Annotated in this window: 55 protein-coding genes and 2 pseudogenes (1 of these 57 running past the window's edge); 19 read left to right on the forward strand and 38 right to left on the reverse strand. The window is 63.3% G+C overall.

The genetic code is table 11. The annotated features are described in order from the left end of the window. The 5 genes in view from LXE91_RS22110 to LXE91_RS22130 are tightly spaced (at most 43 nt apart) and all read right to left on the reverse strand, a layout consistent with a single transcriptional unit that may run on beyond the window. Positions 1 to 450, reverse strand: partial view of a sugar ABC transporter ATP-binding protein gene (locus LXE91_RS22110; RefSeq protein ID WP_039366249.1) — the 5' portion only. Its footprint begins 1,089 nt before the window's first position; only the first 450 of its 1,539 coding nucleotides appear in the window; the start codon lies at positions 448 to 450; the stop codon falls past the left edge of the window. A gap of 12 nt (positions 451 to 462) precedes the next feature. After that, complete coding sequence (locus LXE91_RS22115) at positions 463 to 1,239, reverse strand: SDR family oxidoreductase (protein ID WP_039366248.1); 777 nt, start codon at positions 1,237 to 1,239, stop codon at positions 463 to 465. A gap of 43 nt (positions 1,240 to 1,282) precedes the next feature. Continuing rightward, on the reverse strand, positions 1,283 to 2,560 hold the full coding sequence (locus LXE91_RS22120; RefSeq protein WP_039366246.1) for an L-fuconate dehydratase: 1,278 nt from the start codon (positions 2,558 to 2,560) through the stop codon (positions 1,283 to 1,285). A 23-nt stretch (positions 2,561 to 2,583) separates the two neighbouring features. Beyond that, the gene (locus tag LXE91_RS22125) at positions 2,584 to 3,426 is read right to left on the reverse strand and encodes an ureidoglycolate lyase (protein WP_039366245.1); all 843 of its coding nucleotides are present in this window, start codon (positions 3,424 to 3,426) and stop codon (positions 2,584 to 2,586) included. 41 nt (positions 3,427 to 3,467) lie between these two features. Further along, entirely contained in the window at positions 3,468 to 4,232 is a 765-nt protein-coding gene (locus LXE91_RS22130; RefSeq protein ID WP_039366243.1) for an SDR family oxidoreductase, read from the reverse strand. A gap of 661 nt (positions 4,233 to 4,893) precedes the next feature. Here LXE91_RS22130 and LXE91_RS22135 point away from each other — a divergent pair. The 3 genes from LXE91_RS22135 (at position 4,894) to LXE91_RS22145 (ending at position 6,851) form a co-directional block, all read left to right on the forward strand. Then, a complete protein-coding gene (locus tag LXE91_RS22135; protein WP_039366241.1) occupies positions 4,894 to 5,184 on the forward strand; it encodes a DUF3331 domain-containing protein in 291 nt (96 codons plus the stop codon). 169 nt (positions 5,185 to 5,353) lie between these two features. Next, positions 5,354 to 6,340 (forward strand): oxidoreductase, encoded by a 987-nt coding sequence (locus tag LXE91_RS22140; protein WP_039366239.1) that lies wholly within the window; start codon positions 5,354 to 5,356, stop codon positions 6,338 to 6,340. Between the two features lie 214 nt (positions 6,341 to 6,554). Continuing rightward, complete coding sequence (locus LXE91_RS22145) at positions 6,555 to 6,851, forward strand: DUF4148 domain-containing protein (protein ID WP_039366237.1); 297 nt, start codon at positions 6,555 to 6,557, stop codon at positions 6,849 to 6,851. A gap of 194 nt (positions 6,852 to 7,045) precedes the next feature. Here LXE91_RS22145 and LXE91_RS22150 read toward each other — a convergent pair whose 3' ends face one another. The 6 genes from LXE91_RS22150 to LXE91_RS22175 all read right to left on the reverse strand — a co-directional run bounded on the left by LXE91_RS22150 (position 7,046) and on the right by LXE91_RS22175 (position 12,780). After that, on the reverse strand, positions 7,046 to 8,242 hold the full coding sequence (locus tag LXE91_RS22150) for a TauD/TfdA family dioxygenase (protein WP_039366234.1): 1,197 nt from the start codon (positions 8,240 to 8,242) through the stop codon (positions 7,046 to 7,048). 22 nt (positions 8,243 to 8,264) lie between these two features. Continuing rightward, positions 8,265 to 9,221: an alpha/beta hydrolase gene (locus tag LXE91_RS22155; protein WP_278068167.1), complete on the reverse strand. Its 957-nt coding sequence runs from the start codon at positions 9,219 to 9,221 to the stop codon at positions 8,265 to 8,267. 33 nt (positions 9,222 to 9,254) lie between these two features. Next, entirely contained in the window at positions 9,255 to 9,743 is a 489-nt protein-coding gene (locus LXE91_RS22160; RefSeq protein WP_039366230.1) for a thioesterase family protein, read from the reverse strand. Positions 9,744 to 9,755: 12 nt separating this feature from the next. Continuing rightward, positions 9,756 to 10,721, reverse strand: a complete 966-nt coding sequence (locus LXE91_RS22165) for an L-carnitine dehydrogenase (protein ID WP_039366226.1) — start codon at positions 10,719 to 10,721, stop codon at positions 9,756 to 9,758. Between the two features lie 87 nt (positions 10,722 to 10,808). Beyond that, complete coding sequence (gene cdhC / locus LXE91_RS22170) at positions 10,809 to 11,738, reverse strand: 3-dehydrocarnitine:acetyl-CoA trimethylamine transferase CdhC (RefSeq protein WP_039366557.1); 930 nt, start codon at positions 11,736 to 11,738, stop codon at positions 10,809 to 10,811. An 88-nt stretch (positions 11,739 to 11,826) separates the two neighbouring features. Continuing rightward, positions 11,827 to 12,780 carry a choline ABC transporter substrate-binding protein gene (locus LXE91_RS22175; RefSeq protein ID WP_039366223.1) on the reverse strand — a complete coding sequence of 318 codons (954 nt, stop codon included), beginning with the start codon at positions 12,778 to 12,780 and terminating at the stop codon, positions 11,827 to 11,829. A gap of 356 nt (positions 12,781 to 13,136) precedes the next feature. Here LXE91_RS22175 and LXE91_RS22180 point away from each other — a divergent pair. After that, positions 13,137 to 13,292: pseudogene (locus LXE91_RS22180) on the forward strand (IS110 family transposase); the annotation flags it as partial. Positions 13,293 to 13,480: 188 nt separating this feature from the next. Here LXE91_RS22180 and sucD read toward each other — a convergent pair. From sucD to LXE91_RS22195, 3 genes are all read right to left on the reverse strand, one after another. Beyond that, positions 13,481 to 14,362, reverse strand: a complete 882-nt coding sequence (sucD, locus tag LXE91_RS22185) for a succinate--CoA ligase subunit alpha (protein WP_046544111.1) — start codon at positions 14,360 to 14,362, stop codon at positions 13,481 to 13,483. Positions 14,363 to 14,431: 69 nt separating this feature from the next. Continuing rightward, complete coding sequence (gene sucC, locus LXE91_RS22190; protein WP_006755512.1) at positions 14,432 to 15,598, reverse strand: ADP-forming succinate--CoA ligase subunit beta; 1,167 nt, start codon at positions 15,596 to 15,598, stop codon at positions 14,432 to 14,434. A 198-nt stretch (positions 15,599 to 15,796) separates the two neighbouring features. Further along, complete coding sequence (locus LXE91_RS22195; RefSeq protein WP_039345238.1) at positions 15,797 to 16,813, reverse strand: NADP-dependent oxidoreductase; 1,017 nt, start codon at positions 16,811 to 16,813, stop codon at positions 15,797 to 15,799. 191 nt (positions 16,814 to 17,004) lie between these two features. On the opposite strand from LXE91_RS22195, the gene LXE91_RS22200 reads away from it, so the two are divergent. Beyond that, entirely contained in the window at positions 17,005 to 17,259 is a 255-nt protein-coding gene (locus LXE91_RS22200; protein ID WP_157644944.1) for a hypothetical protein, read from the forward strand. Positions 17,260 to 17,287: 28 nt separating this feature from the next. Here LXE91_RS22200 and LXE91_RS22205 read toward each other — a convergent pair whose 3' ends face one another. From LXE91_RS22205 to LXE91_RS22275, 15 genes are all read right to left on the reverse strand, one after another. After that, positions 17,288 to 18,223, reverse strand: coding sequence for an electron transfer flavoprotein subunit alpha/FixB family protein (locus LXE91_RS22205; protein ID WP_046544112.1), 936 nt, complete (start codon positions 18,221 to 18,223; stop codon positions 17,288 to 17,290). 16 nt (positions 18,224 to 18,239) lie between these two features. After that, entirely contained in the window at positions 18,240 to 18,989 is a 750-nt protein-coding gene (locus tag LXE91_RS22210; RefSeq protein ID WP_046544113.1) for an electron transfer flavoprotein subunit beta/FixA family protein, read from the reverse strand. 235 nt (positions 18,990 to 19,224) lie between these two features. Then, positions 19,225 to 20,247: an FAD-binding oxidoreductase gene (locus tag LXE91_RS22215; RefSeq protein ID WP_039356567.1), complete on the reverse strand. Its 1,023-nt coding sequence runs from the start codon at positions 20,245 to 20,247 to the stop codon at positions 19,225 to 19,227. Positions 20,248 to 20,251: 4 nt separating this feature from the next. After that, on the reverse strand, positions 20,252 to 21,289 hold the full coding sequence (dmpG, locus tag LXE91_RS22220) for a 4-hydroxy-2-oxovalerate aldolase (RefSeq protein WP_039356572.1): 1,038 nt from the start codon (positions 21,287 to 21,289) through the stop codon (positions 20,252 to 20,254). Between the two features lie 13 nt (positions 21,290 to 21,302). After that, positions 21,303 to 22,253, reverse strand: a complete 951-nt coding sequence (locus LXE91_RS22225) for an acetaldehyde dehydrogenase (acetylating) (protein ID WP_039356574.1) — start codon at positions 22,251 to 22,253, stop codon at positions 21,303 to 21,305. Positions 22,254 to 22,275: 22 nt separating this feature from the next. After that, positions 22,276 to 24,150: a feruloyl-CoA synthase gene (locus LXE91_RS22230; protein WP_039356646.1), complete on the reverse strand. Its 1,875-nt coding sequence runs from the start codon at positions 24,148 to 24,150 to the stop codon at positions 22,276 to 22,278. A gap of 4 nt (positions 24,151 to 24,154) precedes the next feature. After that, entirely contained in the window at positions 24,155 to 24,934 is a 780-nt protein-coding gene (locus LXE91_RS22235) for a 2-keto-4-pentenoate hydratase (RefSeq protein ID WP_039356577.1), read from the reverse strand. A 36-nt stretch (positions 24,935 to 24,970) separates the two neighbouring features. Beyond that, positions 24,971 to 25,969 carry an NAD(P)H-dependent flavin oxidoreductase gene (locus tag LXE91_RS22240; protein ID WP_046196739.1) on the reverse strand — a complete coding sequence of 333 codons (999 nt, stop codon included), beginning with the start codon at positions 25,967 to 25,969 and terminating at the stop codon, positions 24,971 to 24,973. A gap of 23 nt (positions 25,970 to 25,992) precedes the next feature. Continuing rightward, the gene (gene hcaB / locus LXE91_RS22245) at positions 25,993 to 26,802 is read right to left on the reverse strand and encodes a 3-(cis-5,6-dihydroxycyclohexa-1,3-dien-1-yl)propanoate dehydrogenase (protein ID WP_039356578.1); all 810 of its coding nucleotides are present in this window, start codon (positions 26,800 to 26,802) and stop codon (positions 25,993 to 25,995) included. Between the two features lie 2 nt (positions 26,803 to 26,804). Beyond that, on the reverse strand, positions 26,805 to 27,356 hold the full coding sequence (locus LXE91_RS22250; RefSeq protein ID WP_082139579.1) for a 3-phenylpropionate/cinnamic acid dioxygenase subunit beta: 552 nt from the start codon (positions 27,354 to 27,356) through the stop codon (positions 26,805 to 26,807). Beyond that, positions 27,353 to 28,756, reverse strand: coding sequence for an aromatic ring-hydroxylating dioxygenase subunit alpha (locus LXE91_RS22255; RefSeq protein ID WP_046196735.1), 1,404 nt, complete (start codon positions 28,754 to 28,756; stop codon positions 27,353 to 27,355). The genes LXE91_RS22250 and LXE91_RS22255 overlap by 4 nt, the downstream gene beginning before the upstream one ends. 11 nt (positions 28,757 to 28,767) lie before the next feature. Next, positions 28,768 to 29,112, reverse strand: coding sequence for a non-heme iron oxygenase ferredoxin subunit (locus LXE91_RS22260; RefSeq protein WP_039356580.1), 345 nt, complete (start codon positions 29,110 to 29,112; stop codon positions 28,768 to 28,770). A gap of 19 nt (positions 29,113 to 29,131) precedes the next feature. Beyond that, positions 29,132 to 29,971, reverse strand: a complete 840-nt coding sequence (locus LXE91_RS22265; protein ID WP_039356582.1) for a DODA-type extradiol aromatic ring-opening family dioxygenase — start codon at positions 29,969 to 29,971, stop codon at positions 29,132 to 29,134. Positions 29,972 to 29,978: 7 nt separating this feature from the next. Further along, positions 29,979 to 30,275 (reverse strand): extradiol ring-cleavage dioxygenase, encoded by a 297-nt coding sequence (locus tag LXE91_RS22270; protein ID WP_039356584.1) that lies wholly within the window; start codon positions 30,273 to 30,275, stop codon positions 29,979 to 29,981. Then, complete coding sequence (locus LXE91_RS22275; RefSeq protein WP_198113800.1) at positions 30,272 to 31,102, reverse strand: alpha/beta fold hydrolase; 831 nt, start codon at positions 31,100 to 31,102, stop codon at positions 30,272 to 30,274. The genes LXE91_RS22270 and LXE91_RS22275 overlap by 4 nt, the downstream gene beginning before the upstream one ends. 185 nt (positions 31,103 to 31,287) lie before the next feature. Here LXE91_RS22275 and LXE91_RS22280 point away from each other — a divergent pair, with 185 nt between their 5' ends. Continuing rightward, positions 31,288 to 31,896: a TetR/AcrR family transcriptional regulator gene (locus LXE91_RS22280; RefSeq protein WP_039356587.1), complete on the forward strand. Its 609-nt coding sequence runs from the start codon at positions 31,288 to 31,290 to the stop codon at positions 31,894 to 31,896. A 116-nt stretch (positions 31,897 to 32,012) separates the two neighbouring features. On the opposite strand, the gene LXE91_RS22285 is transcribed toward LXE91_RS22280, so the two are convergent. Continuing rightward, on the reverse strand, positions 32,013 to 32,966 hold the full coding sequence (locus tag LXE91_RS22285; protein ID WP_198113799.1) for a helix-turn-helix domain-containing protein: 954 nt from the start codon (positions 32,964 to 32,966) through the stop codon (positions 32,013 to 32,015). A 210-nt stretch (positions 32,967 to 33,176) separates the two neighbouring features. Between LXE91_RS22285 and LXE91_RS22290 the strand changes: the two genes are divergently transcribed. The 7 genes from LXE91_RS22290 (at position 33,177) to LXE91_RS22320 (ending at position 41,241) form a co-directional block, all read left to right on the forward strand. Further along, entirely contained in the window at positions 33,177 to 34,301 is a 1,125-nt protein-coding gene (locus LXE91_RS22290; RefSeq protein WP_039356590.1) for a saccharopine dehydrogenase family protein, read from the forward strand. Beyond that, positions 34,298 to 35,521 carry a thiolase family protein gene (locus LXE91_RS22295; protein ID WP_039356593.1) on the forward strand — a complete coding sequence of 408 codons (1,224 nt, stop codon included), beginning with the start codon at positions 34,298 to 34,300 and terminating at the stop codon, positions 35,519 to 35,521. Before LXE91_RS22290 ends, LXE91_RS22295 begins: the two co-directional genes overlap by 4 nt. A 29-nt stretch (positions 35,522 to 35,550) precedes the next feature. Beyond that, positions 35,551 to 36,381: an enoyl-CoA hydratase/isomerase family protein gene (locus LXE91_RS22300; protein WP_039356597.1), complete on the forward strand. Its 831-nt coding sequence runs from the start codon at positions 35,551 to 35,553 to the stop codon at positions 36,379 to 36,381. A gap of 39 nt (positions 36,382 to 36,420) precedes the next feature. Next, a complete protein-coding gene (locus LXE91_RS22305) occupies positions 36,421 to 37,725 on the forward strand; it encodes an acyl-CoA dehydrogenase family protein (RefSeq protein ID WP_046196734.1) in 1,305 nt (434 codons plus the stop codon). A gap of 13 nt (positions 37,726 to 37,738) precedes the next feature. Beyond that, the gene (locus LXE91_RS22310; RefSeq protein WP_039356602.1) at positions 37,739 to 39,310 is read left to right on the forward strand and encodes an AMP-binding protein; all 1,572 of its coding nucleotides are present in this window, start codon (positions 37,739 to 37,741) and stop codon (positions 39,308 to 39,310) included. A gap of 247 nt (positions 39,311 to 39,557) precedes the next feature. After that, entirely contained in the window at positions 39,558 to 40,355 is a 798-nt protein-coding gene (locus LXE91_RS22315; RefSeq protein WP_052760211.1) for an SDR family NAD(P)-dependent oxidoreductase, read from the forward strand. 148 nt (positions 40,356 to 40,503) lie between these two features. Continuing rightward, a complete protein-coding gene (locus tag LXE91_RS22320; RefSeq protein ID WP_046196732.1) occupies positions 40,504 to 41,241 on the forward strand; it encodes an OmpW/AlkL family protein in 738 nt (245 codons plus the stop codon). Between the two features lie 172 nt (positions 41,242 to 41,413). Here the strand turns inward: LXE91_RS22320 and LXE91_RS22325 are convergent. Continuing rightward, positions 41,414 to 41,871 (reverse strand): annotated as a pseudogene (locus tag LXE91_RS22325) (DDE-type integrase/transposase/recombinase); the annotation flags it as partial. Between the two features lie 546 nt (positions 41,872 to 42,417). Between LXE91_RS22325 and LXE91_RS22330 the strand changes: the two are divergent. After that, positions 42,418 to 44,001 (forward strand): isocitrate lyase, encoded by a 1,584-nt coding sequence (locus LXE91_RS22330; protein WP_039356605.1) that lies wholly within the window; start codon positions 42,418 to 42,420, stop codon positions 43,999 to 44,001. A gap of 137 nt (positions 44,002 to 44,138) precedes the next feature. Here LXE91_RS22330 and LXE91_RS22335 read toward each other — a convergent pair whose 3' ends face one another. The 7 genes from LXE91_RS22335 to LXE91_RS22365 all read right to left on the reverse strand — a co-directional run bounded on the left by LXE91_RS22335 (position 44,139) and on the right by LXE91_RS22365 (position 49,647). Then, complete coding sequence (locus LXE91_RS22335) at positions 44,139 to 45,644, reverse strand: aldehyde dehydrogenase family protein (protein WP_039356608.1); 1,506 nt, start codon at positions 45,642 to 45,644, stop codon at positions 44,139 to 44,141. 33 nt (positions 45,645 to 45,677) lie between these two features. Next, positions 45,678 to 46,118 (reverse strand): c-type cytochrome, encoded by a 441-nt coding sequence (locus tag LXE91_RS22340; protein WP_223274469.1) that lies wholly within the window; start codon positions 46,116 to 46,118, stop codon positions 45,678 to 45,680. A gap of 98 nt (positions 46,119 to 46,216) precedes the next feature. Further along, positions 46,217 to 46,717, reverse strand: a complete 501-nt coding sequence (locus LXE91_RS22345; protein ID WP_039356610.1) for a c-type cytochrome — start codon at positions 46,715 to 46,717, stop codon at positions 46,217 to 46,219. Then, complete coding sequence (locus LXE91_RS22350; RefSeq protein WP_039356613.1) at positions 46,714 to 47,259, reverse strand: methylamine dehydrogenase light chain; 546 nt, start codon at positions 47,257 to 47,259, stop codon at positions 46,714 to 46,716. Before LXE91_RS22350 ends, LXE91_RS22345 begins: the two co-directional genes overlap by 4 nt. Positions 47,260 to 47,298: 39 nt before the next feature. Next, entirely contained in the window at positions 47,299 to 47,931 is a 633-nt protein-coding gene (mauD, locus tag LXE91_RS22355) for a methylamine dehydrogenase accessory protein MauD (protein WP_039356616.1), read from the reverse strand. Beyond that, a complete protein-coding gene (locus tag LXE91_RS22360; RefSeq protein WP_278068168.1) occupies positions 47,928 to 48,482 on the reverse strand; it encodes a MauE/DoxX family redox-associated membrane protein in 555 nt (184 codons plus the stop codon). The genes mauD and LXE91_RS22360 overlap by 4 nt, the downstream gene beginning before the upstream one ends. Positions 48,483 to 48,489: 7 nt before the next feature. Continuing rightward, entirely contained in the window at positions 48,490 to 49,647 is a 1,158-nt protein-coding gene (locus LXE91_RS22365; protein ID WP_039356621.1) for an amine dehydrogenase large subunit, read from the reverse strand. A gap of 244 nt (positions 49,648 to 49,891) precedes the next feature. Here LXE91_RS22365 and LXE91_RS22370 point away from each other — a divergent pair, with 244 nt between their 5' ends. The 5 genes from LXE91_RS22370 (at position 49,892) to LXE91_RS22390 (ending at position 56,083) form a co-directional block, all read left to right on the forward strand. Further along, on the forward strand, positions 49,892 to 50,854 hold the full coding sequence (locus LXE91_RS22370) for a helix-turn-helix domain-containing protein (protein ID WP_039356625.1): 963 nt from the start codon (positions 49,892 to 49,894) through the stop codon (positions 50,852 to 50,854). A gap of 127 nt (positions 50,855 to 50,981) precedes the next feature. Next, positions 50,982 to 51,926, forward strand: a complete 945-nt coding sequence (locus LXE91_RS22375) for a GlxA family transcriptional regulator (protein ID WP_039356628.1) — start codon at positions 50,982 to 50,984, stop codon at positions 51,924 to 51,926. Positions 51,927 to 52,416: 490 nt separating this feature from the next. After that, the gene (locus LXE91_RS22380; protein WP_039356630.1) at positions 52,417 to 54,129 is read left to right on the forward strand and encodes a M36 family metallopeptidase; all 1,713 of its coding nucleotides are present in this window, start codon (positions 52,417 to 52,419) and stop codon (positions 54,127 to 54,129) included. A 79-nt stretch (positions 54,130 to 54,208) separates the two neighbouring features. After that, positions 54,209 to 55,462, forward strand: coding sequence for a M20/M25/M40 family metallo-hydrolase (locus LXE91_RS22385; RefSeq protein ID WP_039356633.1), 1,254 nt, complete (start codon positions 54,209 to 54,211; stop codon positions 55,460 to 55,462). Positions 55,463 to 55,723: 261 nt separating this feature from the next. After that, positions 55,724 to 56,083: a YbjQ family protein gene (locus LXE91_RS22390; protein WP_039356636.1), complete on the forward strand. Its 360-nt coding sequence runs from the start codon at positions 55,724 to 55,726 to the stop codon at positions 56,081 to 56,083. Positions 56,084 to 56,629: the final 546 nt, after the last annotated feature.

The following is a 56,629-nucleotide window of genomic DNA, read 5'->3' on the forward strand; positions in this document are numbered from 1 at the left end:
GCCGACCGGCGTACGCGGGTCGAGATCGAGCCGCATCCGCGCGAAGATTGCGGCCGCGTCGCGGTTCAGCTTGTCCTCGTCGACGAACACGCCGAAGCGCCCGCGCGGCTCGCGGCCGATGAAGATGTTCTGCGCGACGCTCAGGTGGTTCATCAGGTTCAGTTCCTGATGGATGATGCCGATCCCGAGCGCCTGCGCGGCGCGCGGGTCGGCGATTTCCACCGCGCGGCCGTCCATCCGGATCTCGCCGTCGTCGCGCTGGTAGACGCCCGCCAGGATCTTCATCAGCGTCGACTTGCCGGCGCCGTTCTCGCCCATCAGCGCATGCACTTCGCCGGCACGCAGGTCGAAATGGCAGTCGTCGAGCGCCTGCACGCCGGGGAAGCGCTTGCCGATGCCGGTCAATGCGATCAGCGGCGGTGCGGGGTTCGGTGTCAAGTCGGGTTGCATGGCTCGCCGCCCTCAGCTGATCGCACGGTCGAGATGCGTATAGCCGCCGTCGACGAACAGCCACTGGCCCGTCGTGTGCGACGCGCGCGCCGACAGCAGGAACACGGCCGTATCGGCGATTTCGTCGGCCGTCGTGAAGCGTTGGCCGAGCGGCACCTTGCCCGCGATGCCGGCCAGCTTCGCGTCGGGGTCGTCGAAACCGGCGAGCCAGTTCCGGTACAGCGGCGTCATCACCTCGGCCGGAATCACCGCGTTCACGCGCACGCCGTCGTCGCGCAACGCGACGGCCCATTCGCGCGTCAACGCGAGCTGTGCGCCCTTCGATGCGCAATAGCCGCTCGTGTTGCCCTGCCCGGTGACGGCCGTCTTCGACGAGATATTGACGATCGCGCCGCGCGCCGCCTTCAGATGCGGCACGCAGTAATGCGCCATCACGTAGTAGTGGATCAGGTTGCGTTCGAGCGATGCGACGAACGCATCGCGCCCGGCCTCGAGCCCGATGCTGTCGTTGACGCCCGCGTTGTTGACCAGGCCGTCGAGCCGGCCGAAGCGCGCGATCGTTTCCGCAACGGCATCGCGGCACTGCGCATCGTCCTGCAATTCGACCGGGATGCACGCGGCCTGCGGCTGCTTCTGCGCGAGTACGCGCCAGAACGCATCGTCGGGCGCGTGGCGCGCGAACACCACCGGAATCGCGCCTTCTTCGGCAAGCCGCATCGAGATCGCGGCACCGATGCCCGACGCGCCGCCGGTCACGATCACGACCTTGTGTTGCAGATTCAAATCCACTTCACGTCTCCGTCGTTCATGTTGTCGGCACGCTCAACGCGTGTCAGCCGCGGAACCGGTACTGCTCCAGCGATTCGGGCTTCATCTCGATCGAGAAACCGGGCGCCGTCGGCGGCATATACGCCGCGCCGCGCACGATGCACGGTTCGACGAAATGCTCGTGCAGGTGATCGACGTACTCCGTCACGCGCCCTTCCTTCGTGCCGGCAATGCAGATGTAATCGATCATCGACAGATGCTGCACGTACTCGCACAACCCGACGCCGCCCGCATGCGGGCACACCGGCAGCCCGTACTTCGCGGCCATCAGCATCACCGCGAGAATCTCGTTCACGCCGCCGAGCCGGCACGCATCGATCTGCACCACGTCGATCGCACCGCGCGCGATGAACTGCTTGAACAGCACGCGGTTCTGGCACATCTCGCCGGTCGCGACCTGCACGGGCGCGATCGCGTCGCGGATCTTGCGATGCCCTTCGACGTCGTCGGGGCTGGTCGGCTCCTCGATGAACCACGGCCGCGCGAACGCCAGCTCGCGCACCCAGTCGATCGCCTCGTCCACTTCCCACACCTGGTTCGCGTCGATCATCAGCTTGCGGTCCGGGCCGATCACCTCGCGCGCGATCGTCACGCGGCGGATGTCGTCCTCCAGGTTCGCGCCGACCTTCAGCTTCACGTATTCGAAACCCTCTTCCACCGCATCGCGACACAGCCGCCGCAGCTTGTCGTCGCTGTAACCGAGCCAGCCGGCCGACGTCGTGTAGCACGGGTAGCCGTCGCGCTCGAGCAGCGCGATCCGGTCGGCCTTGGCCGGCGCCTGCCGGCGCAGCAGGTCGAGTGCTTCGTCCGGCGTCAGGCAGTCGGTCAGGTAGCGGAAGTCGATCGCGCGCACCAGTTCCTCGGGGCTCATGTCGGCCACGAGCCGCCACAGCGGCTTGCGTTCGGCTTTCGCCCACAGATCCCACACCGCGTTGACGACCGCGCCCGTCGCCAGGTGGATCGCGCCCTTGTCGGGGCCGATCCAGCGCAACTGGCTGTCCGACGTGACGTGCCGCCAGAAGCGGCCCATGTCTTCGCGGATCCAGTCGAGGTCGAGGCCGACGACGAGGTGACGCATCGCGTCGATCGCCGCGCAGCAGATTTCGTTGCCGCGCCCGATGGTGAACGTGAGCCCGTGACCTTCGAGCCCGTCATGATCGGTTTCGAGCACGACGTAGGCCGCCGAATAATCGGGGTCTGGATTCATCGCATCGGAGCCGTCGAGCTGGCGCGAGGTCGGGAAGCGCACGTCGAGGACGCGCATCGATCGAATGATAGGCATGACGAACCGTCCGTAAAAGGAAATCAGGCCTGGACGGTTCGCTGGCGTTGCTCGCCGAGCCCGTCGATGCCGAGCGTGATCACCTGTCCGGCGCGCAGGTAGACGGGCGGCTTCTGCCCGAGGCCGACACCCGGCGGCGTGCCGGTCGAGATCACGTCGCCCGGCTGCAGGCTCATGAAGCGGCTCAGGTAGCTGACCAGGTGCGGCACGCGAAACACCATCGTCGCGGTCGTGCCGTTCTGGTAGCGATGACCGTCCACTTCCAGCCACAGCCGCAGTGCATGCGGATCGGGCACTTCGTCGGCCGTCACGAGCCACGGGCCGAGCGGCCCGAACGTGTCGTGGCCCTTGCCTTTATCCCACGTACCGCCGCGCTCGAGCTGGTATTCGCGCTCCGACACGTCGTTCACGACGCAGTAGCCGGCGACGTGCGACAACGCGTCGGCCTCCGCGATATAGCGGCCGCCCTGGCCGATCACCACGCCGAGCTCGACTTCCCAGTCGGTTTTTTCCGAGCCGCGCGGAATCTCGACGTCGTCGTTCGGCCCGGAGATCGCGCTCGTCCACTTGCCGAACACGACGGGCTCCTTCGGCACCTCCATCCCCGATTCGGCCGCGTGGTCGGAATAGTTGAGACCGATGCAGATGAACTTGCCGACGCGGCCGACGCACGCGCCGAGCCGCGGCGTGCCTTCGACCAGCGGCAGCGACGACGGCGGAATGTCGCGCAGCCGCGCAAGCGACGCCGGCGCCAGCACATCGCCGGCGATGTCGTCGATCACGCCGGACAGGTCGCGAATATGGCCGTGCGCATCGAGCAGGCCCGGCTTTTCATGGTGTTTGTCGCCAAATCTCAGCAGTTTCATGTCGTGTTGAACCGATACGGAAAGTGAATGGGAACGCGCGATCAGTTCGACCAGCCGCCGTCGATCAGGTGGATCGCGCCGGTCGTGAACGATGCTTCGTCGGACGCGAGGTACAGCGCGAGCGCGGCCACTTCCTCCGCGCGGCCGATGCGGCCTATCGGCTGGCGCGCGACGAACGCCTGGCGCACCTCGTCGGTCGACACGTGGCGCGTGCGCGCCTGGTCGGCAATCCGCTGCTCCAGCGACGGCGATTCGATCGTGCCCGGGCAGATCGCGTTGCAGCGGATGCCCCGCTCGACGAAATCGGCGGCCACCGCCTTGGTCAGGCCGATCACGGCCGCCTTGGTCGTACCGTAGACGAAGCGGTTCGGCACGCCCTTCACGCTCGACGCCGCCGACGCCATGTTGATGATCGACGCGCCGCCGGCTTCGAGCATCGCGGGCAGCAGCGCGCGGATCAGCCGGTACATCGACGTGACGTTCAGATTCAGTGAGAACGCCCATGCCTCGTCGTCGCAGTCGAGGATCGAGCCGTGGTGCACGAAGCCCGCGCAGTTGAACAGCACGTCGAACGCGCGCGCGCTCGCGGCAAGCGCCGCGACGTCCTGCGCATCGGTCACGTCGAGCCGGCGCGTGGTCAGCCGGCCGCCCGCGCGCTCGGCGTCGGCCTCGAGCCGCACGAGCGCGGCTTCGTTGATGTCGGTCGCCAGTACGTCGGCGCCCTCGCTCGCGAAGCGCAGCGCGGTCGCGCGGCCGATGCCCTGCCCGGCCGCCGTCACCAGCGCGCGTTTGCCCTGCAATCTCATGAGCAACTCCCGAAAAAGCCGGCCATCCGACGGCCGATTGGCACAAAGGACTAAAGGTCCAACCAATCATAGGAAGTGACGCCGCGTTTGTCACGAATTCGGGATTCAGTATTTACCCGGGAGGGGAAATCGGGCTGTCGAACAAAGATTCGACGTTCGACGGCGCTCTGGAGCACGTGTCGGGATTCGGACAAATCCAATACCGGCGGGCCTTCCAGTCGGTTTTTTCGCGTACGCCCGACCCGACATCCCGCCAAACTGACAAAAAAGTCATGTTCACGTCAGGGTCTCAACGGGATGCGCGCGCCATCATGACGTACCGGACTGCGCTTCCGGTCCATCGCCACCCCGCCCGCGTTCGATCCCTGCGGGCACTCCGTCCCCCCGGCGATGGGCTCCGTGACTGGGCGAGCAGACACGGCGCGCAGGCCGATTTTCCGCCCCGGGCTTCGCGTCCGGGGCGTTTTTGTCTGTGGTTTCCAAGAAAATAAGCCTGGATTGTTTCTAAATCGGCAAAAGGTAATTTGAGCCAGACAGGATGTTTTTTCCGGTCACAGACGCTTACATTTAGCGCACCACTCATGGAAACCGCTACGGATTCGCCATCGGGTAGTGACATCCACTGCCATGACCGAACCGCACGAGCTTTAGGAAACGGCAAATGAAGGCCTCCAAATCCCTGCCTGCGCTCGATCCCGCCGACGTTCACGTCGAAATCCTCGAACGTTCCGATACGCTACTCGTCGTCCGCTGGGTCGAGCCCGGCCGCTGTCACTACGGTGAACAGCGCTGGCGCCGCCGCTTCGCGCAACGCACCGGCACCTGCGCGCTGTCGCGCCAGGTGATCCACCGCGGCGACGAAGTCTTCCGCCCGGCCGAACGCCCGGCACCCGCGAACGCGGCCGCGATGATCTCCGCCGCTGAAGTGCTCGCGCTGGCCGGCGGCAGGTAAGTCCTCCCGGCCAAACACGGCACGGCGCGCGGCGCCACCCGATGCGCCGGCCCTAGAAGCGCCGGTCTAATTCCCCCGCTTGTCTGCCACGCCCGCGCGCACTATCGTTACACCACTCAATGTAATGATTACGCGCCGCGGCCGCCCGGTCGCGCCGATGGAGGCAGACATGCATGCATGGAGCGCGCGCCACGTCCCGGCGCAAGGCGGCAAGGTCGCGGTCGTGACCGGCGCCAACAGCGGGCTCGGCTGGCAGCTGGCGGAAACGCTGGCCGCGAAAGGCGCGACGGTCGTGATGGGCTGCCGCGACGCCGCCCGCGCCGCGCAGGCGGCCGATGCGATCCGCCGGCTCCATCCTGATGCCCGCGTCGAAGTCGATGCACTCGACCTCGCCGATCTCGCGTCGATCGCACGCTTCGCGGCCGACGTGGCCGAACGCCATGGGCGCGTCGATATCCTCTGCAACAACGCCGGCGTGATGTTCCTGCCGCTGCGCCATACGCACGACGGCTTCGAGATGCAGTTCGGCACCAACCACCTTGGCCATTTCGCACTGACCGGCCATCTGCTGCCCGCGTTGCGCGCCGCGCGCCGGGCGCGGGTCGTGACGATGTCGAGCGGCCTCAACCGCGGCGGCCGGATCCGCGTCGACGACCTGCGCGCCGAGCACCGCTACAACCGCTATCTCGCCTATTGCGACAGCAAGCTCGCGAATCTCGTGTTCGCGATCGAGCTGCAGCGCCGTTTCGAGCGCGCGGCGTTCGCCGGGATCAGCGTGGCCGCGCACCCGGGCTACGCGGCGACCAACCTGCAGTTCGCGGGCCCGGCGATGGACAGCTCGCCCGCCCGTGCCGCGCTGATGCGCGCCGCGAACCGTTATCTCGCGCAGCCGGCCGACCAGGGCGCGCTGCCCGCGATTCATGCGGCAACCGCACCCGATCTCGCCGGGGGCGCCTACATCGGGCCGTCCGGCTGGTTCGAGTCGCGCGGGTTGCCGGCGCCCGCGAGCGTGCCACGCGCGGCACGCGACGTGGCCACGGCGGCGCTGCTGTGGGAAGCCTCGGAAGCCGCGACGGGCGTGCGCTTCCTCAGCTCGAGCACGCCGGCCGGACGCTCGCCGGGCCGGCCGTTCGACATGGCGGCCGAGGTCCGCTGAACCGCGCATCGCCCTCCGCGATATCCACCAGACTTGTTGCACCAACCGAAAAGAAAGCTGGTTGAAAGACTAATTCGACGGACTACTGTTACCGCTCAGGAAACAATTTATCGTCAAAACCAGCGTTTACCCTGAACCTTCCGATGACTAAGATTCGATCAATCGCTTAAGACATGGTGTCGAGAGCGAACTCAATAAAACACCGGAGGTCATCATGAAATCGCTCGTTTCCGCAGTCGTTGCCGCTGCCGCCCTGTCCGCTTCGTTTGGCGCATTCGCCCAAAGCACCGTGACCCGCGCTCAAGTGCGCAACGAACTGGTTCAGCTCGAACAAGCCGGCTACAAGCCGGGCGTGTCGAGCCCGTACTACCCGAACGACATCCAGAGCGCCGAAGCGCGTGTTCATGGTGCCGACACCAGCGGCTACGGCGCACAACCGGCTCCGGCCGTCCACTCGGGCGCTCCGGCTGCATCGTCGAACGCGCGCGACTCGATCTTCTTCGGCCAGTAAGCCGACGCGCCCTCGGCGGGCGTCGCGTGATGAAGCGCGAAAGTCAGGACGAGCCCCCTTGCGGGGCTCGTCTTTTTTGTGAAACGCATACCTCCGCCGCCCGGCAGCGGGTGGCTTCGCCCGGGCGCCTGGCGTCCGGGTGTTTTTTCATCTACGAGGTACGCGTGCGGGCACGATGAAGCGGGACGCCCCCGTCAGCGCGACGCTGTGGCGGCGGCAGCCGATCGCGACAGCACCCGCCATCGCGACAGCAACTCGTCGCGATCCACGTAGCAGCCCTGCAGGTGCCGGCGTCCGGTAGACGGATCGAACTCCGTACGCGCATGCATCACGCGCCGGTTGTCGAACGCCCACATGTCGCCCGCCCGCAGCCGGCGCTGCACGCGAAAGCGCGGCTCGCGCGCCAGCGCGAGGAACCGCCGGTACGCACGATAGACCGCCGCGACCGAGCCGGCCGGCGCATCGAGCGGCCCGCGCAGGAAATTCGCGACGCGCACTTCCGTCACATTGCCGCGCGCGTCGAGCCCGATCACCGGCGCCGAGCAGCGGTAGTCGCTGTTCGCACTCTTGTTCCAGAACTCGAACGGCGTCGACGCGAGTTGTTCGAAATCCGCCGGATGTTCGCGCCGCAGCGCATCGGCGAGCGCGAAGCCGTCGAGGAAGATACTGTCGCCGCCGGTCGCGTCGTTCGCGAGGCAATGCAGGAACTGCACGCCCGGCTGCAACTCGCGGGTCGGCAAGTCGGTATGCGGCGGCAGGTTCAGTGATGTATACGCATTGCTGTCCGGGCGCGGCTTCGATTCGACGTCGAACAGCACGCCGAAATTGCTTTCGCGGATCAGGCCGACGCGGCGCGCGATCTCGTCGACGCGGCCGCGCTCGGCCGGCACGCCTTCGACGAGCGTCAGCCCCGTGCGCTGCAACGCGGCGAGCCATGCGAGCAAGGCGCGGTCGTCCTCCATCACGTCGCGCCACGCGAACACGCCAATGGCTGTCGCGTCGTCCCCCGCCCACACGTGCCGCCCGTGCGCGGCCTGGCGCTCCGCGCGCGACGCGTCGTCGTACGCATGCGCGCGCAACCAGCCCGGCGACCACGCGCTGCGATGGCCGTCGTTCCACTCGACATGCAGCGCGCCGTCGGTTTCGACGTGCACCGTCAGCGCAGCGAGATCCTCGCGCGCATCGGCGATCTCGAACACCTGCTCACGCGTGACGGCATGCACGCACGCCGAACACGCGCAGTTGTCGCGCAGCCAGTCGAAATGAAACGGCGATCGTCGCGTGTCGCTCCATTCGACGTCCACCGCACCATCGCCAATCGTCGCCGCCGCAATGGCTGCATCGCCCGAAAACGTCCGCCAGTCCTCGATACGGTGTTGCGCTGCCTGCATCGTTGCCTCCCGGAAACGCCCGCTACGCGTGTGGTGCGAGCAGAAACCCGCCGACCGTCCGGTGCAGCCGCGCCGCCTGCGGGCTCGTTCCGAGCGCGCGCCAGCAGCCGTGCACCAGCCCCTCTCCCATCCAGTAGTGCGCGGCACCGCCGGCCGCGCGAATCCGTTCGACGTACACGCGCGCGTCGTCGCGCAGCGGATCGTGTTCCGCGCCGATCGCGAGCACCGGCGGCAAACCGTCGAAACGCGAAGCCGCGAGCGGCACCGATGCGCGCAGCAGCGGGTTGCCGCCTCCCAGCGCATCGAGCAAGCCGCCTTCCCAGTACAGCGCGCGATAGCGATGGACGTCGTCGAGCGTCAGCATCGGCGCGTGCGCTTCCGTTTCGCGCGCGGGCGATTGCGGTTCGAACCCGAGCATCGGATAAACGAGCGCGATGCCGTCGACACCGCCTTCACCCGCATCGCGCAGCGCGGTGGCCACGCCCGCCGCGAGCATGCCGCCCGCGCTGTCGCCCGCGAGCGTCAGCGGATGCACGCACGGCCCGAACGGCCAGCGTGCGTCGCGCGCGGCGCGCGTGACCGCCGAGCAATCTTCGAGCGCGGCCGGCGCGCGATGCTCGGGCGCCAGCCGGTAGTCGACCGCGATCACGGCGAGCCCCGTGTCGGCCGCCAGTTGCGCGGTGATCAGCGCATGACTGTCGAGCGAGCCGACGACGAAGCCGCCGCCATGAAAGAACAGCACCGTGCCGCGCGGCGTGTGCTGCGTGAACGTGTAGCGCCGCAGCGCGATCGCACGACCGTCGGCGGCCTGCCAGACGGCGTCCTGCTGCACGATGCCGGCCGGCAGCGCGGGCGGTGTCCATTCGGCCGCGAAGCGGTCGTACAGGCGGCGCTGTTCGGCGGGCGAGCGCGCCGCCGCGTCGGCCGGATACCACGCGTCGACGGCCGCAACGAAGGCCGCGATTTCCGGTTCGAGCATCGTGTGCGCTCCGAGGTCCAAGGTTCGCGCAGGTTATCGGCGCGGCGGCAGCCCGATCACGCGGCCCGCATACGCGGGCGCCGCGCAATCGCGCTGCAACGCATGCAGCTCGGCCACGCGTGCAGCCACGTCGTCGTCGAACGGCGCCGATTTCGCGCCGTCGCGCGTATCGACGTGCAGCAACATCTGCTCGCTCGCCGACACCGCATCGTCATGCCCGCCAGCGAACAGTTCGAGATACAGGTGCAGCCGCTTCGCATCATGCGCGAGCACACGTGCGTCGACGCGCACCTGTGTCCCCTCCTTGATCTCGTGCAGGTAGTTCACGTGCGCTTCGAGCGTGTAGACCGAGCGGCCCCGCTCGCGACGCGCGGCGTCATCGAGGCCGACGCGATCCAGCAGTGCATCGGTCGCGAAGCTGAAGATCAGCAGATAGAACGCATCGCGCAGGTGGCCGTTGTAGTCGACCCATTCGGGCCGCACCACGTCGCGGTAAATCGTCAGCGGGGTATCGCCGGTCATCGTCTCTTGTCCTCAGTCTTCGAATCGCATCCCGTGCCGCGCCTTCACGGCCGCGATCGACTTCAGCACCTCGGTGATGCACTCGTCGCGATAGCGCTCGAGTTCCTTGATGCTGCGCGTGCCCTGCTGTTCGGTCGTGCCTTCGACGACGCTGTCGATCAATGCATCGGTGAGCGTGGGCGCGACCAGCTTCGTCCACGGCAGTTCGAGCGCGGGGCCGAACTGCTGCATGAAGTGTCGCATGCCCGCGTCGCCGCCTGCGAGCGTGTAGGTCAGGAACGTGCCCATGAACGACCAGCGGATGCCCGCGCCGAAGCGGATCGCGTCGTCGATCTCGCCGGTCGTCGCGACGCCTTCGTTGACGAGGTGCAGCGCCTCGCGCCACAACGCTTCGAGCAGCCGGTCGGCGATGAAGCCCGGCACTTCCTTGCGCACGTGCAGCGGCCGCATGCCGAGCTTGCGATAGACCTCCATCGCGCCTTCGACCGCTTCCGGCGACGTGCGCGCGCCGCCGAGCACCTCGACGAGCGGCAGCAGGTAGACGGGATTGAACGGATGGCCGACCACGCAGCGCTCCGGATGCGTCGCCCGCGCGTAGAAATCCGTGGGCAGCAGCCCCGATGTCGAGGACGCGATGATCGCGTCGGGCTTCGCCGCGCGGCTGATCTGCTCGTGCAGCTCGAGCTTCAGCGCCTCGCGCTCGGGCGCGCTTTCCTGGATGAAATCCGCGTCGGCGACGCATGCCTCGATCGTCGAGACGAAACGCAGCCGCGCGGGATCGGCGCCCGGCGCGAGACCGACGCGTTCGAGCGCGGGCCACGCATTCGCGACGTTCGCGCGCAGCCGCTCTTCCGCGCCCGGCGCCGGGTCCCATACGACCACGTCGAGACCGTGCGCGAGCGCGCGGGAAATCCATCCGCTGCCGATCACGCCGGTGCCGATGGCGGCGAACGTCTTGATGTCGGTCTTCACAGCCATGTCAACGCATCCTTCAAATCAGGGGAAATCGGTGGGCGGCCGCGCCTGTGCGCGCCGCCGCGTCGTATCAATCAGTCAGGGAAACACTCACGCGAACTCGGCGATCGCACGGCGTTCGAGCGGACGCTCGCCGCGTGCGGGCAAGCCGAGCTTGCGGCGGCCTTCGGCCGGCGTCAGCACGCGGGCACCGAGGCGCTCGATGATCTCTCTCGCGCGCTCGACGAGCGTGCCGTTGGTCGCGTGCACGCCGCGATCGAGCCAGATGTTGTCTTCGAGGCCGACGCGCACGTGGCCGCCGAGCAGCATCGCCTGCGCGACCATCGGCATCTGCATGCGGCCGATCCCGAAGCCGGCCCAGTGCGCGCCCGGCGGCAGGTTGTCGACCATCGCCTTCATCGTGCCCGTGTCGGCCGGTGCGCCCCACGGAATGCCGAGGCACAGCTGGAACAGCGGCGGATCGTCGAGCAACCCTTCCTTCAGCAACTGCTTCGCGAACCACAGATGGCCCGTGTCGAAAATCTCCAGCTCCGGCTTCACGCCGAGCTCCTGGATGCGCTTCGCGCCGGCGCGCAACTGCGCGGGCGTCGATACGTAGATGTAGTCGCCGTCACCGAAATTCAGCGTGCCGCAGTCGAGCGTGCAGATCTCGGGCAGCAGATCCTCGACGTGCGCGAGGCGCGTGAGGCCGCCAACGAGATCGGTGCCCTTGCCGAAACGCATCGGGTCCTCGCCCGGGCCGATCTCGAGATCGCCGCCCATGCCGGCCGTCAGGTTGATGATCACGTCGACGTCGGCCGAGCGGATGCGGTCGACCACTTCGCGGTACAGGTTCGGGTCGCGGCTGCCGCGCCCCGTCTGCGGATCGCGCACGTGGCAGTGCGCCACCGTCGCGCCGGCCTTCGCGGCCTCGATCGCGGCCGCCGCGATCTCCTTCGGCGTGACCGGAATCGCCGGATGCTTGCCGACCGTATCGCCCGCGCCGGTGACGGCGCAGGTGATGATGACTTCGTGGTTCATGCTGGTTGCCTCGCTTGAATCGGGTTGTGTCGCAATGCGGATTTCGTCAGGGCGCGCCGCGCGCAGCGCGCGGGCCATCGGCCATCCGTCACAGGCCGAGATACGCCTTCACGGCCGGCAGGCCATCCTTGCCGTCGAACGTCTTGACGCCCGCGAGCCACGGATCGAGCACCTGCGGGTTCTTCTTCAGGTACGCCTTCGCGGCATCGGCCGGCTTCGTCTTGTTCATCACCGACTGCATCAGCTGGTTCTCGAGCTGCGTCGAGAAGCGCAGGTTCGTGACGAGCTTGCCGGCGTTCGGGCAGCGTGAAATGAAGTCCGGCGCCGTGAGCGTGTACACGCGCGCTTCGCCGTAGTTCGGCCCGAACGACGCGTCGCCGCCGGAGAGATAGTTCATGCTCAGCTGGATGTTCATCGGGTGCGGTTCCCAGCCGAGGAAGACGACCCACTTCTTCTCGCGGATCGCGCGCTCGACCGTCACCAGCATCCCGGCCTCGCTCGACTCGACGAGCTTGAAGCCGCCGAGCCCGTACTGGTTCGTGTCGATCATCTTCTGGATCGTCGCGTTCGCGCTGCTGCCCGGCTCGATCCCGTAGATCTTGCCGTCGAGTTCCGCGCGGTGCTTCGCGATGTCCTCGAAGGTCTTCAGGCCGGCCTGGTATTCATAGCTCGGCACCGCGAGCGTCGCCTTCGCGCCCGACAGGTTCGGCGGCTCGACGACGTTGATCGACTTGCTGTCGAGGAACGGCTGGAGCTGCTTCTGCTGCACGGGCCACCAGTAGCCGAGCGATATGTCGAGCTGCTTGCTCTTCAGGCCGGCGAACGAGATCGGCACCGACGCGATCGTCGTGGTCGGCTTGTAGCCGAGCGCCTCGAACACAGTCGACGCGAGCGCCGTGGTCGACGTGATGTCGGTCCAGCCGATATCCGCGAAACGCACGGTGCGGCAGGCCGCGGCCTCCGTTTCGGCCTGCGCCGCGTGTGTGAACGCGCCGGTCGCCAGCACGGCCGCGACAAGCGCGGCGATCTTCGTCGACTTCATGGTTCGTTACCTCCCGGTTTGACTCGCGGCAGCCGGTGCGCGGGGTGTGCCCGGCCTGCATCGTGGGAGTAAAAGTAACGAGCCATATTGGCCGCGAGAAGACCGGCGGCGACCTGTTCTTGACTATTTGCGACTATGAGTGGAAACCACTAGGTTTCCTGAGAGGCTTGATAGGCGGGGTTTTCATACGTTTTTCCGACGGATTCGGCTTGTCCGCATGCGGCGCGATGCCTTCGATTCGTCCCGGGCAAAACGGCATGCCGGTTGTAGCTTTCGATTTGATAGGGATACACCCTTCGATTAGATGCGGATATCGCAATGCCGTCATGAAGGAGCATGCGGTGTGAGCGTCGTTCGGCTATCTGCCCGGCGTGGCCATGCGCCGCATCGCGAATCTGCACGCCGACGAAGCCAAGACCGATGCCCGCGACACCGCAGTCATCGCCGGCGCCGCTCGCTCGATGCCGCGTATCCTGCGCTCGCTTCGACTGGCCGACGAGCAACTCGCGGAGCGCGGCTTCGCCGCCAATCTGCTCCAAGGTTCCATTCATACGATCAAGCGCCTGTAACAGCTGACCTGTCTCGTCTGAAGGTTGAATGCGGACGCGGCTCGTCCAATGGAGCAGCAGTGATCGGCCGTGACATCGAGGCACGGCCGACCGTCTGCAAGATCATTGTTTCTACGGGAAAATCGCGTGGATCACAGAGAGGCCTTAAGCAGACGGCCCATTTCCGACGGGTTGCGCGTGACGGTGATGCCGCACGCTTCCATGATTTCCAGCTTCGCTTCGGCCGTATCCGCACCGCCCGAGATAAGCGCGCCGGCGTGGCCCATGCGCTTGCCCGGAGGCGCCGTGACGCCAGCGATGAAGCCGACCACCGGCTTCTTCATGTTGTCCTTGATCCACTCTGCCGCATTGGCTTCGTCCGGACCACCGATTTCGCCGATCATCACGACTGCGTCCGTGTCCGGATCGTCGTTGAACATCTTCATCACGTCGATGTGCTTCAGACCGTTGATCGGGTCGCCGCCGATACCGACTGCCGACGACTGGCCGAGGCCGAGTGCCGTCAGCTGGGCAACCGCTTCATACGTCAGCGTGCCCGAACGCGACACGACGCCGATGCGGCCCTTGCGGTGGATGTGACCCGGCATGATGCCGATCTTCAGTTCGTCCGGCGTGATCGTGCCCGGGCAGTTCGGCCCGAGCAGCAGCGTCTTGCGGCCTTCGCGACGCATGCGGTCCTTCACTTCGATCATGTCGCGCACGGGAATGCCTTCCGTGATGCAGATCGCGAGATCCAGGTCGGCTTCGACCGCTTCCCAGATCGCAGCCGCTGCGCCTGCCGGCGGAACGTAGATGACCGACACGGTCGCGCCGGTTTCCGCCTTCGCTTCCTTGACGCTTGCGTAGATCGGAATGCCTTCGAAATCTTCGCCGGCCTTCTTGGGGTTCACGCCCGCGACGAATGCTTCGCGGCCGTTTGCGTATTCACGGCAGGCGCGCGTATGGAACTGACCGGTTTTGCCGGTAATGCCCTGCGTGATGACCTTCGTGTCCTTGTTGATCAGAATCGACATGTATTTTGACCTCTGTTCGATTGGCGTCGCGTATGAACCGCGCCGCCATGCGTGTTCATTAGCGCGCGCTTACTTGCCTGCGGCTGCCGCGACGACCTTCTGCGCAGCTTCTTCCATGCTGTCCGCCGAGATGATCGGCAGGCCCGAATCGGCCAGCATCTTCTTGCCGAGGTCCTCGTTCGTGCCCTTCATGCGCACGACGAGCGGCACGTTCAGGTTCACGGCCTTCGAACCGGCGATCACGCCTTCCGCGATCACGTCGCAGCGCATGATGCCGCCGAAGATGTTCACGAGGATCGCCTTCAGATCCGGGTTCTTCAGCATCAGCTTGAACGCTTCCGTGACCTTCTCGGTCGTCGCGCCACCGCCGACGTCCAGGAAGTTCGCCGGCTCGCCGCCGAACAGCTTGATGGTGTCCATCGTCGCCATCGCCAGGCCTGCGCCGTTCACGAGACAGCCAATGTTGCCGTCGAGCGAGATGTACGCGAGGTCGAACTTCGACGCTTCGATTTCAGCCGGATCTTCTTCGTCCAGATCGCGGTACGCGACGATTTCCGGGTGGCGGAACAGCGCGTTCGAGTCGAAGTTGAACTTCGCGTCGAGTGCGATGACCTTGCCGTCGCCGGAAACGTTCAGCGGGTTGATTTCAGCCAGCGATGCGTCGGTTTCCCAGAATGCCTTGTACAGGCCTTGCAGGATCGCGCGCGCTTGCGGAATCGAAGCAGCCGGCACGCCGATCTTCGCGGCGAGGTCGTCTGCCTGCGCGTCGAGCAGGCCCGTCGACGGCTCGACGATGACCTTGTGGATCAGTTCCGGGTGCTTTTCGGCGACTTCTTCGATGTCCATGCCGCCTTCGCTCGAACCCATCAGCACGATCTTCTGCGAGATGCGATCAACGACGAGGCTGACATACAGTTCCTGCTTGATGTCGGCGCCTTCTTCGATCATCAGACGGTTGACCTTCTGGCCTTCCGGACCGGTCTGGTGCGTGACGAGCTGCATGCCGAGGATCTGGTTCGCGTATTCGCGGACCTGCTCGATCGACTTCGCCACCTTCACGCCGCCGCCCTTGCCACGGCCACCCGCGTGAATCTGAGCCTTCACGACCCAAACCGGGCCGCCGAGCTCTTCTGCCACCTTGACGGCCTCGTCAACCGAGAACGCCGGCTTGCCGCGCGGTACCGCGACTCCGAATTTCCGCAGGATTTCCTTACCCTGGTACTCGTGAATCTTCATGCGTGATTCCCTTCAGTCTGAGAGTTGGATTGAATTGTTTCGATCGAGAATTGCGAGCGGCGTTGCCCTGTACAAGCCACAACGGAGGCGAGACAACCAATTGGTGCACCAAGAGCGAACCGCGTGAAGCCGGTGGCCGACCAGGCACCCATCTCGGCGCCAGCCCATTTCATATGTCTGGAAACGGCAACGGAAATCCTATCTGGCCGCCACGCGGATCATTACCTTGCCTTCATTCGCACCGCTGAAAAACAGCTTCAGGGATTCAGCCGCGTGCTGGAGCCCGTCCACCAGGTGCGCACGATGCTTCAGCTTGCCCTGGGTGAACAAATCGAGGAGCACTGCGTCGAACTCGGCGTAACGATGTTCGAATTGCGAAACGATGAATCCTTCCATCCGCGCTTGTTTGATGAGCATGAGCGGAAGATTCTTGATTCCGTATGCTTCGCTCTCGGTAGCCAGGTCATACTGCGAGATTGCGCCACAGACCACAATGCGGCAACCAACGGCCATATTTTCCAAGACAGCGTCAAGCGTCGCCCCCCCGACGTTGTCGAAGTAAAGATCGATGCCGTCGGGACACTCGCGACGAAGCGCTGCATCGAGCGGCTCAGACTTGTAGTCAATCGCACCATCGAGTCCCCACTCGTCGAGCAACCTGCGGCACTTGGCCTCACCGCCTGCAATGCCGATCACGCGGGCGCCAAATGCCTTGGCTATCTGCGCCGCCAGGGATCCCGTCGCCCCCGCTGCACCCGACACCACCACTGTGTCCGACGGACTGAGCGCGCCCACTTCGAGAAGACCAATCGCAGCCGCACGCCCGATGTGCGAAAAGATTGAAAGGTGTGTTTCCAACGGAACGCCTGGCGGCAGCTCGATTCTCTCAAGCGCGTCGGCACGGACAACCGAGAATTCTTCCCATCCCCATAGTCCCTGCACGAGGTCTCCCCGGCAGAAGCGCCCCGCCCCCGACTGAACGACCTCACCCACGGCCATGCCAACCATCACGCTGCCTACTCCGAGTGCCGAATGGGAAGATGCGGGATCGAGCCTGAGCCAATTGCGACTACCAGGGTCCAGGCTCAGCAATAGCGTGCGCACGAGAACCTCTCCGTCCGCCTGACTCGGCCTCTCTCGCTCCTCAAGCTTCAGACAGCCAGGGTCATAGGCGCCTCGCGCAGGCTTGTGGACAATCCACGACTTTTGCTTCATACGTTCTCCATGCACTGCTCGATCCCGCGGTCGCTATTCCGAAACTCTCGACAAATAGGCGAACAAGGACGCCTTCATATCGCGGTTCAATGGGTATGTCCGACGGGGGACCGCATACATTCATCGTCGGACCGGAGGCACCGCGTCACGTCCTCGTTCACCCTCGGCCGCCTCACGTCGCCTGATGCTTCGTGCAACAGGCCAAGGCCGCGATTTTCGGCAGCCTGTTTAGCCGCGCGTATGGCATCGTGAAAATTACTTTCGGCTGCAACGCGAACTCGATCAACGCTCACGACCCATTGACCGAACGCATAGCGCCACCGAACTCTGCGTTCTTCGAGAAGCGCGCAAAACCAGCGCCAAACCGAAGCGTCCTCCGCATTGGCCGCGGCTGCCGCGTCAAGGCGGGCCTGCTGCATCGTTTCCATCGTTCTGTTCCGCCTTAGATAGTGCCGATGGCGATTTCGACGAACCTCAGTTGATACGCTCGCTCAGTTCGGGCACGGCAACAAACAGGTCGCCGACGAGGCCGTAGTCGGCCACGCTGAAGATCGGTGCCTCCGGATCCTTGTTGATCGCGACGATCACCTTCGAATCCTTCATGCCGGCCAGGTGCTGGATCGCACCCGAGATGCCGACCGCGATGTACAGCTGCGGTGCGACGATCTTGCCGGTCTGGCCGACCTGATAGTCGTTCGGCACGTAGCCTGCGTCGACTGCGGCACGCGAGGCGCCCAGTGCTGCCGACAGCTTGTCCGCCAACGGCTCCAGCACCTTCGTGTAGTTCTCGCCGCTGCCCAGACCACGGCCGCCCGACACGATGATGCTTGCGCTCGTGAGTTCCGGACGGTCCAGCTTCGTCACTTCACGGCTCACGAACTGCGACTTGCCGGCATCGGCCGCCGCGTCGATCTTCTCGACCGACCCGCTGCCGCCTTCCGATGCCACCGGATCGAAACCCGTCGCACGCACCGTGATGACCTTGATCGGATCGCTCGACTGCACCGTCGCGATCGCGTTGCCCGCGTAGATCGGGCGCTCGAACGTGTCGGCCGAATCGACCGCCGTGATGTCCGAGATCTGCGCCACGTCCAGCTTCGCGGCGATACGCGGGGCGATGTTCTTGCCGTAGGCCGTCGCCGGCGCGAGGATGTGCGAGTAGTCCTTCGCGATGTTCAACGCGGTCGCTTCGACGTTTTCCGCCAGGCCCGCTTCGAGTTGCGGTGCGTCGGCCAGGAGGACCTTCGACACACCTGCGATCTTCGCTGCTGCGTCAGCAGCCGCTTGCGCATTGTGGCCCGCGACCAGCACGTGAATGTCACCGCCAATCTTCGCTGCCGCCGCCACCGTGTTCAGCGTCGCGGCCTTGATCGACGCGTTGTCGTGTTCTGCAATCACCAGAATCGTCATTTCTTTCCGCTCCCTCTCACAGCACCTTGGCTTCGGTCTTCAGCTTCTCGACCAGCGTCTTCACGTCCGGCACCTTCACGCCGGCTGCGCGCTTCGGCGGCTCGACCACCTTCAGCGTCTTCAGACGCGGCGCAACGTCCACGCCCAGGTCTTCCGGCTTCACGGTCTCGAGCGGCTTCTTCTTCGCCTTCATGATGTTCGGCAGCGTCACGTAGCGCGGCTCGTTCAGGCGCAGATCCGTGGTGATGACGGCGGGCAATTGAAGCGACAGCGTTTCCGCGCCGCCGTCGACTTCGCGTGCGACGGTCGCACGGCCGTCGGCGATCGTCACCTTCGATGCGAACGTCGCTTGCGGCAGGCCTGCCAGCGCCGCCAGCATCTGGCCCGTCTGGTTCGAATCGTCGTCGATCGCCTGCTTGCCGAGGATCACCAGCTGCGGCTGTTCCTTGTCGACCAGCGCCTTCAGGATCTTCGCGACGCCCAGCGGCTCGACGCCATCGTTCGACTCGACGAGGATCGCGCGATCCGCACCGATCGCCAGCGCCGTACGCAGCGTTTCCTGCGCTTGCGCGACGCCGACCGATACCGCGATCACTTCGGTCGCGACGCCCGCTTCCTTCAGGCGCACCGCCTCTTCCACCGCGATCTCGTCGAACGGGTTCATCGACATCTTCACGTTCGCGATGTCGACACCCGTGTTGTCCGACTTCACGCGGACCTTCACGTTGTAATCGACCACTCTTTTCACTGGAACCAACAATTTCATCTCAATCACCGTTCATTGAAAAATGCAAAAACCCTCCGAAGGCTCGGAACACGAAGACCGATACCGCATCGCGTGGATTTTTTGCTTGCTCTCGGAGTGACTGCGCGGCGGCGGCCGCCTGTTCGACAAACGCATCGTTCCCGTCATGCCTTTCATCTGTCGTTCCCGGTTTCCTATCGAGCCAAGGTCATGGCGTGCGCACAGGCGTATTGGTGCACACCTGCGCGGTCGCGAGTCACACCGTTTCGTCGGTCTTCACCGGCTCCGGTCTGGTGACGAACGCATCGCTGAAGAAATTTCCCGCGGGAAGTCCGCTCGCTTGAGTGAAGGTGTACCGCGCTGCGTCGACCATCAGCGGGTTGCCACAGGCATAAACTTCATGGTGCGAAAGATTCGGGAAATCCGCAGACACGGCCTCATGCACGAAGCCTTTGCGTCCGGTCCAACCGGGCTCGTCGCCCGACAGAACCGGAACGAAGCGGAACCCCGGATGGGCTTGCTCCCACGCGCATACCTCGTCGTATGCGTAGAGATCGCCAAGACGCACGCCTCCCCAATAGAGCACCGCGCCGCGTTTCTGGATGACCGTTTCATGCGCCTTCAGCATCGCCGCAATCGGCGCGTAACCCGTTCCCGAGGCCAGGAAGATAACGGGCGCAGACGAATCTCGTAGCATGAACGTGCCGAATGGTCCCTCGATTCGCAGCATGTCACGCGGCTTCAGCGAGCGGTAGACGTGGTTCGAGAAGCGCCCGCCCGGCACCGCACGGACATGCCACTCGATCGTTCCGCTCCCGTCGGGCGCGTTCGCCATTGAGTAGCTGCGCCGCGTCCCGTCCCGCAAGACCACTTCCACATACTGCCCTGGTTGAAAAGCAAAGCCCGTTTCCGTTGGCACTGCCAGCTGCACCCGGGCCACGTCGTCGCTCACGCGCTGGACTTCCAGCACTCGCGCGCCTGTCTGCAAAACACGCTGCCCCGGCGTGGACGCGACCTCCTGGGCCTCGATCGTGACGTCCGTCGTGCAGCGAGCCTGACAGGTCAGGACGTAACCGTCGCGCACGCCTTCCGGCTCGAATCCGCTCGGATAGCGCGCGTCGCCGGACAGGACGCGCGCCTCGCACGCGTTACATTGGCCACGCCGACAGCTATGACGCGGAAAGTAGCCGGCAGCCAGCGCGGCATCGAGCAGGCTGCCCTCGGCGGAACACGGAATTTCGACACCTGCCGGCTCGATTCTCAGCTTGAATGCAGTCATGGCACTATCCGGTTACTCGTTCGGCCTCTTTTGCCTTGAGCAGATCGAGCGCAACGTCCACGATCATGTCCTCCTGGCCACCGACCATACGACGGCGGCCAAGTTCGACGAGGATGTCGACGGTCTTGAGCCCGTACTTTTTTGCGGCAACTTCGGTGTGACGCAGGAAGCTCGAATAAACACCGGCGTAACCGAGCGCGAGCGTTTCGCGGTCGACTCGCACCGGCCGATCTTGCAACGGGCGGACGATATCGTCTGCAGCGTCCATCAGCTTGTAGAGATCACATCCATGGTTCCATTCGAGTCGAGCAGCCGCCGCGATAAATACCTCGAGCGGCGCGTTGCCGGCACCCGCCCCCATCCCTGCAAGACTCGCATCAATGCGGTCACATCCTTCCTCTACCGCCACGATGCTGTTCGCGACCCCAAGGCTCAGGTTGTGGTGCGCATGAATACCGGTCTGCGTTCGGGGATCAAGTACGTCTTTGAATGCGCGGAAGCGCTCGCGGACGTCGTTCATGCCAAGGGCACCGCCCGAATCCACGACGTAGCAGCACGTCGCTCCATAGCTTTCCATGAGCTTTGCCTGCTGGGCCAGATGCTGCGGCGTCGTCATATGGCTCATCATCAAAAATCCCACCGCTTCCATCCCAAGCTTGCGCGCATGCTCGATATGTTGTCGGGAGACATCGGCTTCGGTGCAATGGGTCGCGACGCGTACGATGCGTGCGCCGGCATCGTACGCGTTGCGCAAGTCGTGAATCGTGCCGATGCCAGGCAAAAGCAGCGTCGCGACCTTGGCATGCTTGACCGTCCCCGCCACTGCCGCGATCCATTCGAGGTCGGTGTGTGCGCCGAAGCCGTAGTTGAAACTCGATCCTTGCAAACCATCACCATGAGCGACCTCGATCGAGTCCACTTTCGCCTCGTCGAGCGCCGTGGCAATGGCGACAGCCTGTTCCACGCTGTATTGGTGACGAATCGCATGCGAACCATCGCGTAGCGTCACGTCGGAAATGTAGAGCTTCTTGTCAGATGTCATGCCGTCTCTCCCTTCAGGCAGTGGTACGGGCGACCATTTCGGCGGCCATGCGTTCAGCACAGGCCATCGCCGCGGAGGTCATGATGTCGAGATTGCCGGCATAGGACGGCAGGTAATGCGCGGCCCCCTCCACTTCGAGGAATACCGAGGTCTTCAACCCGCTCATCCGCGCGCCAACCCCGGGGATATTCAACGGTTGAGCGGCGTCGATACGGTCGAATTGGACCGTCTGCTTGAGGCGATAGCCAGGTACGTAACGGTTCACGGCAGCCACCATTTCCTCGATCGACTGCGCCACGGCATCCTCGTCGGCCGGCTCTGACAAGCAATACACCGTATCGCGCATCATCAGTGGCGGCTCTGCTGGATTCAGGATGATGATCGCCTTTCCCTTCGTCGCTCCACCGATCTGCTCAATCGCCTTTGAGGTTGTTTCGGTAAATTCATCGATGTTCGCGCGCGTACCCGGGCCTGCCGATTTGCTCGAGATCGACGCGACGATTTCGCCGTAGTGCACTTTCGCGACACGAGAGACGGCGGCGACCATCGGAATCGTCGCCTGTCCGCCGCACGTGACCATGTTGACGTTCAGCGCATCCACATGCTCATCGAGGTTCACGACAGGTACGCAATACGGACCAATCGCTGCCGGCGTCAAGTCGATCATTCGGACGCCGGGCCTGAACCCACGCAAGAACGCGTCGTTCTTCACATGCGCGGCGGCGCTTGTCGCATCGAATACGATATCGATTTCGTCAAACACCGGCAGACGGGTGAGCCCTTCGACGCCCTCGTATGTCGTGGCTACGCCCAAGCGCGAAGCACGTGCGAGCCCGTCAGATGCACGGTCGATGCCGACCATCGCCCCCATCTCGAGATGCTCGCCATGTCGCATGATCTTGATCATCAAATCGGTGCCGATATTTCCGGATCCGATGATCGCGGCCTTCAGTTTCTTTGCCATTGCTCGTCCTTCGCTAGTGCGTTCAATGAGTGTTGGTGGCGGGAAAGATGACCGAGGCGTCCCCGCCAAATAATCGCTCGACCTCGTGCGCGCGCGACGTCAACACTCTCCGTTGATTGATGTACCCCTTGTCCGTAATCTCGCCCCTCTCCTGGTTCGGCGGACAGCCGATGATGATTGCGCGTGCGACTCTGCTTGCAGAGCCATGACCTTCGTTGAGCGAGGAGAGCGCGGTTGCAATCCTTCTTCGGACTTCTGCATGGGCCGCCAATTGCTCGCCCGTCATCGCACGCGCGTCGTCTCCGACCAGCGTGTGCAACGCCGGTGACGGAAAAACGAGCAGGCCAACTTCATCGCGATCATGTCCAGCCACAACAACGTCCTGCGCGTACGGCATGAGGGCGGCGACGGCACGTAGGCGCAACGTGCCGACCGATACCCAGCTTCCCGTGGTCAGCTTGAAATCTTCCGAGATGCGTCCATCAAACAGAACGCCAGCATTCGGATCTGCGGGATTGGCCAAACGCCCTGCATCTCCTATCAAATAAAATCCTTCCTCGTCGAATGCCTTGTCTGTCAGCTCCCGCGCATGGAGGTACCCGCGGAAGACGTGTTGGCCGCGCACTCGCATTTCGAGCTTGTCACCGTTCGGTACGAACTTGATTTCTGCGCCCGGAACCGGCACACCGAGATTGCCGGGCTCGGGACAATGGAAGTGCAGGCTGGTGATAACCGGTGAAGTTTCCGTCGAGCCCCACGCCGAACTGAACAGTGGCGGCACATCACGATGGCGCTCAGCGGCCGATTTCAGGCGATCCCATAGCGGCTTTGGCAACGCAGCGCCAGCGAAAAAGATCGCCCGCATGTTCTTGAAAAAATGCCGTGCAAACGTCTCGTTTTGCTCGAGATGGGGCAGCAACATATCGAATCCGCGCGGCACGTTGAAATAGAGCGTCGGCGACAGCTCGATCAAATTACGCACCGATTTTTCGATCGACCCAGGCACGGGCCGCCCATCATCGATATAGAGGGACCCGCCATTGCGCAGGATCATGTTGAAGTTGTGGTTGCCGCCAAACGTATGGCTCCAAGGCAGCCAATCCAAGACGATCGGTGCGGCCGAGTCAACAAACGGCCAAACCTGAGCGATCGCCTCCTGGTTTGCACAAAGCATGCCGTGCGTATTGATTACGGCTTTCGGGACGCCAGTCGAGCCCGACGTCAGCAGGTATTTCGCGTGCGTATCCGGCGTGACGCGTGCGTGAGCCTCCATGACGGCTGCCGTTTCCCGCGTCTCGCGCAGGCTGCCGAGATCGATCCCGCCGTCCGGTACATTCCGCGAATACACGAGCGGGCATTGCCTGCCGCTAGCCTGCATTGCCTTGCCGTATACGTCTCCGTCGTCGGCATACATCAGACCCGGATCCAGCACGTTCAGGAGCGCTTTCAATTTGCTGAAATCGTGCGCCGCCCTCGAATAGGCTGCCGATATGAACGACACCGGCAAGCCGATATGCATCGCGGCCAGCGCCACAAGCGCAGCATCTATGCTGTTATCCGATAGAACGACAATGGGCCTCCCCGATGCCGGGCCGATATCGAGCAGGCCTTGGGCGATCGCGCCCACCTCTGCACGCACCTGCGCATACGTCAAACGGCGCCAGCCCGCACCGTCGCCAGTACGCGCCGCCAGGAAGACCTGTCCAGGCGTGGTGCGGCTCCAGTATTCAAGCCAGCTGCCGATGCACCGAGCGTGCGGCCTCGGCGGCATGCGCGAACGCAGAATGAAGCTGCCGTCCGGAGCGTCAATGCGTTCGATATCGGGCGTTGCCAAGGCAAGCTCCGCTGACGCCTGTTTCCAGGCAAGCCCGTCGGGTACATCATGCGCCGAGTTCATCACGTCACTCCAGCGCACAGCTCACGCGGCCCAGGCCGCTGATTTCCACGTCGACGCGATCGCCCCTCGTCACCGGAACCATCGGCCCGAGCGCGCCCGACATCACGACGTCACCGGCGCGCAGGGGTTGGCCGAGTTCAGCCATCTTTTTGGCAAGCCAGTACGTTGCGCTCAGCGGATTTCCGAGGCAAGCCACACCTGACCCGACGGAGACTGTCGTCCCGTTCTTCCGGAAGTCCATCCCGCATCCCGCTAGCGAGAGGGCACCTATGCGGCGCGGCTCGAGGCCGAGAACGTAGAGCCCGCACGACGCATTGTCAGCGACGGTATCGACAAGCGTAATCTTCCAATCGTCGATCGCACTGTCGACAACCTCGATCGCCGGCAACGCGTATTCCAAACCGATGAGAAAATGCCCCCAGCTCAAGTCCGGGGCATCGAGATCGCGCCCCACGACGACCGCGATCTCCCCTTCGGCCTTTGGCTGAATCAGCTTTTGTGCCGGCAGTTCGGCACCGCTCAAATACTCCATGTCCGCGAACAGTACGCCGTAGTCGGGCTGATCGACCCCAAGCTGCTGTTGCACGGCTTTCGACGTCAAGCCAATCTTCTTTCCACAGACTCGTGCGCCCGCCGCGAGAGCGCGGCTGACGTTGACCTCGGCGATCGCGTAGGCATCCTGCACCGTTTGAATGTCGAAGGTCTCCGACACGCGAGCGATAGTCTTCCGTTCGGAGCGCGCCTGCCACAATGCTTCGGCCGCTCCCTCAATGCCTGGTTTCATGTCTCTCTCCTCCTAATATTGACGGACCGACGCGCGTCACACGGATGCCCCTCTCCAGCGGCCCAACAGTGCACCGGCCTGTTCCCGTTCAGTTTTCAGCATTTCGAGGTATTCGCATTCGAGCTGCCGTACCAACTCAGCGACACTGCTCGAGCGCTCGATTGCGCCTAGCCCTTGTCCGGCCGACCACACGTCCTTCCACGCCTTTTTCCCGGCACTGATGTCGCCCGAAAAATCGATCCGTTTGCCTTCACTATTCAGAGACGCATCGATGCCGGCCGCATGCAGCGTGGGTTTGAGCCAGTTGGCAAGCACACCCGACACGGCTTTCGACTCAACCAAATCCTCGATCCGGCTACTCACCACCAGATCGCGATATTCGGCGGACGCCATGCTTTCGCGAGTCGCGATGAAGCGTGTGCCGGCCACGACGAAGTCGGCACCGATCAATTGGGCAGCGCGGATATCGCGTCCGCTCGTCATGCATCCAGCGAGCCCAAGCGGTCCGCTCCAGAATTGGCGGACCTCGGCGACGAACGCGAAAGGGTTGTAATAACCCGTGTGCCCGCCCGCTCCATGGGTAACAAGAATCAGCGCATCGACGCCTGCATCGACAGCCTTGCGCGCCAGCGTGGGCGTGACAACATCCGCCATCACGATGCCGCCGTAGCTATGCACATGCTCGCGCACGCGCGCAGGGCTGCCGAGCGCGGTAGAAACGATGCGGGGCCGATATTTCATGACCAGTTCCAACTCACGCTCGAAGCGATCGTAGGTGCTATGCACGATCATGTTGAGCGCCCAGGGGGAAGCGCCCGGCGCATCGCGCAAAGCGGATGTCACCTGCGCGAGCCATGCCTCCAGGAGATCGACATTGCGAGCATTCGGGGCGGGGAAGCTACCGACGATGCCGGCTGTTGCACAGGCGATCGCGAGCTCCGGTCCGGAAACCAGAAACATCGGCGCCGCCATTAACGGCAACCGACCGGCAGGGAACAGCTCGTCGAGGCAGCCCCGGTGTGTCGCACCGTCCATCTTCGTCACGCCTCCCATATCCATCATGCTTTGCGCGGGGGGCGCCCGCGCACCTCCCACCCGCCATCGCTTTGAATGATGTTCGCCGTCGTCGCGCATGAATTGGTGCGCGAGGCGAGCAGCACGTAATGTCCCGTGTGGTCTTCCGGTTGGGCCATGAAGCCGAGTGGTACGGCGTCCGCCACGGCATCCGAGAATCCGGGAATCTCGGATAGCCGCGCGTCATGCTTGCCGAGTGACTCCGGGCCTTTGAGCGGGGTCGCGGTGCCGCCGGGGGCCACGCCGTTCACGCGAACGTCCGGCGCGAGTTCATAGGCGAGTTGCCGAATCATCCCGACGCAGGCGTGCTTCGAAGCCACATAGACGGGACCGCCACCACCCGCATAAAAACTCGAGTTGGAGAGCGTAAAGATCATGCTGCCCCTCGTCTCACGCAATGCTGGCGCCGCTGCGTACGCGGCAAGCAGATACCCCATTACGTTGACATCGAACACTTCGCGGAACGTGTCAGCGAGCTGGTCTCCATCGGCAAACTTCCGCAGCGATGCGAAGTAGTCCCAAACGCCCGCATTGCCAACCAACGTATCGAGTTTGCCGAAAGCGCTCAGCGTCGCAGCGACAGCCTCTTCGTTGGCCGTGGCGGAGCGAACATCACCAACAGTCACTGCGACGCGGTCGCCGAACTCCTGACGCAAGGCATCCGCGCCTTGAGCACTACGCACCAGCGCCCCGACGCCCCTCGCGCCCTCCTGGAGGAAACGCCGCAGCACGGCGAGCCCGATGCCGGAATTGGCGCCCGTAATCAGCGCTACATCGTTGTTTAGCCAACCCATGGTCAAAGGAACGTATTAAGGTTCTTGGACATCAGCAGCGATTGCGTGATGACGATCTTGCGGCTCGCGATCTTGAAGCTGCCGTCGAATTCGCGGAGTAGATCCTCGCGTCTGCCGAGTAGCAGGTCGTTGTCCGCCTCGCCGCGGCTGCGGTAATTGACAAAGACGGAATGGACGACATACTCGCCAGGCCGAGAACCGGGCAACGCCTCCACATTGCTGATCACATGCACATGCCGGGTTGGCGGATCCTCCGCCCATGCCGACGGTTGCTTGAACCTTGCAATGCGGCGCGTCAGATCGAAGTGGTTGTCGTCGAAGTAAGCGGCGCGACCCGGGGCATATGCGCCGAGTTTGTCTGCGCGCCTGCGGTTCTCGATGGCAGGCATCCAATAATGGATATCCTCCGTCATGAGCGAGAGCCAGTCGTCCCATGCCTCCGTATCGAGCAGCCGTGCCTCACGGAAGAGGAACTGCTCGATGCGATAGGCAACCTCCCGATCCACCGAGCCATCCGCCGGGTCGGCGGATACGAGCGTAGGTACCGCACTCATGCGACCTCCTTTGCTGCCTGCCCGTGGACAAATGCATTCTCATCAAGCCTCGCCGAGTCGCGCTTCGGCACGTCACTCCACGAGCGGGCCTGCATCAGATCGAGCCAGCGCTGATAGAACGCTCGGTGGTTGGCCTCGTTGACCTGATTCCGGTAAACATTGCCGGGCAAGTCGCTGTCCTCGAGACGGCTGCCGCGACCAAGCCCCATGTACAAGTCCTGTTGCCGCGTGACGAAGCCCGCATTGGTACGCGTCGAAAACTCAAAATTTTCGCCGTCGTCCATCTCGAACACACCCGTCGGCGAGAACGTCATCATCGTCCCCTTAAGCCACTTGTCCTTGATCTCCTGCGGCGCGCTCTTGTTGACGATGGTCCACGTGTGCAGTTCGATCTTGCCCGGTCCTCGCGGATGCCAGACGCGGAAAGTGTTCTGGCCCGGCAGGAACGACAGGTTCGGAAAGACGCTGACGGATGAAATCGAACCGATCATCCTGGAGCGAAACTCGCCAAGTCGCTCCGCAACTTTCGGTTGAATGCCATACAGATATTTGCGAATGTCCTTTTCGCCCAACGTAGCTGCGTTGCCGATGACGTCGAGATTGAACTCCCAGCCGTGGCCGTTGAAGTTCACATGGTACGAGTCGGGATCCTTATAAACTTCCGCGACCGGTCCGCCCAGCATTGCGCGTGCCGCCGAGTCGTGCGTCCAGAGCGCGTGGTAGATATCGCCGATGAAGTTTTCCGTCGGAATCTTCCAATTGCAGTTGATCACCGACTTGACGCAGCCGCCGACAAACTCGGTGCCCTCCTCGTCCATATCGAGGATCACGTCGAGGTAGTACCGAAAATCGCCAAGGTATTCGTTCAACGAGGGCGCATCCGGATCCATATTGCCGAATACCAGGCCCTTGTAAGTTGCGACCTGAGCGACGGGGTGCAGGCCGTGCTCGGCACGATTCATTCCACTTTCGTCGAACAATTCCTGGCCGGCCATGCCGCGCAGCGCACCGTCGATGCCGAAAGCCCAGCCGTGATAGTTGCAGACGAAACTGCGAGCGTTACCGGCGTCCGTGAAGTTCAGCTTGTTGCCACGATGCGGACAGGTGTTGAGGAACGCCTTGACGGATCCGTCCTTCTGGCGAACGACGATGACGTTGTCTTCGGCCATATAGGTCGTCAGATAATCGCCGGCCTTTGGAATTTGAGACTCATGCCCGAGAAACAGCCAACTCCGGGCAAAGATCTTCTCGAGCTCCTGCTCGTAGATGCGCTGATCCCAATAGACCCTGCGCGACAGACGCCCGGCGTCGAGATCGATCAGCCGGTCGAGGCCGGCAAGCGGCTCGCTAGCCGGATCCTTGCGCAGCCGCTCGCAGCTTCCAGTGCACTCGTGTGTCATTTCTTCGCTCCTCAGATTGCCGACGCCGCCGCGTCCGCTTCCTGTTCAAGGTCGGCGTAAATATCGTCGCCTTCCTCGATCACCTTGTAAGTCCGCAGATCCACCGTGCATGGGAACGCCATCGCTTGCCCGGTCGGAATATGAAATTGCCCATCGTGGAGCGGGCAGGCGATCAGATCGCCGTCTACAATTTCTCCTTCCGAAAGCGAAGCGGTCGCATGCGTGCACATATCGGACGTCGCATAGAAAACACCGTCGATGTTGTAGACCGCAAGCGGGCAGCTCGACTGGTCGACCTTGCACACCTGTCCTGGTTGCAGCTGGTCTCGTTTGATCAAGAAAATCTTGTTGCTCATCTCAGGAATCCTTCTCGCTTCACTGCGGATGCAGCTGTACGAATCCCAGCCCGGTCACCCACTCCGGCACTGCCTCGTAGGCAATCGTTTCTCCGCGGGCGCCTTCGAGCGCTCCCATGGCGCAGGCCCAATTGCGGATTTCCATTCCACCCTCACCGCCATGCTCGAGGATGTACTCGTCCGACAACGCGCATAGCGTATCGAGATCGCCTGCCTCGGCGTACCCGATGATTTCGCGATCGAACACGGCGTTCACTCGCCCCATTTGGGCAGAGCCTACCCAGTGACTTATTCCACCGCTGCCGATCACGACGACGCGCTCATCGATTGGGAAGGCCTCCACGGCGCGCCTGATCTGTTCGCCCAGTTCCGCCGATCGCCGCAATGTGATGTATGGATCGACGCCGCACGCCAGATAGACCGGAATGGTTTTGACATCTACGCCCATCATGCGCAACGGATCAACGACAAGCTGCTGAGGAATCGCCACCGAATGGTCGGCCGTGAACGCGCGCGCCACCGCCCAATCGAATCCGTTTTCACGTCCGTAAGCAGCGATATGTGTCGCCAGCGCCTCGTTATTGCTGAACGCAGCGCGCTTGAGTCCGGGTAGCTGATCGATGGGGCCGTCGACGTCTCCGGTCGCTATCAGGTAGCTCGGCAGACACTGCGGACCGAACAGGATGTAGTGATCGCAGCCGATGATGATTACGGTGGTCGGCTCCAGTTCTTGCAGGCGCTGCGCGCACGCCGCATAGGCCTGCCAGACCGCATCGCGCTGCTGCTTCGCCGGCGCCTCCGGCGCCACATACATGACGGGATCATGCGGAACCAGAAACGCTCCTACGATTTTTCCCATAGTTGATCTACCCCTTCAGTGCCGCTGCAAACACCGCTTCCCCATCCTTCACGTCACGCAGACGCGACAGATAGGCCCTCATGTCGCGATTCGGCGAGAGCTCCTGCCAAAAACCCATGGTCAGCATGCTGTTCACGCCGTATCGCTGAAGGCCTTTCACGTCGAACGACAAGATCATCGCGCGCTCGTCATCAGTCAGCGGCAAGCGCTCGAGGAACTGCTCCGCGCCCTCTTTGAACCGCTGTTTGGCACCGCGATCGATACACAGCTGATGCAGCACACGCTCCACGCTGTTGCGGCTCATGATGGCTGTCCAACGAAATCCGTAACGAGCCGGAGGAAATCGTCTCGGCGCTCCGTTTGCACCCAGTGGCCGCACTTGGCGAACTGGTGCAGATCGGCGTTGGGAATGTGCTGGGCGAGTAGCGCACCGCAAGCAGGCGGCACGACTCTGTCCTCGCGCCCGTGCAGCACGAGCGTCGGCGCTTCGATGCCGGCAACGGCGGACGCGGGAAATCCCTTGACGATCGTCGGCCCGTCGTCATTCGGCCTCGGAATCAGCTTGCGCAAGGCGTCTTGCGCACCAGGACGAGCGCTGGCCTCATAACGCGTCCGGACCATCTCTTCGGTGATGATCGTCTGGTCGTAAGGGAACAAACGCATCGTCTGCTCCATGTTCTCGAGCGACGGTTCATACGTCCATGCCGACCGCAGGCCGGGGGTCTGTTCGAATTCACCTGCAGGAGTGCCAAGCAACACCAGCCGGTCAACGCGTTGCTTGTCGAAAAGGGCGAGACCAATAGCCAATGCGCCGCCGAACGAATTACCCACGAAAGAAGCCTTCTCTATCGCGAGCGCGTCCATGATGCCCGTGAGATGGCGCACCCAAAGCTTGATGTCGTACTTGCTTCCTTCCTTGAACTCGGTGAAGCCGAAACCGGCAATGTCCGGCACGATCACATGAAAGTGTTCGCCGAGCTCGTTCACCACGCCCTTCCAGTTGGTCCAGCCGGACACCCCGGGACCGGAACCGTGCAGCAAGAACAGGGGTTTGCCCCGCCCGAGCTCGTGATAGTTCGTCCGATGATCCGCCGCTACCAGCATCTTGCCCACACCCGCCAACTCGCCCATTCTTTGCTCTCCTCGTCCTTTCCAAACACATACGTATGTGTATGGAACGGATCGTAGAGCGCGGACTACCGGTTGTCAATCCGATATGCTGTCTCGAGAACTAGCGTTTACGATGATTCCCTCACCCATACACTTATGTATTTTCGACTCAGGTAAAATGCCCCTTTTCGTTACCCGAAGCCCAGATGCCACGCTCTTCCCCCCCACCTGCGATGGACTCATCGAGCAAACCCCAGCTCACCCCGGACGACTGGATTCGCGCAGCTGCGGATGTCCTGGTCGACAAGAGCGTGGATGCCGTTCGCGTTGAGGTTTTGTCGAAGAATCTCGGCGTCACACGAGGCAGCTTCTACTGGCACTTCAAGGATCGAGACGATCTCTTGAGTCACTTGCTGACCTGGTGGCGCGATACGGCAACGGAGCAAATCATCGATCGCTTTGAAAAGCGCAACGTCAAGGCGCGGCAACTGCTGCGCGATTTGCTCGCGCTGCCGTTTCACGGCGAAGCGGCGCAGGCTGCCGCAGCGACGGAGCTAGCGATCCGGGGCTGGGCAAGGCGGGACGAAATGGCACGCCAATTCGTGGATGAAGTGGATGGAAAACGGTTGTCGTATATTGCCCAATGCTTCAGTGCACTTGGCTTCGACATCGCCGAATCACGCAAACGCGCGTTCGCGCTCTACAGTTACGAACTAGCCGAGTCGCTGCTGTCCAATCAGGGGACCGGCAAACAAAAGGACGAGCGGCGCCTTTTCATGGAACAGATGCTGCTGAGCGACGCCAACGAAGACTGAGGTGCAACGGCTACCGAACCACTTCGCTCGAAGGCCGGAAAGCACTGTGTCCCGAGAAACTGGACTTCGCCCGCTAACGGCGGCGTCCGCACCGCACATTCTTCAAACGAGCCGACTCAGCAATCGTCGCGAGTTGAAACGGGCGAACTCACCCTCAGGCTTCTCGGGCTAACGCCAAATGCTTGCTTGAACGTACGGCTGAAGTGAGCCGCGTCGTTAAACCCCCACCGGTAGGCGACATCGGTCACGGTCTTTGTTCCAGCCGCGGCACAAAGCTCGCGGTAACAGACCTTTAACCTTCTGTCGCGAATCCATCGGCCAACCGTCGTACCCGTGCCCGCGAAAGCGATGTGAAGCGTGCGCACTGAAATCCGATGCGCCGTTGCAATTGACGCAGCGCACAACTCCGGGTCATCCAGGTTGTCCTCGATGTACTGTCGAATGGAATTTAGCAGCGACGCCTTTGACGACGGGCGATCGGTGTCGACCGTGAGAGACGCGTCGAGCAAGTCGAAGAACGACTGGCACGCAAGCGCCAGGGCACCGTCGGACAGTCGATCCAATTCCTGGGAGATGGCGCGAAGTTGCTCTGCCGCTATAGCCGGAAGCCCGGAACCGGGGGCCGCAGGCACTGCGCCGCGCAGATTCGCTGCCGTCCTCGCGACCACCGACGGAACTCGCTCACGGGGCACGAGCAAGTAAACCTCCCGATGCGCGTCCTCGACGTCAAAGTCGAACCCCAATTCGCTATCCCAAATCAACAGGTGATTGGGCGGCAACACGACTTCACGTCTACCTTCGTACCGACATTTCAATTGGCCGCTGAGGTTCATCAGTACACCCAGCATCGGCGCTTGGTTGACTGCCATGCGTTGCCCTGCGAGTGGGCCGCTTTTCAATTCCCCGATTGTTAGCCGATCCAGTTTCCGGTATCGCACCGATGCGTCAAAACCTCGCGGCTCTGGAATCGATAACGCCCATGTCACATGCAGATCGGAAAGCTTGCTGGCGAACGCATCCTGCACAAGCCTTTGAGGCAACCCGTGGGTCGACCAAGTGACAGCTGCCATGGGGTTCCTCTCCATCGTGAAATTACCAGTAAGACAATTTCCGATCCTGTGGACAAGACAGCACGACGTCAAGCGCGTGAAAACCCCGACCCAGGCGCGTGCTGCACAAATCGACAAGTCGTATGCGCTCATGTGCAAGCGCGCGATGTCCGCCCCCTCGTACATTCAGTCATCACCAACAGTAACCAAACTATTAAATAGGAGGAGACGATGAGCGAATTGCGTCCTGTCGTCATCTATGGCGCCAGTGGTTATACCGGACGGCTGGTGGCTGAGTACCTGCGTGAGTACAGCATTCCCTTTGTCGCCGCGGGGCGGAACAAGGCCAAGCTCAAGGAAGTCATGGATTCCGTCCCCGGGATCGAGACTGCCGACTACGAGATTGCCGAAGTCGACGGCTCTGTCGAATCGCTGGTAGCGCTTTTCAAAGGCCGAAAAGTCGTCTGCAATATGGTCGGCCCCTTCCTGCGATATGGTCCCGCTGTCCTCGAAGCGTCGCTACGTGCCGGTTGCCACTATCTCGATACCGCTGGCGAACAGCAACACCATCTTCAACTGCTGGACCACTGGGGTCCGAAGTTTGCCGCGGCCGGACTGGTTGTCTCCACTGCGGTATCGATGCAGTACGCAGTGCACGACATCGCTGCCCGCATCGTGTTGGAAACACCTGGAATCGACACCCTCGAGCTCGGCGAATACGTCAACGCCATCCCGACGGTTGGGTCGAGCCAATCGATGTTCGACGTGATTCGTACCGACTCGTACTATCTGCAAGACAACGTCCTGAAGAAATACGACGGAATCGTGCAGCAGGACATGGTCGTACCGGGCACTGCGTACGTCGTGCCCGGCCTTCAGTGGGGCGGCACCGCATTGCCGGTCTTCTTCCGCGACGATCGACGGGTACGCAACTGTCGCATGTTCGTCGCGATGCGCAACGACAAGGGCGACATTCCTCAGCGCGTTCGAGCCGCGGAGCGCATGTTCAAGGTCATGTTCCAGTGGCTACCCGAGGAAAAATTGCACCCTGTGCTGGATCGTGTTGCGGCCAGCATGACGCCGAACACCCCTCCCCGAGAAAACCGGCAGGTACATCGCTCTATTGACTGGTGTATCGGTCGGGGCAACAACGTCACGGCGCGCACCGTCATTCACGGCACGTCCGGCTATCAGATCACCGGCTTGTTGCAAGCCTACGCGGCAATGCGATTGATCGGCAATACCTTCAGCGGAGTCGGCTTCCGCTCCCCGGCACAACTGCTGGGACATCGCGAGCTTCTGGGTGCGTTGGAAGCCTACGGCCTGGCTCGCGTCACCGAGGAGACGGTGGCATGACCCACATGCCCGTTTGGATCGCCGGCGTCGGCATGACCGAATTCGGTGTCAGGCCGGACGTGTCGGTCAAGGAACTGACGCAGGCCGCGGTCGTCGGCGCGCTCACCGATGCCGGCGTTCATCCTACCGCCATCGAAGCCGCATATTTCGGCAATACCTGCCAAGACGTCCTGGAAGGTCAAGTCGTAGTGGCCGGTCAGATGGCGCTTCGATCGATGGGCTTCGAACGTATCCCGATCGTCAATGTCGAGAACGCGTGTGCGACGGGGGCCACGGCATTGCATCAAGCCATCATGCATGTGCGCTCTGGAGCCGCCGACATTGTTCTGGCGGTCGGCGCCGAAAAGCTCAGCATCGGCGACAAGACGAAAGCACTCGGCGTCTTTGACGGCGGTGTCGACGTCAACGATCGGCAAGGCGTCCGTGCCGTGCTCGAGGAACTCGGTGGTGCGCTTCCGGATGACGGGAAGCCTCATAGCCTGTTTATGGACGTCTATGCGGCGCTCGCGAGAGCGCACATGAACGCGTTCGGTACGACTCGGGAACAACTGGCTCTGATCGCCTCGAAGAATCACGAGCATGCCGTACACAACCCGCTCGCGCACTTCCGCGCCGAGATGTCCGTAGAGGAAATCCTCGCTGCACGCCCGGTGTCGGGCCCGCTCACCGTTCCAATGTGTGCACCGCTAACAGATGGAGCCTCGGCAGTCGTCGTCTGCAACGCAGCCGGCTTGAAACGTCTCGACGGTAGCCGGCCAATTCGTATCCTTGCGGCCGTTCTGCAAAGCGGGACCGTGCGTCCGTTATCCGCATGGGACCGTTCCGTCACCCGCCTGGCCGCGCAAGCCGCCTATGAACAAGCGGGTGTCGGGCCACAGGACATTTCCGTAGCGGAAGTCCACGACGCATCGTCCTTCGGCGAACTCCTGCAATCGGAATTGCTTGGATTTTGCGAGATCGGTTCCGGTGGCCGGTTCGTGGAGTCCGGCGCGTCCAGGCTGGGCGGCCGCATGCCCATCAACCCGTCGGGCGGCCTTGAGTCCAAGGGACATCCCATGGGTGCCTCGGGCCTCGCGCAGATTTACGAACTCGTGCAGCAGCTTCGCGGCAATTGTGGAGCGCGCCAGGTCGCCGGCGCCCGCATTGCACTTGCAGAAAACGGCGGCGGGCTCTACGCCGGTGAAGAGGCCGCCGCCGCAATCACCATTCTCGGCTCCTGAGTCGTCCGCATCCAACCCCGGAGGAGACTATGACCTACCAGACACTTAACACTCGGCGCGACGGCCGGACGCTCTTCGTCGACTTCAACAATCCCCCGTTGAATCTCATCAACGCCCAGATGATCGGCGAGTTGTTCGATCTCGCAGGATCGCTGGCTTTTGACCGTGAGACCGCAGTCGTCGTCTTCGGCAGTGCCAACCCCGAATTCTTCGTCGCTCACTTCGATCTGAACGATCTGCTTCGACTGTCGAACGATCCGACTGCACCGCGCAGCCGTTATGACGACATCAACGTGATGCAGGCGCTCGCAACAGCATGGCAGATCCTGCCTCAAGTGACTATTGGCGTGGTTGACGGAATTTGCCGCGGCGCTGGCCTGGAATTCATTCTCGCGCTGGACATGCGGTTCAGCACGCCGAAAAGCAAATTCTGCTTGCCCGAGGCCAGCGGCGGAATCCTGCCGGCCGGCGGCGGTACTACGCGGCTTGCGATGCTGATCGGTCCCGCTCGCGCTCGCGAGGTGATTTTGTCGTCTCGCGATTTCACGGGTGATGAAGCCGCAGCCTACGGCTTTGTGAATCGCTCGCTCGCGCGCGACGACCTGAACGCCTATGTGAATACGCTCGCCCATGATGTCGCAACGCGCCCTGCCGGCTCGGTCGCCGCGGTGGACGAAGTCATCAAGAGCGTCTTTGGATCCGCCGTCGATGCACAGTTTGCAGGGTTTGCGAGCGAAAACGCGGCATTCATGCAGCTCGTGGATACTCCCGCCGTTCGCGAAAGCCTTGAACGAATGGCTCAAATGCAGGATGTCGAGCACGAACGCGACCTCCCGGCGCACCTCGCCGCCGCGAAGTAGCAGAAACCACCGTAAAGAAACGAAACGGAGACGCCGAAAATGAGTCAGCAGACGGAACGCAATACACCGGCTTCAGTGCGGCCCGGACTCCCGTATGTAGAACTAACGGGATTTGAAGTGCTCAGCGACGAAGAAAGAACCGTCCAGCACGCCATGCACAGATTTGCACGTGACGTGATGCGCCCGGCGGCGATCGCAATCGACAAGCTCAGTGCCGAGGAGGCGATTGCACCTGGCTCGCCATACTGGGAATTCATCAAGACGGCCGCCGCCTCGGGGGTCAGTTTCGACACCGACGCCGGAGACGTTCCGCCCGAGACGCTAGCCCGGCTTCAGGCTATCGTCATCGAGGAATTTGGTTGGGGCGACGTAGGACTGACGGTGTCGCTAGCCGCTGCCGCGTTCCCCAACATGCTGGCCAAGCGAGCCGCCAACCATGAACTGATCGAGTTGACGGCGAACAAACTAGGGTGCTGGATCGCCACTCAGCCGGATCGCGGCTCGGACGGGACAATGCTCTATCCGGGGGAGCGGCACCCTCTCGCGCCGCAAGGCAACAAGGGCAACCTCACCGCGAAGGTCAACGGCGGAGACATCGTCATCAACGGGCAAAGCTCCGCGTGGGTTTCCAATGGCTCGGTCGCGCAGGTTGCGATTTTGACGATCGTTGCCGATTACGGCAAAGGGTTCTTCGACGAGGAAGGTCACCCACACGGTATCGAAGTGATTGTGCCCTTGGACCTCCCGGGAGTAAGCCGAGGCAAGCCGCTCGAAAAGCTGGGACAACGGGCTTTGCCCCAAGGCGAAATTTACTTTGACAACGTCAAGGTGCCCTTGCGCTATGCGGTGTCGTCCGGGGACGAATATTGGCGTGGTCACGCAAGCACCTGGTCTACAGCCGGCGTTGGCATGGGTCAGATGGCAACTGGCATGGCCCGGGCAGCATTCGAGCTTGCGCTCGAGTACGTCCACGAGCGGCGCCAGGGCGGCGCCCTTCTCGCCGACCATCAAATGGTCCAGTACCGGCTCGGTGCGATGGCTCGAAAGGTGGAAACCATGCGTGCCGTGGCTCGTCGCGCCACCGAGTACACGCTGCTTTCGCCGGCCAAGCATCCGTACTTCACGGGCGGGTCCAAAGTCACCTGCACCGACCTCGCCTTCGAGGTAGTCGACGAAGCCTTGCAACTCTTCGGCGCATACGGTCTGACCCGCGAGTACCCGCTCGAAAAGCTCTTCCGCGACGCGCGGGCCGCGCGGATCGAGGACGGCGAAAATCATCTTCTCAACATGAAATTCGGATACCTGAACTCGCTGCTTTATCGCGGCAATCGAATCGGGTTTTGAGACAGGAACTTGTATGGCTATTACTGATTTCTTCGATCGCGGATGGCGGACGGCGCCGGATAAGATTGCCTTTATCGCGGATGATCGCAATTTCACTTACAAGGAGATTGGCGAGCTGTCCTGTCGTGTCGGCAACGCGCTACTGAGCCGCGGTCTCGAGCGCGAAGCAAAGGGCGCGGTACTGGCGAGCAATGACCCCACGGCGTGGGGGTGCGTGCTTGGGATGTGGCGTGCCGGGATGGCTTGGGTCCCGGTCAATCCAGCCAATCCGCCGGAGGAGATCCAGCGTCTTCTGGATGGATTCGACTGCGAAGTGCTGTTCTGCCACGAGCAGTTCCTCCCGCTAGTCGAAGGAATCCGTCCAGGCCTTACGAAATTGCATACCGTGATCTCGTTGGGTCAAAGTCCCGAAGCAGCATCAACGGCCGGCGCAATTACGCTCTCCTCTCTCACGGAAGGTGCATCTGATTCGATTCCGGGCCACATCCCCGAGCAGGACGCCTTGGCCGGCGTCATGCCGACCGGTGGAACAACAGGCGCGCCCAAAGGGGCAATGAACACCCACCGAAGTTTGTCGGTGAGCGCCTTGCACCAGATGTTCGCGGCCCCGTATGCGTCCGACGAGCCGATCGTGAATCTTGTCGCGGCGCCAATGACACATGCCGCTGGCACGCTCACCCTGCCGTGCACCGCACGCGCGGGTACGATCGTGGTGATGAACCGAATGGACCTACATCTCCTGGTGGACCTGATCGAGAAACATCGTGTCACGGAGTTGTATCTCCCGCCCACGGTCATCTATCGCCTGTTGGAGATGCCCGGAATCGAGAAGCGAGATTTCTCGTCGTTGAAGTACTTCATCTATGGCGCGGCGCCCATGTCGACCGAGAAGTTGCGCCGTGCCATTGAAGTATTTGGTCCCGTGATGTTTCAAGGATATGGCCAGGCCGAAGCACCTTCGGCGATTGCGTTCATGCGCCCGGAAGAACACTTCCGTGACGGAAAAATCGCCGAAGATGCGCGCTTGTCGGCCGCCGGACGCCCCGCACCATTTGTGCGAGTGGAAGTGCTCGACGAGAGCGGCAAGATCCTTCCCGTTGGCGAGACCGGTGAGATCTGCGTGCGCGGCGACTTGTTGATGGCGGGCTATTACAAGGCACCCGACAAAACCGCCGAGACGATCATCGATGGCTGGCTACATACCGGCGACGTCGGCTATCTGGACTCCGAGGGTTTTCTTCATATTACCGACCGCAAGAAGGACATGATCATCAGCGGGGGATTCAATGTCTACCCGAGCGAGGTCGAACAAGTCATCTGGACGCACCCGGCGGTTCAAGACTGCGCCGTTATCGGCATTCCCGATGCCGACTGGGGCGAGGCAGTCACGGCGGTGATCGAGCTCAATCAGGGTGCCGAAGCAACCGCGGAAGAAATCATTGCATATTGCCGCCCAAAGTTGGGGGGAATCAAAACGCCGAAGAAGGTCGTCTTTATCGACGCACTTCCTCGCAGCCCGAACGGCAAGGTTCTGAAAAAAGACGTACGTGAGCCGTTCTGGCGGGATAAATCACGAAGAATTTGACGAGACGCCGGCTATTCAATAGTGCTTCTACGAAACTGATCCATCTACAACCGGATATTTCAGTTTTTAATAATACTAATTATCTCTTTTGAATAGCCTATTCATCTATTGTAATTGGCGCTCATTAATACGACACCATCGTATGTCAAGTTTAGAGATGTTCAAAACGCCAAGGGCGGTTCGGACATCTCTGTCTCGCCGGTCAATTAGTTGTTTACGGCACATCGTGATGCCGGAAGGACAGGACGTGTTCAAAGACCAGGTTGTAGTCATCACCGGCGCCGGCTCGGGCATCGGCCGCGCATTAGCGATCGAGCTGGCGCTTAAGGGCGCGCGTCTCGCGTTGTCGGACATAAGCGAGAGCGGGCTAGCGCAGACACTTGCGCAACTGCCAGTCGGCGTCTCGGCCGGTTCATATGTGCTGGATGTTTCAAACCGGGAGGCAATGCTCCGCCATGCCGATGACGTTGTCAGAGACTTCGGTCAAATAGACTTCGTCATTAATAACGCTGGTACCTCGGTGCTAGCCACAGTCGAACACGCGACGCTCGAGGAATTCGAGAAAGTCATCGGAATCAACCTGTGGGGTGTGATCTACGGCACGAAGGCGTTTTTACCAATGATGTTGGCCAGACGTCAAGGCTGCATCGTAAATGTGTCGAGCGTTTTCGGATTGGTGGCAACACCATGCTCAGCTGCTTACACGATCTCCAAGTTCGGCGTACGCGGGCTAACAGAGACACTGTGGCAGGAACTTGAAGGTACCGGTGTGAGAGCTGTCCTCGTGCATCCCGGGGGCATTAACACCGGTATCAGCAAGGTACCCAAAGCCGCGCATGAGACGGAATTCGAGCGCCGGCTATTGGCTGCCAACAAGCGGCAGATGACCACCACACCCGAGCAGTGCGCGCGAGAGATCGTGGCGGGCCTCGTGCGAGGAAACAAGCGACTGCTGGTGGGAAATGGCGCTCGCTCATTGCAATGGATTGCTCGACTGTTTCCAGACAGCTACGGCACGCTCGTGCGTCGCAAGTTGGGCGTCTAGCCATTCCTTTGCGTGGTTCAACTTCGTATTACGCAGCTCGCGATCGATGAAAAGCGGTCGCGAGCTGCGCTCTCGAACGGCTGAACCAGCCGGAACAACGACTGGCGTTTCAAGCATCAAATATGAAAAAAATAAACCGGAGACAATCATGTGGAATTTGAAAGGCGCTGGAACTGCAAGCGTGGCTGGGCTGATGTTGTTTGCCGGGTCGATTGACGGAGCCTACGCGCAAGCAGCGGGCAGCAACGTTCTCAGCCTTGGTTGGGCGCATGTTGCGCCTCAAACGGGCAGCGGCCCGCTTACTGTAAGCAGCATCGGCGGGATGCCCGTTAACTCCCCGATAGAGGGTTCAGGCGCCGGCGCCAGAAGCTCTGATTTACCGGCATTCACCTTCGAACACTTTTTCACCGATCAAATCGGCGTTGCGTTTCTCGGCGGCTGGCCGGGCCGTATGCAGCTCGAAGGTCGCGGCGTGATGAACGGATACGGCGTGCTGGGCGATACTCGAACATGGGCGCCGGAACTGGTCTTGCGCTATCACTTCGGCCAGGCAGACGGTCGGTTTCGACCTTTCGTTGGCGTTGGTGTCAACTACACGTGGTTCACCAACACACGGGTCACAAACGGGGCATTTGTCGAGCAAAGCTTCGGCCCCGGTGGAACCGCCACCGCCTCGGCATCCAGCTCATGGGCACCCGTAGTCCAGGCTGGACTCGACTATCAGATAAATCGCCGATGGTCCGTCGGTGTATTGCTCGCGTATATCCCGACCGATACGAACGTCACGTTAACCGGCAGAACCGCAAACAGGCAGGAGATCGTTAGTCATGCGAAGGTACGCCTGCGGCCGCTCGTCACTTACCTTGGTCTCGCGTACAAATTCTAGTATTCGACTGAATACAGGAAAATTCTATGGCGCTGCACCCCTGGAGCTTAACTGCAATCATTTTCGCTCCAGGTTGACCGATTTCCACATCGTTACAAGATCAAAGCCGGAGATCGGTCGAGGCAGGCCGCTGGCGTCTTGAACTCGTGTTTCTGTCAACTATTCAATAGATCATCGGGGAGTTGTCCCGGCAATCTCCACGGCGGCTCATGCTCTGCTGCGTCCGATAGCGCCACTGGCGCCGACGGAATTTCCGGCTTGCATAGTGGACGGATTCAACCGAGTGGAACAGCAAGCCTTGCGTCGACCGCGCTGCTCTTAGGCCCTCTCCAGCACGCGCACGACCAGATCGGCATCCGGGCGTGTCGAGAACACCCGGCCGACCACCCGACGCGTGAACTGATCGAGTACCACGGCCGGATAATGCCAACGGCCCTGCGCGCAGACATACGTAATGCCACCACACCAAACCTGATTCGGCGCGCCAACTTCGAATTCACGATTGAGATGGTTCGGGATATCGATCCGCTCGACCGTGGCCTGCTTGCAGGCATGTCGACCCGGCTGCTCGCAGATCAGTCCAAGTTCTTCCATCAGGCGGCTGACCTTGAAGCGGCCAATCAACGTACCTCTCCTGCGCGCTGCGAGCACCGGATCGGCCGGACTCGTTGGTTCCCTATCCCCATCTGATCAAAAACTTCGGTCTCGACGCATTCCTCGCCCCCCGTCACTGTGCGGTCGCTTTTCCTGTACTTGCGCGTCCGTCGCAAAGCCTCGGCGCTAAAGGGGTTCAAAGCTCATATCCGGACCCAACCGAAAGCAACAGCCGGCGCGGCTTCGGTTCAGCCCCACGCGCCCCGCCCCGACGAACGGGTGTCACGGGCGCGTGTGAAGCTGGCCTGATCTCCAGCAGCCGAAAGCGCGTTTCGTATCGCGAAATTCGCGCCGAACTCCCGCGCCGACACCTTTTCGTCGCTTGAAAACTTGTTTTGCATTGCAAAAATCGCCGCGTAACTCTTTGAAAATCAACAAAAAATAATGTCTTATGTCTTATATAAGACATCACCAAAAGCTCTGCGGGCGGCGCTACTATTTATCCCATGCAGTCCGCTTCGACAGACGTAGCGGACACGCTCAACCCGTTACTCAAACGCGCTTTGCTCCCAGGAGATTGACATGGCCCAGTATCAAGACGACATCAAGGCAGTTGCCGGTTTGAAAGAAAACCACGGCAGCGCATGGAATGCGATCAGCCCCGAGTACGCCGCCCGCATGCGTGCCCAGAACAAGTTCAAGACGGGCCTGGACATCGCCAAGTACACCGCGAAGATCATGCGCGCCGACATGGCCGCCTACGACGCCGACCCGGCCAAGTACACGCAGTCGCTGGGTTGCTGGCACGGCTTCATCGGCCAGCAGAAGATGATCTCCATCAAGAAGCACTTCAACAGCACCGAACGCCGCTACCTGTACCTGTCCGGCTGGATGGTCGCTGCGCTGCGTTCCGAGTTCGGCCCGCTGCCGGACCAGTCGATGCACGAAAAGACTTCGGTCAGCGCGCTGATCCGCGAGCTGTACACGTTCCTGCGCCAGGCCGACGCCCGTGAACTCGGCGGCCTGTTCCGCGAGCTCGACGCCGCCAAGGACGCCACCGCGAAGGCCGCAATCCAGGACAAGATCGACAACCACGTCACGCACGTCGTGCCGATCATTGCCGACATCGACGCCGGTTTCGGCAACGCGGAAGCCACGTACCTGCTGGCCAAGCAGTTCATCGAAGCAGGCGCATGCTGCATCCAGATCGAAAACCAGGTGTCCGACGAGAAGCAGTGCGGCCACCAGGACGGCAAGGTCACGGTGCCGCACGAGGACTTCCTCGCGAAGATCCGCGCGATCCGCTACGCGTTCCTGGAACTGGGCGTGGACGACGGCATCATCGTCGCCCGTACCGACTCGCTGGGCGCCGGCCTGACCAAGCAGATCGCCGTGACCAACACGCCGGGCGACCTGGGCGACCAGTACAACTCTTTCCTCGACTGCGAAGAACTGTCGGCCGACCAGCTGGGCAACGGTGACGTCGTCATCAAGCGCGACGGCAAGCTGCTGCGTCCGAAGCGCCTGCCGAGCAACCTGTTCCAGTTCCGCGCCGGCACGGGCGAAGCGCGCTGCGTGCTCGACTGCATCACGTCGCTGCAAAACGGCGCCGACCTGCTGTGGATCGAAACCGAAAAACCGCATATCGCCCAGATCGGCGGCATGGTCAGCGAAATCCGCAAGGTCATCCCGAACGCGAAGCTGGTGTACAACAACAGCCCGTCGTTCAACTGGACGCTGAACTTCCGTCAGCAGGCGTACGACGCGATGAAGGCCGAGGGCAAGGACGTGTCGGCCTACGACCGTGCGCAGCTGATGAGCGTGGAATACGACGAGACGGAACTGGCCAAGCTGGCCGACGAGAAGATCCGTACGTTCCAGGCCGACGCATCGCGTGAAGCAGGCATCTTCCATCACCTGATCACGCTTCCGACGTACCACACCGCCGCGCTGTCGACCGACAACCTGGCCAAGGAATACTTCGGCGACCAGGGCATGCTGGGCTACGTGGCCGGCGTGCAGCGCAAGGAAATCCGCCAGGGTATCGCCTGCGTGAAGCACCAGAACATGTCCGGCTCGGACATCGGTGACGATCACAAGGAATACTTCAGCGGCGAAGCAGCGCTGAAGGCGGCAGGCAAGGACAACACGATGAACCAGTTCTGATACCGGTCATCGCCAGCGAAACGCCAACCCGTTCGGGTTGGCGTTTTTTTTATTCCCCGATAACCCGCGCGAACACGTGCGCCAGCACCGTCGGCGCGGCCGGCAGCTCGACGAAGCGCACGCGCGCACCGCTGCGCTCATGCGTAGTTCATCATCACCGACTTGCTTTCCGTGTACTGGTCGATCACGGCACGGCCGAGTTCGCGACCGAAACCCGACTGCTTCATTCCGCCGAACGGCATCGCGTTGTCGAGCAGCGAGTGGCAGTTGACCCACACCGTGCCGGCCGCGATGCGCGGGATCAGCTTGTGGATCGCGGAAAGATCGTTCGACCAGATGCTCGCGCCGAGGCCGTAGGGCGTGTCGTTGGCGAGTTGCACGGCCGTATCGACGTCGTCGAACGGCATCGCGACGAGCACCGGCCCGAAGATCTCCTCGCGCACGACGCGCATCGCCTGCGTCGTGTCGACCAGCACGGTGGGTTCGACGAAGAAGCCGGGGCCGTCGATCGCACGGCCGCCCACGGCGGCGCGGGCGCCCTCGCCGAAGCCCGAGTCGATATAGCCGCACACGCGCTGGCGCTGCTTTGCCGAGACGAGCGGGCCGATCTGCGTCGACGGGTCCATCCCCGGGCCGATCTTCAGGCTCGCGGCGATCTTCGCGACGCGCTCGATCACGTCGTCGAACACCTTCGCATGGATGTACGCGCGCGACCCGGCCGTGCATACCTGCCCCTGGTTGAAGAAGATCGCGTTCGCCACGCCGAGTGCGGCCTTGTCGGGATCGACGTCGGGCAACACGATCACCGGCGACTTGCCGCCCAGTTCGAGCGACATTCGCGTCATGTTGTCGAGCGCCGCGTGGCCGATCGTCTTGCCCGTCTGCGTCGAGCCCGTGAACGCGATCTTGTCGATGCGCGGATCGCGCGACAGCGCGGCGCCGGCCGTGTGACCGTAACCGGTGACGATGTTGACGACGCCGTCGGGAAAGCCGGCCGCCTGGATCAGCTCGCCAAGCCGCAACGCGCTGAGCGGCGTGTCTTCCGCGGGTTTCAACACGACGGTGCAGCCCGTGGCCAGTGCCGGGGCGAGCTTCCACGCGGCCATCAGCAGCGGGAAATTCCACGGAATGATCGCGCCGACCACGCCGACGGGTTCCTTGCGCGTATAGGTGAAGATTTCACTGTCCGGCATATACGGCATGCCCGCGTCAATCACGCTGCCTTCGATCTTCGTCGCCCAGCCGGCCATGTAGCGGAAGCACTGCGCGGCCATCGCGACATCGAGCCCCTGCGCCACCGTCACCGGCTTGCCGTTGTCGAGCGACTCGATCTCGGCCAGTTCGCGCGCATTCGCGTCGATCAGGTCGGCCAGCGCCAGCAGCAGGCGCTCGCGGTCGGTGGTCTTCGCGGAGCGCCACGGCCCCGCGTCGAACGCGCGCCGCGCGGCGGCGATGGCCTGCTGCACGTCGTGCTCGTCCGCTTCGGGCACATGCGCGAGCACGCTGCCGTCGGCCGGGTTCACGACGTCGAGCCGGCGGCACGACGCCGCATCGCACCACTCGGCGCCGATCAGCATCTGTTTAGGCTTCGCGAGAAACGCGCGCGTGGCGTCGAGCAGCGGGAAATGTTCGTTCGTCTCCATCTTCTTGATTCCTCGGTTTCCTGAATGGGTCGGTCAGTAGCGATCGGTGACGCCGTCGATCCCCCGTGCCTGCAATGCGCGCACGAGGCCGGCGCGCACGGTCGCGACGTCGGAAAAGGCAGGACGGCGGTGCGCGGCGACTTCGGCGGCCGTATAAGGCTTGAAGTCGCGCGGCAGTGCATCGCGGTTCATGGTCGTGAGTACCCAGTTGAGCACGTCGGCCAGATCCTGGTCCGACAGCGCCGAGTTCGACGCGCCGGGCACGCGCATCACGTACTCGCGCCCGGCCGGCAGATGCGTGAAATAGCCGAGCGAGTTGGCGAGCGGCGGCACCTTGCCGGGGATACCATCGCCCGTCGCCGTGTGGCAGCCCATGCAGTTGAGCACCCAGTGCTGCCGCGCGAGCGCCGCGTCGGCGGCGCCTTCGGCATGCACGGGTGCCGCGGTCAAACCACCGACCGCCCCGATCAGCATCAACGACGCCACGCGACGCGACAGGCCGCCGCGCCACGACGACACCGTGCCCTGCGGGCGCAGCGCGGCGTCGCCAACACCGGTCGCCCAGGCGCGCTTCACAGGCCGAGCCCCTTGACGACGACTTCGCGCTGAGCATGAACGGCCGTGCCGTCCATCGCCTTCGCGCGCGCCGCGCGGATATCGGCCGCCGTGAACGGCTTCGCGTCACCATGCTGCGCGTTGAGATCGAACACGACGTAGTTGAGCACGTGCGCGATATCGTCGTCGCTCGCGCTCGCGAACGACGGCATCTTGAAGTTGTAATGCTTGTCGCGCACCGTGATCTCGCCGAACATCCCATGCAGCAGCGTCGCGACCAGTTGCGCGCGCCCAGGCTCGGCGGTCGCGTACTTGCCCGGATACTCGGTGAGCGGCGGCGCAAGGCCGTCCTGCCCCTTTCCGCCCGCCTGGTGGCACACCGCGCATTGCGCATCGAACAGGCTCTTGCCGGCCGGGTAATGCACGGCTTCCTGTGCGCCGGCGGCCCCAGCCAGCGTGAAGGCCGCCACGGCCGTCATGCTCGCGACGACGCGCTTTCCCGCTTGCTTCCCTTTCATTGTTTTGCGGCTCCCAGCAGAACCGAAACCGAACAGTGATAGTTCGAATTTCCGTTGGCCATGCACCAGTTGATGTCGTTGTTCAGCGACAGCTTGTACAGCGGCTTCTCGCGCTCGTTGCGGTTGCAGAAGCACTTGCCACACGACGTCTTGCCGCAGCAATCGTTGTACGACACGATGTAGTCCGAACCGTCGTGCGGATTGCGGCAGGTGCCGATCCACGTGATCGGCGAAGGCGTCGTGCCCGGCGGGCAACTGCTCGACGTGCCGCCGCAGCAACTGCACAGCCAGCCGTCGATCGCGCAGTATTTCCAGTAGTCGCAGCTCATCGGGTCGTCGCTCGCTCCCGATGCGGCGCCGCCGGAAGCGGCTGAAGCGCCCGATGCCGCATCGGCCGCATACGCGGTGCGATCGACGGGCAGCAGCGGCAGCATCGCCGTTCCCACCAGCACCTTGCCGAGCTTCGCCATCGCGCTGCGCCGCGAACTGTGCTGCGCGACGCCGCGCGCCGACCGCTCGAACCATGAATCAAACAAGCCCATGTCGTTGTGCTCCCTTGAAATTGAAAGAGGGTCGGCCGGTCATGCGTGCTGCGCGTGCGCGTCGTGGTCGTGGCCGTGATCGCCGTGCACGAACTGCTGCAGCGACGCGACGCCGCGCTCCTTCGCCTCGAACAGGCTCTCGAGATGCTCGCGCGTGTTGACGAGCCCCTTCGCGCGCACCGTTCCGCTTTCGTCGAGCAGCACCGCATACGGCAGCTTGCCGATCTGGTACGCGAGGCCGAGCTCCTGCGACAGCACGTACGGGAAGCGCCCGAGATCGTGTTTGCGCGCGAAGCGCGCGTGTTCGTCGGCATCGCCGTCGCTCGCGAGCACGATGTTCACCGGCGTCGCTTCGCTTGCCTGCAGCGACGGCAGCAGCGGCAGCAACTTCTTGCAGACGGGGCACGTGGGCGACAGGAAGAACAGCAGCGTCGCCTTGCCCGACGCGTCGAAGCCGCCGACCTTCACCTGCGAGCCGCGAATGTCGGTCAGTTCGAATGTCGGCGCGATCGCGCCGACCGCCGGCCCCTTGTCGATCATCAATGCGCCGGCCGGCATGATGCGTTCGTACAGGATGCCGATCTGGCGCACCAGCGCGAGACAGATCGCGCCGAGCGCGAGGACGGCCACCCACAGCAGGGCGGTGGAAACGGTGAGAGCGGTTTGCATCATGAATTCCTCAGGTGGGAAAGGCGCGGACCGTTGGCGAGCAGCACGTCGACGGTGAGCAGCGCGCAGACGATCAGCAGCACGGAGAAGAACAGCGTCAGGTAGTCGAACCACACGACCGCGCGTGCGCCCGGCTCGACGAGCGCGGTCGCGGCCAGCGCGGCGAGCAGCAGCGCGCGCCCGACGTGCAGCCAGCCGATGCCGCGCGGCGCATCGGCGCGCGCCGCCGCGAAGCCGGAACAGCCGCAATCGATGTCGGTGTGGCCGCGCAGGAGATTGATCGCAATCGCGGCGGCGAAGGCCACGAGCAACGCGACCGGGCCGACCGCGCCGGTCGTGCGCGTATCGGGAAACAGCAGCGCCGCGGCGCCGATCGCCTCCGCGAGCGGAATCGCGAACGCGACGGGCGCGGTCAGCGCGTCGGGCAGCAGCCGGTAGCCGGCGAGCGCACGGCTGAACGCGGCGGGCCGGCGCATCTTCGCGAACGCGCCGAGCAGCACGACGACGGCCGCGCCGGCCTGCGCGCTGGTGGCAAGTACGGGATCGAGTGTCATCGCGGCCTCACGGGTTGACGAGCAGCGACGACGTGTTGCCGATCTGCTTCTCGACGTTCTGCAGCTTGCCGGTGCGTGCATCCATCACGACGAGGTCGGACGTCGCCGTCAGCCCGTAGAACAGCGGTTTGTCGTCCTCGCTGACCTGGATCGACACGAGCGGATCGACCTTCTGCTGCGCGAGATCCCAGTGCACGACACGCTGCTTCGACTTCAGGTCGAATACCCACACCTGCGTGCCGGGATCCTTGTGCGAGCCGTCGCCGCCCTTGTGCATCAGCACGTAGTAGCGGTTCTGCGTAGCCTGCACGGCCGTTTGCTGCATGCCGCCCGGGCGCCAGCCTTCGGCGCGCTCGGCATCCGTCAACAGCGGCCACGGCTTGCCGAATGCGGGCTTGTCGCCGCTGAAATCCGCGCTGCGCACATTGCCGCCGTAGGTCGTGAACAGGTACCCGCCCTGGTAGCGCGACGCATTCACGAACGCCGGATCCTTGTCGACGTCGATGAACGCGTCCGACATCGTGCGCTTCGCTTCCTTGCCGTTCGCATCGAGCGTGACGGTCAGCGCCTTGCCGCTTTCGCACAACGCGGTGAAGCGGTCGTTGCCCGACGGATACGCGAGCACGCAGGCCGCCGTATCGATCTCCGACAGCACCTTCTTCGACACGGCGTCGATCACCGTCACCGACGCGGCCGGCGTGATGTTCGCGACGTACAGCCGCGTGCCGTCCGCGCTGAACGCGGTGTTGTACGGCGACGGCACGTGCTGCGCATGTTTTGCCGGAATCACGATCTCGCCCGCATGATCGAGCGTCGTGTTGTCGGTCATCTCGACCACGTCCGTACGCGTGCCGTGCGAGCCGCGCGAGAAGTAGGTCGTCGCGACGAAGCTCGTCCTGTGGTCGGGCGAAATAGCGAAGCCCGGGCCGAAGCCGCCGTCGATCTGGCCGAGCAGCTTCTTCGCGTCGGCGTCGTACACGTAGATGCGTCCGTCGGTCATCGACGGCATCGAGATGTCGACGATGTAGACCTCGTGCGGATGCCACGGCGGCATCTTCTGCACGACCAGTTCCTCCGGCTTTTCCGTCGCATTCGCGCCGCCGGCCCACGCCGCCGCGAACGCCAGCGTCGCCGCGAGCACCGCGGTTCGTCGCCTTGTCCTCATGTCGCCTCCAGTTGGGGAATCACGTGATGTGGGGCGACTGTAGTTCGACAATAAATCCGGTCAGCACCCGGACCGGCACCGCGTGCATGCCGATTCGGGATATTGGAAAACCGCCTGAAAGCCGCGCCGGCCGGAGGCTTCCGACCCTCTGACGAATACGCGCGGAATAGCGCTCCCCCTTATTGCGCCGACCACCCGGTCGGTTTAATCTTGCGCGGTCCTGATCGACGCACCTGGAGGCGCTGTGTTCGTGTTTCACGAGAGGTTCGACAACGCGGACCGGCATGCCGAAGCGCTGCGCGGCTGGAACCAGCGCTACGACCAGATCGGCTCGGGCGTGTATCGCAGCGCGGTCAAGCATGCGGTGCTGGACGGCGTGCAGTTGTTCCAGGAAGCCGCCAACGTTCGCATCATCCAGCGCGGAAGACTGCCGCATGACCATACGGTGTTCGGCATGCCGCTCACCGGCTCGGGCGCGTTCGCATTCGGCGGCGCACGCATCGAGCGCGGCACGATGGTGATGGCGCGCGGCGGTGCGCCGTTCGAGCTGCATTCGCCCGACGACATGTCGCTGATCGGTGTCGTCGCCGATCGCGAACTGATGCAGCAGGTCGAGGATGCGGCCGGTGTCCACCTCGACGAAGCCGCGTTGCGGCGCGGTGTCGTCGACATGCCCACCGCCGTGCTGATGCGCGCGAGCGTGCAGGTCGCCACGCAAATCGAGCGCGTGCTGTCGGCACCCGATACGTACCTCGATGCACGCGCGCAACGCGAACTGCGCGGCGAGATCGGCAACGTGCTCGTCGATCTCCTCACTTACCGGATGCCCGAGCCGTCGAACCGTCTCACGCACGCGTGCCGCGCCGACATCGTGCGCCGCGTGCACGACTACGTGATCGACCATCCCGAAGCACCGGTCGACGTGCTGAGCCTGTGCACGCAATTGCGCGTGAGCCGGCGCACGATGCAGAACAGCTTCCAGTCGGTCGTGCAGACCAGCCCGTTGAACTACGTGCGCTCGCTGCGCCTGTCGCAAGTGCGGCGGATGCTGCTCGATACGCGGCAGGCCGACCTGCCGATCAGCGACGCGGCCGCGCGCTGGGGTTTCATTCATCTCGGGCATTTCGCGAACGCGTACAAGGCGCAGTTCGGCGAATTGCCGTCGACCACCGCGCGCCGGTCGGTACGCGACGCAAAAACGCGCTGATCCCGCGCAAAACCCGCGATAATCTCCCGCTGACCGTTCGGCGCGCGCGAGCCGGCCGCGGCACCTGCCCGTCCGCTCGCCGCAACGTGCAATGCGCGACGACCACCGGATTCCATCTCCTGCTCCGATGCCCGAGGATTTCCATTTCCTGCTGCTGCCCGGCTTCTCCGCACTCGGCTTCATGTCCGCGGTCGAGCCGCTGCGCGTCGCGAACCGCTTTCGCACCGAGCTCTATCGCTGGCACGTGATCAGCGCCGACGGCGCGCCCGTCGCCGCGAGCAACGGCATTCCGGTTGCCGCCGAAGCCGCGTGCGCGGAGGTCGACAAGGTCGATACGGTGTTCGTCGTCGCGGGCTTCGATCCGCTCGTGTGCTACACGCGTGCGATCGGCGACTGGCTGCGCCGCCAGCACCGTCATGGTGCAACGCTCGGCGGCATCGATACCGGCAGCTTCGTGCTCGCGGAAGCCGGGCTGTTCGACACGTCGCAGCCGCTCACGCTGCACTGGGAAGCGCTGGCCGCGTTCCGCGAACGCTACCCCGGCCTGAACGCGACGCAGGAGTTGTTCGAGATCGACGACCGGCGCATCACGTGCGCGGGCGGCACCGCGTCGATCGACATGATGCTCGACCTGATCGGCCGCCGGCACGGCGCCGATCTCGCGGCGGCGATCTCCGAGCAGTTCGTCGTCAGCCGGATCCGGCAGCGCTCCGACAGCCAGCGGCTCGAGATCGCCGCGCGCTACGGCGTGCACAACCGCAAGCTGATCCAGGTGATCGGCACGATGCAGCGGCACATGGAAAACCCGCTCGGCTCCGACGCGCTCGCGCAGGAGGTGTCGATTACGCGCCGCCAGCTCGAACGGCTGTTCAGCGCGACGCTGAACGACACGCCGACGCATTTCTACCTGAACCTGCGCCTCGATCGCGCGCGTGAACTGCTGCAACAGACCGACATGAGCATCACATCGGTTTGCGTCGCGTGCGGGTTCGAATCGCCGTCGCATTTCTCGCGCACGTATCGCACGCGATTCGGGTTGAGCCCGCGCAACGACCGGCGTGCAACCCGCTGATCGTCGCCGGCTTTAGGCACAATCCAGCGCGGTATTGCACGTTCCGGCAGCGTTTCCCGCCGCGCGATGAACAATGCCGGCGATTGATCGACGAACCGAAGCGGTCGTCGAAAATAAATTGGAATGTCGTTGAAAATATTCTGTAACATACCAAAAAAAGTTAGATAGGCAGCCTAACGACACGCATGCCGCCGCTCGGCGTGCGTCGCGCCACGCGGGCCATCAACCGATATCGATCCGATCCGAGGGGTATGACATGACGATGCTCGCTTCGCCGTCGCCGCACCTGCCTGCCGTTCGCTTCTTCTTCCGCTCCCCCCGCTCTTCGCCCGCCTGTTTCTTTTCGACCTGACATTTAGGGTTCCTTAGTCAGTCGACGCTCCCAACACCGCTACGCCGCACCGGTTCCATCGAACCGGCGCGCGGGCCGTGTCGTGCCTGCGCGCCACGAACGCGCGGGCGTGTCCAACCGTTGAGATGAGGATCACGTATGCAGACATCACGCAAAGCACTGCCGCTCGCCCTGGGTCTCGCGCTCGGTTTCGGCATCGTCGGCGGCACCGCGGCCGATACGAAAGTGTCGAACCCGCAAGCAACGAGCCTGCGCGAAAGCCTGACGCGCGGCGTCGCGCCGCCGGCCGCCAAGGCCGATACGGCCGCCGGGCAGTTCCGCGCGGACGGGGTCGCCGTCACGCTGTACAACCCCGCGTATCGCGCGAAGAAAACCGCCACGACGCCCGCCGCCACCGCGCGCGACTTCGTCGCGTCGCAAGCCACGCAGCTCGGGCTCGACGCGACCGCGCTCGCGAGCCTCGTCGTCACGTCGGAACGCGCGGATGCCGACTTCACTGTCGTGCGCCTGCAGCAACAGGCGGCCGGATTGCCCGTCTACGGCAGCGATATCGCGGTGACGGTCGGGAAGGACGGCCGCATCCTGTACGTCGCGAGCAACACGATCAACGGCGTGGTCGCGACGTCCCGCAAGTCGCAAGCCGTCGACCAGCAGCAGGCGCTCGACCGCGCCCGCGCATATCTTGGCGTGAGCGGCTTCACGAACCTGGATGCGCAGCTGGTCGCGTTCGTCGACAAAACCGGCACGCATACCGTGTGGAAAGTGCGCGGCCGCCCGAACGACGGCCCGAAAGGCGACTGGGAACTGCTGATCGACTCGGGCAGCGGCGAAGTGCTGCGCGCCGAGGACAAGGCGTTCTACGCGACCGACGGCACGGGCTTCGTGTTCCGGCCCGACCCGTTGTCGCCGACCAGGAGCAGCTATGGCAGCACGGGATTCAAGGACAACAACGACGCCGATTCGTCGCAGCTCACTGCCGCACGCGTGCGCGTGACGCTGAAGGATCTTGCGCAGTCGGGTGGACGCTACTCGCTGACGGGCCCGTATGCCGTATGCGTCGATTTCGATGCGCCGCTCGACAAGGCCTGCCCCGTGCAGTCGACGCCCGCGTTCGAGTTCACGCGCGGCAACCTGTATTTCGAGGCGGTGAACGCGTACTACCACATCGACACGTTCCTGCGTTACGTGAACCAGACGCTCGGCATCAAGGCGCTGCCGTACCAGTACACCGGCGGCGTGCAGTACGACCCGCACGGCGAATCGGGCGACGACAACTCGTCGTACTCGTCGAGCAGCGGCCGGCTGACCTTCGGGCAAGGCGGCGTCGACGATGCCGAGGATGCGGACGTCGTGATCCACGAGCTCGGCCACGGCATCCACGACTGGGTGACGAACGGCGGCCTGTCGCAGCAGGAAGGCTTGTCGGAAGGCACCGGCGACTATCTCGCCGCCGCGTACAGCCGCGACTTCAACCAGTGGAGCCCGTCGGACGCGCAATACCACTGGGTCTACAACTGGGACGGCCACAACGAGTTCTGGGGCGGCCGCGTGACCAACTGGAACGTCGGGCGCACCTATGCGCAGGCGCGCGGCGCGGAGATCCATACGGCCGGCCAGTACTGGGCATCGTGCAACCTCGTTGCGCGTGACGCGATCGGCGCGCAGGCGATGGACAAGGCGTTCCTGAAAGGGTTGTCGATGACCAACAGCTCGACCAACCAGAAGGCCGCCGCGCAGGCCGTGCTGACGGCGGCGTCCGCGCTCGGCTACAGCAACGCGCAGCTCACCGCGATCGGCAATGCGTACAACCAGAGTTGCACGTACGGCGTGACCGTACCGAAGAAGTCGTAATTCCGCAGCAGGCGGGGGCGCGGCGCACGACCTGCGGCACGCCCTCTTCCTCGACATCGCCATCCTCACGAGATCGAACATGCCTACTCTGAAACTGACCCGCCTGGGCGCCGCGCTCGGCGGCATGCTGCTGACCGCCGCCGCGCATGCGGCGCCGGTGTGGATCACACTCGGCGACGCGGCGTTCCGCCAGTTGCAACGCATCGACGCCGGCGCCACCGCGCAGTACAGCACGACGCTCGACGCGGGCAAGACGGCCGACGGCGCCGCGCGCCGCGAAACCGTTCACGTCGTCGAAATCGACGATTCACGGCTCGGCGAGCTGGCCCACGCCGTCCACCATACGCGCGGCCACGGGCCCGGCTACGTCGTGCACGATTCGTTCGACGACGCGCGCCAGGCACTGCAGCCGTTGTCGCCGACGCTCGCGAAACAGGCCGCCGCATCCGCGTACAAGGTATCGAACGCGCCGCAGATCGGCACGTGGATCCAGCAACTCCAGGCGAGCAACATCGTCGGCACGATCACGTCGCTGTCCGGCTTCACGAACCGCTACTACACGACGTCGCACGGCGTCGCCGCGTCGGACTGGCTTGCATTGCAGTGGAAGCAGCTGGCGGGTTCGCGCGCCGATATCACCGTCGAACAGTTCGCGCACACCGGCTTTCCGCAGAAATCCGTGATCCTGACGATTCGCGGCAGCGATCCGGCCGCGGGCACCATCGTGCTGGGCGGCCACCTCGATTCGACGGTCGGCCGCACGACGGAGAACACGCGCTCGCCCGGCGCGGACGACGATGCGTCGGGCATCGCCAGCCTCACCGAAGCGCTGCGCGTGCTGCTGGCGAACAACTACAAGCCGAAGCGGACGATCAAGTTCGTCGGGTACGCAGCCGAGGAAGCCGGCCTGCTCGGCTCGAAAGCGATCGCGAAGCAGTTCCGCGCGCAGAATGCGAACGTGGTCGGCGTGCTGCAGCTCGACATGACGAACTACAAGGGCGATCCGAAGGATATCTACCTGATCACCGACTACACGAACGCGTCGCAGAACACCTACCTGACGAATCTGGCGAAGACTTACCTGCCGGAACTCGCGATCGGCACGTCGCAGTGCGGGTATGCGTGCTCGGATCACGCGTCGTGGAACGCGCAAGGGTATCCGGCGTCGTTCCCGTTCGAGGCCGACCAGAACGACAGTCCGTATATCCATACCGTGAACGACACGCTGGAGAATTCGGATCGGCAGGCGAATCATGCGCTGAAGTTCGGCAAGCTGGCGCTGGCCTACGCGGTCGATCTCGGGGGGAACGGCAGCGCGGCCGCGAAGCCCTGACGGTGCGTGGTCGGGAAGGAGGCGGCGGCAAGTGCATCCTTCCCGACTTCGGTCGAACGAGCGCGTCCGGGATCGGGCAGCGGCACAGGCTCATCGCCGCGGAAATTTCTGCAACCGGCGTTCGCGGACACATTCGTTAACGAATGACGCCTCCGTGTCGGGCAACCGGCGACATCGCGATATGGCAAATGTCTCGCTGCCGGCTTCGTGTGCGCGTCCGGATAAAATCATGGCTCGACCACTCCGCTACCCTCGCCTGCCATGATCGATACCACCCGCTCCCCCGACGACCTGTCGCCCGCTCGCGTCACGACGGCTTTCGACCTGCCCGGCCACACGACCGTCCGCTCGCTCGGCGTCGTGCAAGGCATCATCGTGCGCTCGCGCTCGATCGTCGGCTCGTTCGGCGCGTCACTGCAGACGATCTTCGGCGGCAACATCACGCTCTATACGTCGCTGTGCGAGAAAGCACGCCAGCATGCGTTCGACAAGATGCTCGCCGATGCCCGCAAGCTCGGCGCGAATGCGATCGTCGCGATGCGCTACGACTCGACCGAGATCGGCTCGGGTGTGACCGAAGTGATTTGCTACGGCACGGCCGTCATCGTCGAACCGGCATGACGCCCGGCACCGGCCAACCGCGTTGACGCGTTCCGCCGGACCTGCCGGCCGGGCTCCGCCCGCTGTCCCGACATCGTTCTTGCGCATCATCGGCAGCACCCGATCGCACCCGGTCGACCTGCCGGCGAATGCGCCCGAAACACGTGCGAAGTTTTCGATTGACGCGCCGCGCGGTTCCCTCTTACCATCGCTCTCGTTTTCATTCATGGAGGCTTCTGTGCCTACCGATGCGAGTTGTAGTTGGTCCTGCACCAACCTGACTGCCGCCTGAGGAAGCTTCGCAGAGCCTTGTCTTCTGCCGCATCCCGGGATAGCAGGATGCGGTGTCTTTCAGGATCGGCATGCCGTCGATCCGAAATTCCCGTACTCGACCATTCAGTTGCCGCTCGACACCCGGGCGGCGTCCGTACGTGATCCGCGTCGCGTGCGTGTGTCCGGCTGCATGCACGCGCATGCACAGCCCAGGTACACGTACGCGTTGCGCAAATAGACAGGAGTTCGAAATGGACGACGACCCTAGCCGATTAAGCTGCGCCGGCTCGCGTT

This window comes from Burkholderia contaminans, assembly GCF_029633825.1.
Taxonomy (GTDB): domain Bacteria; phylum Pseudomonadota; class Gammaproteobacteria; order Burkholderiales; family Burkholderiaceae; genus Burkholderia; species Burkholderia contaminans.

Coding starts and splice junctions, on each gene's coding strand:
- LXE91_RS22120 (WP_039366246.1), bottom strand. CDS start 2,560: ATGCCTATCATTCGATCGATGCGCGTCCTCGACGTGCGCTTCCCGACC.
- LXE91_RS22125 (WP_039366245.1), bottom strand. CDS start 3,426: ATGAAACTGCTGAGATTTGGCGACAAACACCATGAAAAGCCGGGCCTG.
- LXE91_RS22130 (WP_039366243.1), bottom strand. CDS start 4,232: ATGAGATTGCAGGGCAAACGCGCGCTGGTGACGGCGGCCGGGCAGGGC.
- LXE91_RS22135 (WP_039366241.1), top strand. CDS start 4,894: ATGAAGGCCTCCAAATCCCTGCCTGCGCTCGATCCCGCCGACGTTCAC.
- LXE91_RS22140 (WP_039366239.1), top strand. CDS start 5,354: ATGCATGCATGGAGCGCGCGCCACGTCCCGGCGCAAGGCGGCAAGGTC.
- LXE91_RS22145 (WP_039366237.1), top strand. CDS start 6,555: ATGAAATCGCTCGTTTCCGCAGTCGTTGCCGCTGCCGCCCTGTCCGCT.
- LXE91_RS22150 (WP_039366234.1), bottom strand. CDS start 8,242: ATGCAGGCAGCGCAACACCGTATCGAGGACTGGCGGACGTTTTCGGGC.
- LXE91_RS22155 (WP_278068167.1), bottom strand. CDS start 9,221: ATGCTCGAACCGGAAATCGCGGCCTTCGTTGCGGCCGTCGACGCGTGG.
- LXE91_RS22160 (WP_039366230.1), bottom strand. CDS start 9,743: ATGACCGGCGATACCCCGCTGACGATTTACCGCGACGTGGTGCGGCCC.
- LXE91_RS22165 (WP_039366226.1), bottom strand. CDS start 10,721: ATGGCTGTGAAGACCGACATCAAGACGTTCGCCGCCATCGGCACCGGC.
- cdhC (WP_039366557.1), bottom strand. CDS start 11,738: ATGAACCACGAAGTCATCATCACCTGCGCCGTCACCGGCGCGGGCGAT.
- LXE91_RS22175 (WP_039366223.1), bottom strand. CDS start 12,780: ATGAAGTCGACGAAGATCGCCGCGCTTGTCGCGGCCGTGCTGGCGACC.
- sucD (WP_046544111.1), bottom strand. CDS start 14,362: ATGTCGATTCTGATCAACAAGGACACGAAGGTCATCACGCAGGGCATT.
- sucC (WP_006755512.1), bottom strand. CDS start 15,598: ATGAAGATTCACGAGTACCAGGGTAAGGAAATCCTGCGGAAATTCGGA.
- LXE91_RS22195 (WP_039345238.1), bottom strand. CDS start 16,813: ATGAAGCAAAAGTCGTGGATTGTCCACAAGCCTGCGCGAGGCGCCTAT.
- LXE91_RS22205 (WP_046544112.1), bottom strand. CDS start 18,223: ATGACGATTCTGGTGATTGCAGAACACGACAACGCGTCGATCAAGGCC.
- LXE91_RS22210 (WP_046544113.1), bottom strand. CDS start 18,989: ATGAAATTGTTGGTTCCAGTGAAAAGAGTGGTCGATTACAACGTGAAG.
- LXE91_RS22215 (WP_039356567.1), bottom strand. CDS start 20,247: ATGACTGCATTCAAGCTGAGAATCGAGCCGGCAGGTGTCGAAATTCCG.
- dmpG (WP_039356572.1), bottom strand. CDS start 21,289: ATGACATCTGACAAGAAGCTCTACATTTCCGACGTGACGCTACGCGAT.
- LXE91_RS22225 (WP_039356574.1), bottom strand. CDS start 22,253: ATGGCAAAGAAACTGAAGGCCGCGATCATCGGATCCGGAAATATCGGC.
- LXE91_RS22230 (WP_039356646.1), bottom strand. CDS start 24,150: ATGAACTCGGCGCATGATGTACCCGACGGGCTTGCCTGGAAACAGGCG.
- LXE91_RS22235 (WP_039356577.1), bottom strand. CDS start 24,934: ATGAAACCAGGCATTGAGGGAGCGGCCGAAGCATTGTGGCAGGCGCGC.
- LXE91_RS22240 (WP_046196739.1), bottom strand. CDS start 25,969: ATGGACGGTGCGACACACCGGGGCTGCCTCGACGAGCTGTTCCCTGCC.
- hcaB (WP_039356578.1), bottom strand. CDS start 26,802: ATGGGTTGGCTAAACAACGATGTAGCGCTGATTACGGGCGCCAATTCC.
- LXE91_RS22250 (WP_082139579.1), bottom strand. CDS start 27,356: ATGAGTGCGGTACCTACGCTCGTATCCGCCGACCCGGCGGATGGCTCG.
- LXE91_RS22255 (WP_046196735.1), bottom strand. CDS start 28,756: ATGACACACGAGTGCACTGGAAGCTGCGAGCGGCTGCGCAAGGATCCG.
- LXE91_RS22260 (WP_039356580.1), bottom strand. CDS start 29,112: ATGAGCAACAAGATTTTCTTGATCAAACGAGACCAGCTGCAACCAGGA.
- LXE91_RS22265 (WP_039356582.1), bottom strand. CDS start 29,971: ATGGGAAAAATCGTAGGAGCGTTTCTGGTTCCGCATGATCCCGTCATG.
- LXE91_RS22270 (WP_039356584.1), bottom strand. CDS start 30,275: ATGAGCCGCAACAGCGTGGAGCGTGTGCTGCATCAGCTGTGTATCGAT.
- LXE91_RS22275 (WP_198113800.1), bottom strand. CDS start 31,102: ATGGGCGAGTTGGCGGGTGTGGGCAAGATGCTGGTAGCGGCGGATCAT.
- LXE91_RS22280 (WP_039356587.1), top strand. CDS start 31,288: ATGCCACGCTCTTCCCCCCCACCTGCGATGGACTCATCGAGCAAACCC.
- LXE91_RS22285 (WP_198113799.1), bottom strand. CDS start 32,966: ATGGCAGCTGTCACTTGGTCGACCCACGGGTTGCCTCAAAGGCTTGTG.
- LXE91_RS22290 (WP_039356590.1), top strand. CDS start 33,177: ATGAGCGAATTGCGTCCTGTCGTCATCTATGGCGCCAGTGGTTATACC.
- LXE91_RS22295 (WP_039356593.1), top strand. CDS start 34,298: ATGACCCACATGCCCGTTTGGATCGCCGGCGTCGGCATGACCGAATTC.
- LXE91_RS22300 (WP_039356597.1), top strand. CDS start 35,551: ATGACCTACCAGACACTTAACACTCGGCGCGACGGCCGGACGCTCTTC.
- LXE91_RS22305 (WP_046196734.1), top strand. CDS start 36,421: ATGAGTCAGCAGACGGAACGCAATACACCGGCTTCAGTGCGGCCCGGA.
- LXE91_RS22310 (WP_039356602.1), top strand. CDS start 37,739: ATGGCTATTACTGATTTCTTCGATCGCGGATGGCGGACGGCGCCGGAT.
- LXE91_RS22320 (WP_046196732.1), top strand. CDS start 40,504: ATGTGGAATTTGAAAGGCGCTGGAACTGCAAGCGTGGCTGGGCTGATG.
- LXE91_RS22330 (WP_039356605.1), top strand. CDS start 42,418: ATGGCCCAGTATCAAGACGACATCAAGGCAGTTGCCGGTTTGAAAGAA.
- LXE91_RS22335 (WP_039356608.1), bottom strand. CDS start 45,644: ATGGAGACGAACGAACATTTCCCGCTGCTCGACGCCACGCGCGCGTTT.
- LXE91_RS22340 (WP_223274469.1), bottom strand. CDS start 46,118: ATGCTGATCGGGGCGGTCGGTGGTTTGACCGCGGCACCCGTGCATGCC.
- LXE91_RS22345 (WP_039356610.1), bottom strand. CDS start 46,717: ATGAAAGGGAAGCAAGCGGGAAAGCGCGTCGTCGCGAGCATGACGGCC.
- LXE91_RS22350 (WP_039356613.1), bottom strand. CDS start 47,259: ATGGGCTTGTTTGATTCATGGTTCGAGCGGTCGGCGCGCGGCGTCGCG.
- mauD (WP_039356616.1), bottom strand. CDS start 47,931: ATGATGCAAACCGCTCTCACCGTTTCCACCGCCCTGCTGTGGGTGGCC.
- LXE91_RS22360 (WP_278068168.1), bottom strand. CDS start 48,482: ATGACACTCGATCCCGTACTTGCCACCAGCGCGCAGGCCGGCGCGGCC.
- LXE91_RS22365 (WP_039356621.1), bottom strand. CDS start 49,647: ATGAGGACAAGGCGACGAACCGCGGTGCTCGCGGCGACGCTGGCGTTC.
- LXE91_RS22375 (WP_039356628.1), top strand. CDS start 50,982: ATGCCCGAGGATTTCCATTTCCTGCTGCTGCCCGGCTTCTCCGCACTC.
- LXE91_RS22380 (WP_039356630.1), top strand. CDS start 52,417: ATGCAGACATCACGCAAAGCACTGCCGCTCGCCCTGGGTCTCGCGCTC.
- LXE91_RS22385 (WP_039356633.1), top strand. CDS start 54,209: ATGCCTACTCTGAAACTGACCCGCCTGGGCGCCGCGCTCGGCGGCATG.
- LXE91_RS22390 (WP_039356636.1), top strand. CDS start 55,724: ATGATCGATACCACCCGCTCCCCCGACGACCTGTCGCCCGCTCGCGTC.